Origin of the sequence: Microbacterium sp. ZW T5_45, assembly GCF_044987415.1 — a bacterium.
GTDB lineage: Bacteria > Actinomycetota > Actinomycetes > Actinomycetales > Microbacteriaceae > Microbacterium.
Genome location: NZ_JBJDRJ010000031.1, coordinates 1 through 50032, shown reverse-complemented (window position 1 = coordinate 50032; position 50032 = coordinate 1). Strand labels below are relative to the sequence as shown.

Genomic DNA, 50032 nt, shown 5'->3' with positions numbered 1-50032 from the left:
CAGCCCGCCCAGCCCCGCCGGGTCAGCCTGCGCACCAGCCGTCAGACCGACAGCATCCGCACCGATTCGACCGGGTCGAACCCTCGACCCCACGGCATCCGACCGCACGACGGTCACGCGCCGAGCGCCCGCGCTCGCAGTCGTGCGATCGTGGCATCCGAGAGTCCGGCCTCGCGCAGCGGAGCCAGCGGGTCGCCGTACCGCGCGCGCAGGGTGTCGAGCAGGATGCGCATCGACACGTCCATCGGACCATCAGGCAGCGACGCACGCATCTGCTCGTGGTCGACGCCCATCCGCGCGAGCAGCGGGCCCATCACACCGCGCGTGCGCTGCATGATGGCGTCCATGTTCGGCCCGGTGCGCGCGTAGTCCGCGACGATGTCGTCGTCGGTCGCCCCGAGCGCGAGCAGCAGCATCGCCGCGAGCACTCCGGTGCGATCGCGCCCCGCGGCGCAGTGGAAGGCCGTCGTGCCCGCAGAGTGCGCGATCACGTTCAGAGCCGTCACCAACTGCGGCGCGGCCGTCTCGACCATCGAGACGTACGACTCGCCCATCGACTCGTGCGTGAACACCGGCGTCTCGCGCATCGACTCCCGCACATCCGCCATCAGTGCGAGGTGGTGATAGGCCACAGGGCGCTCGGCGAAGGGGCCGCGGCCGCTGATCGCGACCTCGTGGTTCGACCGCAGGTCGATCACCGTCGTGAGTCCCTCCGAGACCAACTCGTCGGCGACCTCGGGCGTGACGAGCGCGAGGTCGTCGGTGCGGATCGCGAGCCCCTCGCGCAGCACGCCGCCGTCGATCGCGATGCCGGCCAGGTCGCGCAGATTGACCGGCGCACTGAGTTCGATGGTCGGGGCGTCGATGAGGGTCATGTGATTCTCCTTCGGATGAGGGCGCTGCCCTGGTCGATCACCGTGACGAGCACGATGATGCAGATGATGATGGCGCTGAGGTGGCCGTAGTCGTACATGCGCATCGCGGTGGTCAGCTCGAGGCCGATCCCGCCCGCGCCGACGAGGCCGAGGATGGTCGCGCCGCGCACGTTCCCCTCGAACAGCAGCAGCGAGTACGAGGTGAGCAGGGGCGCGGCCTGCGGCAGGATGCCGTACTGGATGATCTGCCGCTTCGATGCCCCGACCGCCTCCATCGCGACGACGGGTCCGCGGTCGACCTGCTCCATGGCTTCGGCGAAGATCTTGCCGATCGATCCGATGGAGCCGAGGGTCATCGCCAGGATCCCGGCGAACGGACCGAGCCCGACGGCCGAGACGAACATGAGTGCGAAGACGAGATCGGGCACCGAGCGGATGACGTTCATGATCCAGCGCGTCGGGTAGTAGAGCCACTTCGGCGCGATGTTCGACGAGGCGCCGAACGCCACGAGGAGCGAGAGCACGGCGCCCAGCACGGTTCCGACCACCGCCATCTGGAACGTCTCGAGCAGCAGGGAGAGGATCGTGCCGATCTTCGAGAAGTCCGGCGGGAACAGCCGAGCCAGGAATTCGCCCATGTTGACGGTGCCCTCGCCGAGCTTGACGAAGTTGAACTGCGCGCCGTCGAACGACCAGATCAGCAGCAGCGCCGCGATCGGCAGCCCGACGAGGAAGCGTGCCCGCGGCACCCGGAAGGCGCTCTCGAGACGGCGACGCTCGGTCTGATCGAGGGCCGGCTTCGTCGCGCTCGAGCGCGGGGGCTCAACGGTGGTCGTCATGGTCGTCCTCCTCGTCGTAGAGCGGGGCGAGCGCCGCGGCATCCAGCTGCGAGGTCGCGCCGGAGACGAGCATCCGCCCGTGCCGCAAGCCGACGATGCGATCGCTGTTCGCGAGCGCCAGCGGCAGCACATGCAGACTGACGAGAACCGGGATGCCGTCTTCCGTAGCGATCTCGCGGAGCAGTTCGAGCACGGAGTCCGCGAGCTTCGGGTCGAGGGACGCGACCGGCTCGTCGGCGAGGATCACCTGCGGCTGCTGCATGAGCGCGCGGGCGATCGCGACCCGCTGCTGCTGTCCGCCCGAGAGGGAACGAGCAGGGGCGGATGCTTTGTGCACGATCCCGACCCTGTCGAGCAGTTCGAGCGCGCGGCGGCGGTGCGCACTGGAGAACCCGCCGAGCATGTTGATCGGCCCGGCGGAGTTCAGGGCTCCCGTCAGGACGTTCGTCAGCACGCTGAGCCGTGGGATGAGGTTGAACTGCTGGAAGACCTGGCCGACGTCGGAGCGGAGGGTGCGCAGTTCTCCTCGTGCCAGGTTGGTGACATCATGCCCGGCGACACGGACGCTGCCGGCGGCGATGGGCGCGAATCCGGTGAGGCTGCGCATGAGCGTCGACTTTCCGGAGCCGGAGGAACCGAGAAGAGCGACCATCTCGCCGGGGAACAGGTCGAGATCGACGCCGTCGAGCACGGTCGTGGTGCCGTAGGCGACGCTGAGGTCGCGCACGGAGACCAGGGGAAGCGCCTGGCGGAGCTCGGCGGTGGTGAGGCGTCCTTCCTCGGTCCCTGAGCGTGCTTCGTCTCGTCGCTGCGCTCCTCGCTCAGTAACCGGAGACTCTCGTTCAGGAACCGGAGTGGTGGCGATCCCGGTCACTTGAGGTCCTTCAGCTCGACCCCGGCGACGGCCGCGATCTCGGCGAAGGATGCGAAGTCCGCAGCATCCGGATCCACGCTCTGGGGAGCGGCGGCGAACGCCCCGTAGGCGGCCAGCTTCTCGGCGTTCTCGGGCGCGAACACCGCGGCGATGCCCTTCTGGATCAGCTCACGGGTGTCGTCGTCGAGGCTCTGACGGCCGAGCACCGCGCCCTGGATCGACATCGCCGGGCTCTCGCCGACCGCACGCCACTCGCCGTCCTCGAACGGGAACATCGGTGCGCCGAGCTCGGTGAGCATGACCGCGGTGCATGCGGCATCCACCTGTCCCTGCTCCAGCGCAGCGAAACTGCCCTCGTGCCCACCGGCGAAGATCGCCTCGTAGTCGGTGCCCTGCTCGAGACCGGCCTCGTGGAGCATGTAGACCGGCATGAAGTAGCCCGAGCTCGATGCCTGATCGGCGAAGGCGACGGTCTTGCCCTCGAGGTCCTCGACGGTCTGGATGGGCGAGTCATCGAGCACGACGCAGGTGGAGACCGGCTTGCCGTCGCCCTCGAAGGCGACGAGCGCGTCGACCTCGCCGGTGTTGACGGCGAGTGCGGACGGAAAGCCGCTCATGATGCCGATGTCGACGTGATCCGCGCGGATGGCCTCGACGACGCTGAGGTAGTCGGGCACGTCGATGACCTCGACCTCGCGACCCGTCGCCTCTTCGAAGAGCTCGGCGAAGACCTCGATCGGGTTCTCGGCGGTGGGGTCGTCGCCGACGGGGAGGGTGGCGATCGTGAGGGGAGCGTCAGGGTCGGCGGCGGCCGCATCGGCGCTGGGGCTCTGGCAGCCGGTGAGCGTGAGCGCGGCGATGCCGAGGAGGCCGACGGCGGGCAGGGTGAGGCGGCGCATGGTGGACCTTTCGGAGGGTGGCGGCCCCGGAATTCCGAGACCTCCGGTATTCCAACTCCTGAAGGTGACCGGGAATTACGAGACCGCCGTACCCGTAAAGGAACGTCGGATGAACGGATGGCGACGCGGGTCCATGCGCCGCTGCACCCGACGGGAGGGGAACTCGCGTTCGGGAGGAGAATCCGCGCCGAAGCTCCCGCCCGAACGAGAGAACTCAGTCCGAAGGTGAGGGGTCCGAAGGTGAGGGGTCCGAAGGTGAGAGGGCGGATGCCGCGACGCCCGCAGCATCCGCCTCCAAGCGTCCGCTCGACCGAGCGCTCCTCACCAGAAGAAGACCGACACCACCGCGACCACGACTCCGAGCACCGCCGTCGGCCACCACAGCCACGCACGCCGCGCCGGCGAGAACGGGAGCCGATGGGAAGAGCCGCGCAACACGAGCACGGCCGCGGCGGCGAGCGCCGGTGCGAGCGCGATGCCCCACACCCATCCTCCGACCGCGAACCACGGCCCGGCGTTCCAGAGCAGCAGCAGCGCAGCGGTCGCCCAGATCAGGTCGCTGATCGTCGGCAGCAGCGCCTTCGCTCGCACCGCCCGGAACAGTGCGAGAGCGCCGAACAGCAGCGCCAGACCGAACAGCGCCCATCCGAGGATCGAATACAGGCTCGCGACCCCGACGATCGGCTCCCCCGAGGCGTACGACATCGCGATGTAGTCCGCCGGTGCGGTGGTGTTCGACAGCGCGAGGAATGCGGTGCCCGCGTCCCGGTCGAGCACGAGGATCGTCCGGAAGCCCGCCGTCCCTCCGTTGTGCCAGGTCTGCAGCCCTTCGCCGCTGAACGACGTCGAGGTGATCCAGCCCCAGCCGATCTGCGCTGCGTCTCCCATCGGCGCGGTCGGTTCGAGCGCGGCGGCACCCGGTGCTGTGCCGTCGAGGTTCGCCTGCGCCCAGATCGCGAGATCCGCCGCGGTCGTGAACGACGATGCTCCGGCCGGCAGGTACCCCTCGCCCCACCAGCGGGTCGCCGGGGTGCCGTTCGTCAGGAATCCGGGCACCGCGTCCGCGGGGATGTCGGCCTCCGTCGGTGCGAGCGTCGTGTCATCCATGCCGAGCGGCCCGGTGATGCGGTCGTGCAGCAGCGTCGGATAGTCCTCCGCACCGGATGCTGAGACGAGCGCGTATCCCAGCAGCGAGACGGCGAAGTTCGAGTACACGACGCCCTGCTCCGGGTCGACAGGGGCGATCGCGGCATCCGCGATGAGCTGCTCCCTCGTCGTCGTGCCGTAGGCGTTCTCGTTGAACAGCACGTTCATGACCGACGAGGCTTCGGCGGTCGCCCCGAGACCCGGCAGCCCGGAGGAGTGCTGCGACAGCGAGGCGAGGGTCACGCCGCCCGCCGCTGTCCCCTCCAGGTCGGGCAGGTGCTCCGAGAGCTGATCGTCGGCCGCCACCTCGCCCCGCTCGATCGCGTCGGCGAGCAGCGCTCCGGTGAAGGTCTTCGTGATCGAGCCGAGCTCGAACACGGTGTCGGACTCGGGTGCGCCCGCGCCGGCATCCCCGAGCCCGGCGAACACCGCGCCGTCGGGACCGATCTCGGCGACCGAGAGCGACCGGAAGCTGTCGAAACTGCCGGGCAGATCACGGATGCGCTCGACGAGAGCAGCATCTCCGGCGCTCGACGCTCCCAGCGTCTGATGCGCAGGCCCGAAGGCGGCCCCGGCACCGATCGCGACGAGCGCGGCCGCACCGATCACCGCCAGAATCGCGCGGCCCGTCCGGGGCCGGGTCCCGTCGGCAGGAGGGGGAAGGATCGTGGGACTGGTCATGGTGTGCTCCTCAGCTCGAGGCGATCATGGTCAGGACGAGAAGGGGAACGACGCGGGCGCCGGGCACTTCGTAGTACCCGCGCCGCGGCGAGACGAGCCAGCCCGCACTCACGAGCTGCCGCAGGTGGTGGTAGAGCTGGCCGGACGACGCCAGGTGTTCGAGCTGCAGCAGCTCGGCGGTCGTGTGCACGCCGCGCATGATCTGACGGGCTAGCTCGAGCCGTGCCGGATGACCGAGCGCCTCGAGCGATCGCGCATGCTCGCTCCAGTCCTCCGAGAGGATCTTCTCGGCGTAGAGCCCGTACTGCCAGCGGATCGGCCCTTCCGGCGTCTCGACCGCGCCGGCCATCATCACGGCGCCCGGCGCCCGGCGGCCGAGCTCGTTGACGAACCACAGCGGATCCTCCGACGACTGCTCCGCCGCGGGCTCGATCGGGGCCGGCTCCTCGAACCGCGCGGAGAGACGGGCGACCTCGGCTTCGAGGTCGGCGAGGCGCTGCTCGATCGCGCCCTGTGCATCGGCATCCATCTCCTCAATCTAGCAAAAGTTCGTAATTACGAAAATTCAATAGATCGGATGCTGGGCAGAGATGACGACTGTCATGCCATCGGGACCGGCCGCCGAAGTAGGCTGGGCGCATCATGGAACCTCTGCTCACGTGGCTCGGCACGAACTGGTGGATCGTCTTCCCCGTGGCTGCAGGACTGGGCGGAATCGCCAAGGCCTGGGAGCGCGGAGCGGCCCGCCGCCATGAGCGCCGGATCGAGACCATGAGGCTCAAGGCCGAGATCAAGAGCGGGCAGCTCGCGGCCCGCGGCTCCGCACCACAGCTCGCCCCCGCGGTCGTCGACACGACGGCATCCGTCACGCCGAACCAACTTCTCGTGCGCCTGTTCGCGGAGCACGACGAGATCACCGCGCGCTGGCTCGACTACGAGCTCGACGTCTCGAAGCTCATCGCCTTCCCCGCCATGAGCGACGGCCGACAGCCCCTCGTCGCCGCCTTCCTGAAGGCGAAGAAGACGGCGGATGCTCTGCGACCCGACTCCGCCGATGCCGAAGTTCCCGAGCGGCAGGTCTCCGAGTACCTCGACGCGGTGGGCGCATACGCCGTCGCCTTCGAGGTCGCCGAGAAGGACGCGCGTCGCCTGCGCGATTCGACGTTCACCGAGCCGGAGCGCAAACGGCTCGATCGCGCGCAACAGCTGCTCAAGGTCGCGGTCGACGAGGCCGCGACGCAGGCCGAGCGCAACATCGCCTACAAGCGCGTGCACGATGAGCTCGAAGGTCTCATCCTGCTCTCCGACGAGGCCGTCGAGGTGCTCGAGAAGCAGGTCTCGCGCGAGATCTCGGCGCCCGCCTCACCGCCCGCTTCACCGCCCGCCCCGGAGCCGGAGCGGATGCCGTCGCCGCGCGCGGGCGACGCCCGCTGATCTGCCCCACTCGAACGACACTCGACCGCGCTCGACCGCGCTCGCAGCCGAAGGACACTCCCTGATGATCCCCGAGAACCTCACCGGACCCGTCGCCGTGCATGCGGAAGGCCCGGTGTGGCATCCGGGCTGGGGCGGGCTCCGCTACGTCGACGGCGATGCCGGCGACCTGCTGACCCTCCGCGCCGACGGCGTCACCCGTCAGCACGTCGACGACGAGTACCTCGGGTTCGTGCGGCCGCGGTCCAACGGCGGCATCGTCGCGGTCGGCGCGCGCACGCTGCATCTGGCCGACGAGGTCGACGGGCCCTTCCGCGCCGCCGCGCACCTTCTCGACGATCCGGCGGCGCGCCTCAACGAGGGCGCCTGCGATCCGCGCGGACGGCTGCTCGCCGGCTCCATGGGCTACGACGCCCCAGCCGATGCGGGAACGCTGCTGCGCATCGACACCGACCTGACCGTCACGACCGTGCTGCCGCGGGTGACCGTGTCGAACGGACTCGCGTTCTCGCCCGATGCGCGCCGTGCGTACTACGCCGACACCCCGACCCAGCGGATCGACGTGTTCGACGTCGTCGAGGGCGAGCTGCGGGGTCGCCGACAGTTCGTCGCGATCCCCGATGGCGGGCTCCCCGACGGACTGACGGTCGCCGCCGACGGCAGCGTGTGGGTCGCCCTGTGGGGCGGGTACGCCGTGCTGGGCTTCGACGCCGCGGGCGCACTGATCGAGAGGATCGAGCTGCCCGTGCCGCAGGTCACGGCCTGCACGTTCGGCGACGACGACCTCGGCACGCTCTACATCACGACATCGGCGCAGGGGCTCGGCACCGACCATGGCACGGTCGCGGGCTCGCTGTTCTCGGTGCGCCCCGGAGCGACCGGGCTGCCCGTGACGGCGTTCGCGGGCTGAGTCCCGAGCCGGAGCCTCGCGGGCTGGCGACCGGCTCAGCCGAGACGCACACGTTCAGCGCGCTGCTCCTGGCGCCCGAGACCGTCGATCTCGATCGTCATGACGTCCCCATCGGCGAGGTAGGGGAAGCGGCCCGAGAGCGCGACGCCCTGCGGCGTGCCGGTGTTGATGACATCCCCCGGCTCGAGCACCATGTACCGGCTCAGCTCGTGCACGATCTGCAGCACCGGGAAGATCATGTCGGCGGTCGAGGAATCCTGCCGCGGCTCGCCGTTCACGAACGACCGCAGACGCAGGTCCCGAGGGTCGATCTCATCGGCGGGCACGAGCACGGGTCCGAGAGGATTGAACGTCTCGGAGCACTTGCCCTTCGACCACTGCCCGCCCGACACCTCGAGCTGGAAGGCGCGCTCCGACACGTCGTTCGACACCGTGTAGCCCGCGATCACCTCGCGAGCGGCATCCGGCGAGTCCAGATAGCGCGCGGTGCGCCCGATGACGACCGCGAGCTCGACCTCCCAGTCGACCTTCTCGGCGCCCGGCGGCAGCAGTACGACGTCGTTCGGACCGACGACGGTGTTCGGATGCTTGAAGAACACGACCGGATGCTCGGGCGGCTCGGATCCGGACTCGGCGGCGTGCGCCGCGTAGTTCTGGCCGATGCAGATCACGGCCGCCGGACGTGCGACGGGAGCACCGATGCGCATCCCGCCGACCTCGGCGACGGGGAGCAGCCCTGCGGCGAGCGCGGTCCGCGTGCGGGCGATGCCGTCGGCGGCGAGAAAGCGCCCGTCGATGTCGGCGGTGAGCGGGGAGAGGTCGCGGACGACGCCCTCATCGTCGCGGACGAACGGATGCTCCTGGCCGATGGGGCCGAGACGGAGGAGTTCCATGGGTGCCTTTCGGGTCAACGCGCTGCCGCGTGGGCGGGGTTCACGATCGGAACGGGCTCGCCGGCCAGGTAGCGGATGATGTTCTGCGCGGCGTGCACGGGCAGGTCCTGCAGCGCCTCCGGCGAATACCAGGCGGCGTGGGGAGTGAGCAGCACCTCGTCGATCCCCCGCAGCGGCGAGTCCGCGGCGAGCGGCTCGCCGTCGAACACGTCGAGTGCTGCGGCAGCTATGCGGCCGTCGCGCAGCGCCGCAGCGAGCGCCTGCTCATCGATCAACGGACCGCGACAGGTGTTCACGACCACGGCGCCCGGCTTCATCGTGGTGAGCGCCGCGTCGTCGATCATGTGCCTGGTGGCCTCGGTCAGCGGCACGTGCAGGGTCAGCAGATCGGCGGCGGCGATGGCATCCGGGATCTCGACGGGCTCGCACCCGGCCTCACGAACAGCATCGGCCGAGGCGTACGGATCGGCGACGAGCACGCGGAAGCCCAGCGCTCGGCAGCCATGGGCCACGAGCGATCCGATGCGGCCGAAGCCGACGACCGACACCGTCGTCTGCGACGGACGCACCGCGAGCGGCCGCGCATCCACGGTCTTCCATACGCCGGCGCGCACCGCGCGGTCGTAGGCCGACAGGCCGCGCGCCTGCGACATGATCATTGCGATCGTGTGCGCGGCGACCTCCTCGATGCAGTAATTCGGGGTGTTGGCGACCGCGATGCCGCGCGCAGTGGCCGCCTCGACGTCGACCATGTCGTATCCGATCCCGACTCTGCTGATGATGCGCAGGTTCGGCATCCGGTCCATGACCTCTCCGGTGATCTGCGCCCATTGCACGACCAGACCTTCGGCTTCGGCACCGACGGCGGCGATGTCGTCGGTCCCTCCGGATGCCGCGCGTCGCGCGCTCAGGCCCGCCTGACGCAGGGTGTCCTCGATCACGGTTCCGGGCAGGTCGCAGTCGCTGACGATGATGAGGGGCTGTGTCATGAGGCGATGCTATAGCATCTAGCAAATCTGCGCACAGACCCGCGCCCGGTCGCACTGACCGCTTTCAGGGCGGCGGACTTTTGCTATAGCGTTTAAGCATGACGACTCGCCGTGTACTCCTCACGGGCGCCAGTTCCGGAATCGGAACGGCCGCTGCCCTCGAATTCGCCCGCGAGGGCGCCGCGCTGTGGATCACCTACGCCGGGCGCGAGGCCGAGGCCGCCCGTGTCGCCGAGGACTGCCGCGCCGCCGGCGCCGCCGAGGTGCACGTGTCGCGACTCGACCTGCGCGACCCCGCGTCGATCGAGACCCTGATGGCCGATGTCGGCGAGTCCTGGGGCACGCTGCACGTGCTGGTCAACAACGGCGGCGTCTGCCCGTACACGCCCTATCAGGACATCGACATGGAGGAGTGGGACGGGGTGCTCGAGACCAACGCCCGGGGCACCTTCCTGCTCACCAGGGCCGCGCTCCCGTTGCTGCGCGCGGCCCAGGGCGACCGCAGTGTCGTGAACATCTCGTCGATCGCGGGTCAGGTCGGCGCCCTGCAGACCGGCATCCACTACGCCGCGAGCAAGGGCGCGATCCTCGCGATCACCCGCAGCTTCGCCCGGCACCTCGCCGGCGAGGGCATCCGCGTCAACGCCGTGACACCCGGCCCCGTGGCGAGCGCGATCACCGACCAGCTGCAGGGCGCAGGTCGCGAGAAGCTCGAATCCGGGATACCCCTCGGCGCATTCGGTCAGCCGGCCGACGTCGCCTGGATCATCAGCGCGCTGGCCTCGGAACGGTCCCGGTTCATCACCGGCGCCACCTATGACGTCAACGGGGGTGTCCGCATTGACTGACCGCACCGCTTCGACCGCGCGCACCGCCGAGCAGACCGTGCGCGCCCAGCTCGACGCCTTCAACGCCCACGACCTCGGCGCCTTCGTCGCGACCTATGCGGCGGATGCCGTCATCGTCGGCGTCGCACCGGAGCCCCTCGTCGGCACCGAGCAGATCCATTCCTTCTACGAGCCACGACTGCAGAACCCCGCCCTCTCGTGCGAGATCGAGCGGACCGTGCTCTTCGGCGACCGCTGGGTCGTCGCGCAGGAGCAGGTCGTGAACGCCGGTGTCGCGACCGAGACGATCGCGACCTTCGACGTGATCGACGGCCTCATCAGGCGGGCCTCGATGCTCAAGGCGTGAGCGACGTGGTTCACTGAGAGAGACCGCATGCATCTGCACAGGAGGAGATCACCATGGGCACCTGGGGACCGGGCAACTTCGACGACGACACCGTCGCGGACGGCCTGAGCGAGATCACCGACGAGCTCATCGCGAAGATCGCCGAGCCGTTCGCCGATGACGACGACACCGAGCTGCAGCCGGACGAGTGGGCGGGGAGCATGGTGCCGGCCTGGCTCGAGATCCTCACCGACATCGCGGCCGCCGGCCGCGTGGGCGCGACGTTCCCCGACTCCGGCACCATCTCGGCGTGGGGCGAACGCTTCCTGCAGGTGTGGGACGAGTACATCGACGAGCTCGACCCCGATCCCGAGTACCGCGTGGAACGGCGGAGCGTGCTGGTGTCGACGTTCGATCGCGCGCTCGCCGTCGCCCGCGAACGCGAGGCGTGACGCCCGGCGCGGCGTACGCGCGATGATGGCTCAGAAACGCGCCTGCTGAGGCCCGATCAGCGGCGTCCCTGATCCATCATCACGTCTGGCCCTGCCCGCGACCGGCCGCGAAGCGTGCCCGCAGCGCGGGGTCGATCGCGACGTCTCCGAACGACGCCGTCCAGGCGCCGTCCACGGCGATCGACTGCCCCGAGAGGTACGGTGCCTCGTCCGAGAGCAGGAACGCCGTGACCGCCGCGACCTCCTCGGCGCGTGCGATGCGCCCCATCGGCGGCCCCTCCGCGAGCGCGCGCTCCGCGGCCTCGGGATCCGCCGACGCGGCGATCTGCGCCTCGAGGTGCGGCGTGCGCACGCCCCCGGGCGCCACGGTGTTGGCCCTGATCCCCAGCTGTCCGTAGGAGACCGCGATGCTGCGCGACAGCGCGTCGATGCCGCCCTTGGTGAACTCGTAGGCCGCGTGATCGAGGTGACTGGCGCGGCCGTGGATCGAGCCGATGTTGACGATCGCTCCCGAGACGCCCTGGTCGACGAACGCCGACACGGCGGCGGAGCAGCCCCAGAGGTAGCCGAACCCGTTGATGCCGACGATCTCGCGCACCAGGTCCTCGTCGAGCTCGTGCAGCGGCGTGCGGCGGGTGATGCCCGCGTTGTTGACCCAGCCGTGCAGAGGGGCCAGCGCCCGAGCCACGTACGACGCCTGCACGTGCGCCGGGCGATCGGCCGAGTCTCCGATGACGACCTCTGCCACCGCACCGGCCTCGACCGACCCCGATCCGGGCGAGCGCTCCAGGCCGACGACGATCCAGCCGTCCGCGGTCAGTCGCTCGGCGACCGCCCGGCCGATGCCCTTGCCGCTGCCGGTGACCACCACGCTGCGTGCAGACGGGGTCATGGTCGGATCCTCTCGAAGGGGAGAACGGCCTCGTCGAGCTCGAACCCGAGCCCCGGCTGTGCCGATGGTCGCACGGCGCCGTCGAACGACGGACCGCCGATGATGAAGGACGGCGACGGGTCGTAGGGGTTCCCACCGCGCGCGAAGGTCTCGACGGCGATGCCGAGGTGCGTGGTGACCTCGGGATACACGTGGCCCGACACGGGGACGCCGCGTTCGGACGCCCAGGCGATCACCTCCCGGGCTGGTGTGATACCCCCGATCGCGACGACGTCGAGCCGCAGGGCGTCGACCTCGCCGACCTCGACGAGCGCCCGAAGCACCGCGGGATCGGTGACCTCATCGCCGACCGCGACGGCGAGACCCGACTCGCGACGGATCCGTGCGCACCCCTCCGCGTCCTCGGGAAGCAGCGGATCCTCGAGCCACGCGAGCCGCGGATCACCCCACTGAGCGATCTCGGCGAGCGCGGTGTCGGCATCCGGCCACCCGAAGCCGACGTCGACGACGAGACCGGTGGTCGACGGCAGCTCGGCGTTCAGGATGCCGAGGAGCTCGCGCATGTACGAGGGGTCCGGTGACCGGGAGATCTTCACCTGCGACCACCCGGGCGCCTGTGCGAGCACCTCGTCGGCCACCTCACGAGGCGTACGGTCGGGAGAGGGGTACGCGGCGACGAGCATCGCCTCGCGCTCCCCCGCTCCGGTGCCGAGCAGGCGCCAGAGCGGCACACCGGCGCGGCGCGCCGCGATGTCCCACAGCGCGATGTCGACCAGCCCGATGGCTCGTCGCACGAGACCGACACGCCCCACGATCGCGCTGCCGCGCAGCATCCGTTCCCACGCCGCCGACGGGTCATCGGCGTCGATCCCGATCGTGTGCGCGGCCACGAGGCGATCGACGATCTCCGCCATCGGCGCCTCACGCGAGAGGCAGTAGGAGATGCCGGTCGTCCCGTCGGCGTCGTACGCTCGCACCGCGCTGTACTCGCGCCTGGTCACCGTCATCGCGCCCAGCCGCAGGGGTGCGGGCAGGGGCAGCACGGCCGTCGCCGTCGCTATGCGCGTGATCGTGCTCATTCGGGCCTCTTCGCGAGGGGCACGCCGTAGTCGACCATGAAGCCACCGTCGACGTAGAGGGTCTGACCGTTCATGTAGCGCGACCGGTCGGATGCGAGAAAGCTCACCGCGTCGGCGATCTCGCTCGCCTGACCGAGGCGCTGCGCCGGGATGCGCGACAGGATCGTGTCGAGGCTGAGGGTGCCCGCGTCGACGCCCTGACGGAACACACCGGTGTCGATGTATCCCGGCGCGACGGCGTTCACGCGCACGCCGCGGGCCGCCCACTCGGCGCCGGCCGTCGCGGTCAGACCGATCACGGCGGCCTTGGTCGTGGCATACGGAGCACGCCCGGCCGAGCCGCGGGCCGAGATCGAGGAGATGTTCACGATGACGCCGTCGCCCCGTTCCAGCATCCGCCGCCCTGCCGCCTGAAGCGCCGAGAAGACGCCGTGCAGGTTCACGTCGACGACGGCGGCCCATTCGTCCCAGGTGAGGTCCTCGATGCCGCGATGCCGCTGGATTCCGGCGTTGTTCACGAGCACGGCGATGGGGCCGAGCTCCGCCTCGATCTCGCCGAACACGCGGTCGACGACGGCGTGATCGGTCACGTCGAGCTCGCGCCACACGATGCCGGCCGGGTTCTCCCCCGCCGTGAGTCCGGGGACACGGTCCGCGGCCACGACGAGGTGACCGTCAGCGGCGAGCCGCCTGCCGATCTCCCAGCCGATCCCGGCGGCTCCTCCGGTGACGATGGCGATGGGGCGCTGTGCGCTCATTTCTCTCCTTCATGAGGTCGACTGTTCGTTCCGGCACCGGCAGGGGTCGCTGCTCCATCGGCGAGCAGCGCCGCGACGAGCGAGGCCGCGTGGTTCTCGAGGAGCTCGAGCGCGCCCGGCGCGAGCGGCGTCTGCCATGCCTGATACGCGCCACGGTCGTAGGCCTCGCGGGTGGGCAGATACACGAAGCCGGGACCGTTGGTGAGGTTCATGACGACGATCGGGGTTCCGGGGAACCGCGCGCGCAGACCCGTCTGCAGCGGGGAGTACGCTTCGCCGGGATGCCCGACGATCACGGCATCCCCCCATCGCCAGGCCCAGACCGGGTGGGAGACGGTCGGCCCGTCGATGTACCCGTCCCGCAGATTCCGCGCCCTGCCGAGGCGTTCCGCTCGCGAACGCGGATCGATGTCCTTCCACTCCTCGGCCAGATCGTCGAGGCTCGGCAGGTCGCGCAGTGCAAGCTCGACGGACGCGACGCCGCCGTCGAGCACCTCGCCGCCGCTCGCCGGCCGCCCGGACCAGATCGCCAGCGGTGCCCCCGACTCGACCACGCCCGCGAGCGTGAGCTCCTCCCCCGGCAGTGGCAGGGCGTCGAGTGCCGCGAGCACCGCGTGACCGAGGGAGCGCCCGTGCCGGTCGGCGACGGCGACATCGCCCGTGTACTGCTCGCGCGGCGCCAGCTCACCCGACGCGCCCTGCACGAAGAGGCACGGGGCTCCCGTCTCCGCCTCGACGAGCTCACGCATCGCGCCCACATAGTCCGGGGAGACCTCGCGGCTCTGCCAGGCCAGGGTCGTCGGGTGGCAGGCATAGTTGACGAGCGTGGCTCGCACCTCGCCCTCGACGCTGAGGCGACCGATCATGACGGTGTCGTCGGCGTCACCGTCGGGGTTGAACCCGACCAGGGGACGGCCGTCGAGGTCGAGCTCGCGATCCGCAGCGAGCGTGCACGTTCCGGTCGCCCATTCGATCACTCCGGGGCTCGCGGACCTGATCGCCTCGCGCCCCGCGGAGATCCCCGCGGCGGCCAGGGCGTCGAGATACCCGGGGATCAGCTCCCCGCCGGGCAGGTGTGCATCGGCGGCGCACAGCACGGCGCCCGCGTGCGTGTGCGAGAGCGAGATCATCAGCTGATCAGGTGCGAGCCCGAGCCCATCGAGGATCGCTCCGCGCACGCGCTGCTCGTCGTCGACGCGTCGCCACCAGGTGGCATCGATCGCGAGCAGCATCCGGAGCCGGGCGTCGGAACCCGTCACCGCCAGCGCCGTCAGCGCGAACGGCCGGTGCGCGCCCTCGGAACGCTCCCAGTCGGCCGGTCCCCAGTTCTTCGCGCGGATGCCGACGGGAGGGGTCACGTCACGACGCGCGACCCCGATCGAGGCGCGGGTACGCGGCACGCGGATGCGGTCGCCGATGGCCGTCGTCGTCATCCGTCTTCCCGCTTTCTCGCGGCCATTCTCGCGTGAGCGGGCCTCGGAGCAGGTCTCGGAGCGGAATCTGCCATAGCATCGGTCGATGCAGGACCCGGAGCCGGTACGCGGCGTCCGGCACGACCCGAAGGGCACCCCGTGCGCAGCGTCTCCGACCACAATGTCGCCGAGCAGGTCACGTCCGAGCTGCGCTCGGCCATCCACTCCGGCGAGCTGGCCCCCGGCGAGCGCCTCGTCGAGCGCACGCTCGCTGCGCGTCTCGGCGTCAGCCACATCCCCGTACGCGAGGCCTTGACACGCCTCACCGAGGAGCGCCTGGTCACCCGCGAGCCACGGCGCGGCGCGCGAGTGGCGCAGCTCAGCGTGCAGGACATCGAGGAGATCTCGAGCCTGCGCGTGGTGCTGGAGCAGTTCATGGCGATCCGGGTGCAGGAGCGCTGGAATCCGGAGTCCGCCGCCCGCCTCGACGCGATCGTCCTGGCCATGTCCGCGGCCGCCCCCGGCGACGTGACCGAGGTGCTGCGCCAGGACCGCCTCTTCCATGAAACCCTGGCCGAGCTCGCCGAGCACCGCTTCCTCGACGAGGTCAGCTCGCAGCTGCGCGGCCGCATCACGGGATTCATCCAGGCGGCGAACTCCGCGCTCGACCCGGCCGAGCAGGAAGAGCACGTGCGCAGCCACCAGCAGATCATCGATGCGATCGCCAGTAGAGATCCCGAGCGGGCGAAGAACGTGATCGCCGAGCACGTGACCAGAGCCGTCCGGCGCATCACTCCGACGTCCGTCCCGCCCCAGACCGACGATTCCGCGTGAATCCGACAGTCTGGCGTGAGACCGACGCGCAGCGCACCGGTCTCGCGCGATTCCGTCGGTCTCACCCCCATCCGCACAACGTCCATGGAAGGTCAGACCGCGAGGTTGGCGGTGTCGACGACGCGGGCGCCCGCTCCGGGGAAGGCCGATCGGGTGACCCCCGACTCGACGTTGCCGGTGTGCAGCAGCGTCGACGACCCGCCGAAGGCGGCGTCCTTCAGTTCCAGCGCTCCCCCCTCGAAGCGGTTGCCGACCGCGCGGTAGTGCGTGGCACCCTTCGGGACCGAGACGTGCGTGCCGGAGCCATCGGCGCGGAAGGAGCTGTCGGCCAGGGTCAGATGCAGCTCGCCATCTCCGGTCCGTGAGATGCCGGTGCCGCCTGTGATCGCGACATCCGACCCCGTGATCTCGATGGCCTGGCGCTCCGCTCGTGCCGCCGTGATGCGCGCACCCCGGAGCGTCGACCCCTCGATGCGCAGCCGCTCCGAGGACGACGAGATCGGAGCCGCGTCTTCGGCCGCAGTGAGCGTCGACCCGCGGAACGTGACCGCTCCGGCTCCGGTGATCTTCATCCCGCCGACGCGATCGAGCACGGTGTCGACGAACGTGACCGGCGTCTTCACCGTGGCGTTGGTCAGCTCTCCCGGCGCCACGAACGTGAAGTGCGAGTCGGCGATCACGGTCGGCCGTGCGGAGTTGTCGGAGGCCTGCGAGATCACGAGTGTGTCGGATGCCGTGCATCCGCGCAGCTGCGCCCCGTCGGCGTTGATCCACAGCATCCCCGAACCCGCGAGCGAGGGCTTGCCGATGACCTGCACGTCTTCGAGGGTGAGATCGGTGATGCGCACCCGGGCGACGAACCACGAGCATACGTGCTTGCGCACCGTGATGCGCTTGGCCGCCGATCCCCAGGCCGCGCCCGAGTTCGCGAAGGTCATGAGACCGGAGTTGCCCGTGTAGGTGAGGTCGTGCTCGTACTGACCGTGCGTGACGAACGGACCCTGGTCGTCGCCGTCGCCGTGGCAGTTCTCGACCAGGCAGTAGGCGCTCGCGGTGAAGTCGTTCAAGTGCCGCGCGTTGGCGGTGTGACAGTTCGCGACGTAGCCGTAGAGGCAGTAGATCTGCTGGGTCAGGTACCCGGCCCCGCCCCAGGTGACCGAGGTCGGGTTCTTCAACGTGCAGCTCACGGTCGAGTAGTACGTGTTCCAGCGGCGCTGGATGAGCGGCCAGAAGGTACCCGTGCCGTCGATGTGGTCGACGTCGCAGCGCACCGCGTACTCGAACGCCAACGGGTGCGAGCCGGTGTACTCGTCGGTGCCCGTGCCGAGGAACTTCAGATTCGACACGGTCACGTCCTGCACGGGCACGACCCGGCGCCAGGTCATCGTGCGGTCGGCGGCGAGTGGCCAGCCGTTCTTGTAGTTGATGCGGATGTGCGTGCCGTCGACGATCTGCGTCACCTGCACCAGCCGCTGCAGTTCGCGCTCCCACCGACCGGAGAGCGCGTTCACCTCGGCGGCGTACCAGTCGCCGACCGCGAAGAACGACGAATCCGCCACCGGGAAGACATCGCCGAGATCGGGAACGGGCTCGTTCAGACGAGCCTCATGCACGGCATCCGTCACCTCACCGCGGAAGAACATGACCGCCGCGAAGGGATCGTCCTTGCCCGCGTTCTCGATGCCGACCGTCGTCATCAGGTGCCCTCCGAAATCGAAGGCGATGTTCGACCGCGTGAAGCGGTGCCGACGTACGAAGTTGAGGTCGCTGTGGGCCTCGACGCGGCGGATGCTCGGGTCGGAGACCATCGCGTCGAGGGCATCGTCGGCGTTGACGCTCGCGTCCATCACGCCGAACATCCGGAAGTCGACGGCTCCGTCGTGCACGAGCAGCCAGGCGCCGCCCTTGGGCGCCGAGATGACGGTTCCGCCGTTCGCCGCAGGGGCACCCTCCTTCACGAAGCGGTACAGGCCGTCGCCACCGTCGCCGACGGTCGCATACCCGGCCGTTCGCACGAGATCGCCGTCCTTGCCCTTGCGCGTGCCGAGCGCGGTCGCCGTGCCGCCGTTGGCGACGTTCGCCGACCCCGATGCGCTCTGCGGCACGACGGGTCCCGCGGCCTGCGCCGGCGAGCCCGCGCCGACGGCCATCACGCCGCCGATCGCCGCCGCGCCGAAGCCTGCGAGCACCATGCGCCTGCTGCGCAGCGCTGCGATCTCGGTCGTCTCCTGCTGGGTCATCGTCATCCTCCTTGCGACTCGATCGCCGCGATCAGGCGGTCGGCCTTCGGCCGAGCCGCGTCGTGCATTGGGTCCCCTTGCGCTTCTCTGAACGGATGCTCAGAAGTAGTCGGCCTCCGTGAAGTGGCGGATGCCGTGCACCCTCGCCGCACGGCGGATCGGTCGAATCATTCCGGTGCTGTCTTCCTGGCGCAGAGCCTCGGGCGCGAACGCGCGGATCGCGTGCTCCTCCTCCGGCAGGGCGGGGACCGCCGACTCGCACGACGCGACACCCGCCGCAGCCCAGTCCGCCGCGAGAGCACCGAGGAGCTCCTGCCACCGATCCGCCGCGTGATCGATGCCGGGGACCATGGCGCACTCGAGAAGGATGCCGACATCGCCCCTGATACGGGCGACCGCATAGGCGACCGTCCGGTCGTCCTCGATCGCTCGGTACAGCGTGGCGCCGTTCATCCGCACCTCGGCCATCGACCAGTCCCGCTCGCCGCGCACCGGCGCGAGCACCACGCGGCCCTCCCGAGAGAGTTCGTATGCCTCGCGCACCGCTTCGAGGCTCCCCGCACCCACGGTCCCACGCAGGACCCGTCCGGCGTCCGGCGAGGACGCCGGCGCTCTCCAAGGTCCGACGAGGATGCGGGGCATCGAGAACGCCTCGAAACCGCTCGAGCGATACACCTCGGGTGTGCCGGTGAACAGCAGCGCCCACTCGGCGCGGCCCGCGCGCTCGAGAGCCGCCGCCACCAGCCGACGTGCGAGCCCGCGTCCTCTCGCCCGCTCCGCCACAGCGACGCTGCCGATCGCCAGTACCTCGGCGATGCCGTCGTCCTCGCGCAGGCGTTTGGTCATACCGTGGATCGATCCGCAGAGCCCGTCGCCGTCCTCGGCGACGAACGTGCGGGCGAGACGCTCGTCATCGAGGAGCCACTGATCGGGCGCGAGCGGCGGGGTGAACGCCGTCGCCCACAGCACGGTCAGGCCGTCCTGGTCGTCGTCACGCGCCACACGGATCGCCGGCCCGTTCATACGTCGCCTCGCGCGATCTCCGCAGCACGGATGCAGTTCGCCACCACGACCCGCGCCTCATTCCAGGGGGCGACAGTCGATCCCTGCGGCGTCGCATCGAGCAGCGCGCCGATCAGTCCCCTGAACCCCAGCGCCTCGTTCGCATCGTCGACGTCGACATCGAGCGCGATCGAGCGGATGCCGGCGCTCGTCACGACGTCCACCGTGTAGGCATGCGCCCCGGGAACGCCGGTGACGAGGACCTGCACCGGCACATCGAACTCCGCACCGGGAGCGCGCAGCAGACCGTCGATGCCGGCGGCGTCCTCCGAGGCGGTGGTCGATCCGGAGCGGGTTCGTGTCCAGCCCGATCGCGCCGCGAGAACCGCGCCGGGAAGAAGCACGTCGATCATCTCCCATGCGTGCACCCCGACGGTGACGAGGGTGCCGCCGCCGCGCTGCGGATCGTCCTGCCAGAGGCGGTTCGGACTCCGGAACGTCGTGTTGTCGTGCTGGGCGAGCACTCGGAGGCCCAGCACCTCGTCGCCGGCGATGTCCGCTGCGAGAGCTCGGAGCGCCGGGGCGAACCGCAGCACCGAGGCCGTCCCGATCGGAACAGCCGACGCGGAGACCGCGCGCTCGACCTCGACGAGCTGCGCGGGCGTCGCTGCGCTCACCTTGTTCATGAAGACGGGAGCCTCGGCCTCGCCGAGGTCGCGGAGGAACGGCACGACCTCGTGGGGATGCGGGGTCGCGATCACGAGGTCCGGCTCCAGCATCGCCAGTTCGGCCACCGACGTGACCGTCGCGCCGCCGAACCGCACCGCGAACTCGTCGGTCGCCGCAGCATCCGCATCGTGCACTCCGATGATCTCGGCGCCCATCGCGCGCGCATTGGCGGCGTCGGTGTAGGGATGCGAATGCGCGAGTCCCGCGAAGGCCACGCGCAGAGGAGAGCCGATCATGCCATCGATGCCAGCTGCGCGCGTCCGATCGCGTGCGCGAGCGGACGTCCGGCGATGAAGGCATCGATCTCGTCCGTCACGATCCGCCCCTGACGGCGTCTGCCCTCATGGGTGCCGGCAGCCCGATGCGGGGTGACCAGCATTCCCGGGAGCGAGCGGAACGGACTGTCGACCGCGAACGGCTCCTCGTCGAACACGTCGACCGCGGCGCTGAGTCGGCCTCGACGGACCTCGTCGATCAGAGCAGACTCGTCGACCAGCCAGGAGCGCGCCGTGTTGACCACGCCCGCACCGTCGCGGAGCAGGGCGAGCTCGCGCTGCCCGATCAGATGATGCGTCTCGGGCAGGGTCGGCGCGTGGACGGCGACGATCTGCGCGCGCCGCAGCGCCTCGTCGAGGGGCACGAGCTCGACGCCGAGCACCGCGGCCTGCTCCGCGTCGACGGTCGGGTCGACCAGCAGCGGTGCCGCGCCGAGCACACGGATGAGTTCGAGATAGGCACGACCGGTGCGCGAGGCGCCGATCACGGCGATCAGCGCACCGAGGATCTCGTGCTGCACGCCGACGGCATCCGCGTCGTGCCAGCCGTCGCCCGACCGCAGCCCGTTGTGCATCTCGGGCACCCGGTGCAGGAGCGCGAGGGTGAAGGCCAGAGAGACCTCCGCGACGGAACGCGCCATGCCCGCTCCCGCCTGAGTGACCACGATGCCGCGGTCGAACAGTTCGTCGGTCGCGAACGGCTTGATCGTGGCACCCGTGTGCGCGACCAGCTCGAGCTTCGGCAGCGTCGCGAGCACGGCGGCATCGAAGGGCGCCGCGCCCCAGCTCGTGACGACGATGCGGGCCTCGGAGAGCTCGGCATCCGCCAACCGGTCCACCCGCACGAAGGATCCGCCCAATCGCGCGGCGGCCGCGCGCAGACGGTCGGCGTCCGCGTCCGAGAAGAACTCCGCGAACAGCTGCGCCGAGACCGCCGCGATCACCGTCGGCCCTCCGGTCGAGCCGCTCATCGCAGCCAGGCCTCGAGGTTCTCGGCGATGAACGCGTCGTCGTTCAGGGCGGGGTACGCGCGGCGGACCCTCTCGATCTCGTCGGCCTGGCCCGGCGAGAGACCCTCGGCGGGATCGAGGCACCATGTCCCCTCGAGCAGGCCCTGCTGCCGCAGCATCTCGTGCACGCCGGCGATCACACCCGCGAACTCGTTGCCCGGGTCGAACACGGCCTGGTTGACGTCCACCATGTCGGAGGCGACGAGCCCGAGCTCCCGATACGCATCGGCATCGCCGCTCATCGCACGCCGAGCGCGTTCGAGCAGCGCGACCGCGGCACGCGTGCCGACGGCCCACTGACCGAGCAGACCGCCGACGAAGCGCAGCGTGCGCGGTCCCGCGGGCGAATCCACATGGAACTCCGAGAGCAGGTCGGCGACGATCGCATCGTCGTTGCCGGTGTACAGGGCGATCTCGTCGGCCCGTCCTGATGCGGCGACACCGCGCACCAGCTCGAGCGTGCGGTAGCGGTCGAACGGCGCCGCCTTGACCGCGACGACGGCGGGGATCGAGGCGAACTCCCGCCAGAACGCGCGATCGAGCACGGGGCCGCCGATCGCGGTCTGCAGATAGAACGCGACGACCGGCAGCACTTCACCGACGGCGCGAGCGCGCTCCAGGAGGGCACGCTCGTCGGCGCCCGCGACGCGAGGGCTCACGAGCACGGCGTCGTAGCCCAGCCCCCGTGCGAGCTCGGCCTCGGCGACCGCCTGCGCGGTGTCGCCGGCGACACCCGCGATGCGCACCACGTCAGCGGTCGCACGGGCGTCCATCTCTTCTGCGGCGAGCGCGAGCACGGGCTCCAGGAGGGCATGCTCGGGGTCGCGGATCTCGAACTGCGTCGTGTGCACTCCGACGGCGACACCACCGGCACCGGCGTCGAGGTAGTAGCGGGTGAGCGCCCGCTGACGCCGCTCGTCGATGCGGCGCGCGGCGGTGAGCGCGAGCGGATGCGCCGGGATCACCGCTCCACGTGCGAGCGTCGCGGCGGCATCGGGCCTCAGGGCGGGAACGGTCATCAGAACTTCCCGTCCCGTACGGCCCATTTGGTCGGCTTCGCGATCATCGGAAGCCCCCTCTCGATCCAGTCGGCCTGCATGGCGATGAGCGTCTCCGCCGACACCGACGGATAGCCGAACAGCGCCATGCAGCGCCGCGCATCGCTGAGCAGGGCGGTCGGCTGCGGGTCGTCGACGATCGTGACCTCGCGGGGGAACAGCATCCCGAAGCGGCGCGCGATCGACTCGACGCTCAGCAGCTCCGGGCCGGTGAGGTTGATCGTGAAGGGCGCGGTCGAGGCGTGCACGAGACTGCGCAGCACCACCTCGTTCGCGTAACCCTGCCAGATCACGTTGACGTTGGCGGTCGCGATCGAGACGGGCTGCCCCGCGTGCACCGCGCTGCCGATGTCGGCGAGCACGCCGTAGCGCAGGTCGACGGCGTAGTTCAGCCGGATGATGGCGACCTTCGTCCCTCGTTCCTGTGCGCCGAACTCGAACACGCGCTCGCGGCCGAGGCACGACTGCGCGTACTCGCCGATCGGCGCGGGCTGCTCCTCTTCGGATGCTCCGCCGGAGGAGGCGGGAACGAAGGGGTACACGTTACCGGTGGAGAGGACGGAGATCGCGCTGTCGCGGTAGCGGCGTGCGACCCGGTCGGGCAGGGCGGCGTTGACCTCCCACGCCCACGACGCATTCGTGGCGGCGCCGAACTTCGCTCCGACCATGAACACCACGTTCGGAGCATCCGGAAGCGAGGAGAAGTCGTCGTTCTCGATCAGATCGAACGGGACGACCTTCACGCCGGCGGCCTCGAGCCGCTCACGGATCGCGGCGTCGCCGAAGCGGGAGACCGCGTGGACCGCGTCGCCCGTCCTGCCCGCGGCGTCCATCCCGCGACGCGCGAGCATCGCCAGGGTGGGGCCCATCTTGCCGCCGGCGCCGAGGATCACGAGGTCGCCGGAGCCCTTCGCCAGATCCTCGATCAGGCCCGCGCTGGGGGTGGCGAGAGCCTTCTCCAACTCGGCTTCCGAGGTGAATGCGTACCTCTCGGTCGATGCGTGCGACGTGGTGGATGCGTGCGGAGTCACGTGCGGGTCCCTTCTCTCAGCCCTTGATCCCGGTGCCGGCGACACCCTCCTGCACGTACCGCTGAGCGATGAGGTACGCGAGGAAGATCGGCAGCAGTGCGACGACGGACCCGGCGAGCATGGTGCTCAGCGGGACGTTCTGCTGCTGCAGCGACGAGATGCCGACGGTGAGTGTGAACATCGCGTTGGATTTCGCGATGATGAGCGGCCACAGGAAGTCGTTCCAGTGCCACAGGAAGACGAAGATGCCGAGGGTCGCGAGGATCGGCTTGCACAGCGGCAGCACGATCCGCAGGAAGATGCGGAACTCGCCTGCGCCGTCGATGCGCGCGGCCTCGAAGAGTTCATCGGGCAGTCCCTGGATGAACTGCCGCATGAGGAACACGGCCTGCGCGTTCGCGAGCGACGGCAGGATCAGACCCCAGTAGGTATCGACGCCGCCGAGGTTCGCCATGAGGATGAAGGTCGGGATCAGCGTGACGTGGAACGGCACCATGACCATGGCGAGGAACGACCAGAACATGACCTCCTTGCCGCGGAAGCGCTTCTTCGCGAACGCGTATCCCGCGAGCGCCGAGAGGAAGAGGACGGCCACGACCGAGACGAGCGAGTAGATCAGGGTGTTGCCGAGCCAGCCCAGGATGTTCTGTCCCGCGAGCACCTGCTCGTAGGCGTCGAACGAGATGTCGGTCCACGGCAGCAGCGACCCAGGGAGCTCGACGACCATGCCCGGCTTCAGACTGAGCACGACCATCGCGTAGAACGGGAAGAAGCTCAGGAGCCCGGCCAGGGTCAGCCAGATCCAACGCCCGACGATCCCCCAGCCGGTCGGCTGCAGCGCGCGGTAGGAGCGGCGCTTCGTCGACGACGGCGACGGCGACGGCGACGCAGCGGAAGCCGGCGGCTGAATCAGAGCGGTCATTTCTGCTTTCCGATCACCAGGCGCTGGATGAGCGCGACGACGAGGGTCATGATGAACAGCGCCACGCCGACGGCGGCCGCGTAGCCGTAGTCGAAGTAGCGGAAGCCCTGGTCGTACAGCAGGTAGACGAGCGAGTAGCTGGCGTTCGCTGGGCCGCCCTGTGTCATCACGTAGATGACGTCGAAGACCTGGAAGGCGGCGGTGGTCTCGATCACCGCGAGGAAGAAGAAGGTCGGGCGCAGGTACGGCAGGATGATCCAGCGGAAGCGCTGCCAGGAGTTCGCGCCGTCGACGAGCGCGGCCTCCTCGAGCTCACGCGGCACGTCCTGAAGCGCCGCGATGATGATCATCATGCCGTAGCCGAACCGCGACCAGACGCCCACGACGACGATCGCGGGGATCACAAGGACGGTGCTGCCGAGCCACGATCCGCCGAGCCCGAGCGGGGCCATCAGCGCCGACCACGGGCCGTCGCTGGAGAAGATCCAGACGAAGATCGAACCGGCCAGCACGAGCGAGGTGATGACGGGGAGGAAGAAGATCGAGCGGAAGAACCGCGCGCCGCGGAACGCCCGGCGCACGCCGAGCGCCATCACGGTCGACAGCACGAGCGAGATCGGCACGGCGAACACCGTGTAGATCAGCGTCGTGCCCATCGCGCGCCAGAACAGTGGGTCGGCCACCAGGCGCTGGAAGTGGTCGAGGCCGCGCCAGGAGATCTCGCCGGTGATGTCGTAATCGAAGAAACTCAGCGCGACGCCGACGATGCTCGGACCGAAGCGGAACGCGATGAACAGGAGGAAGGCGGGGAGGACGAACAGGAACGCGACTCGCGCCTCTCGTCGGGCGAGGATCCGCGCGACCCGCACTACGGGCCTCTTCGTCGCGGTCGTCGCGCTCTCGGCCGTGGCCGTGGTTGCCGTCGTCATCAGTGACACCTCTCGGGGTAGGCGAACAGGGGGCGTGCGGGGCCGCACGCCCCCTGTTCCTGCTACTTCTGGGTCAGCGGCGCCGCGGCGGCCGCAGCATCCTTGAGGGCGTCCTCCGGCGACTTCTGCCCGAGGAGAGCCGCCTGGATCTCCGGCGCGAGCACGCCCATGAGCGCACGCGACGAGGCGTTGAGCTCGCCGACGGTGGTGTCGGGGACGTACTTCTCGACCTCGCCGAGCAGCGGGTCGTCGGCGTACAGCGGCTCGGTGGTGCTGAGCGCCGAGAAGTACCCGGCCGCGGTGAGATACGGCTCGACCACATCGGCACCGGTGGCGTATTCGACGAACTTCGCCGCGGCATCCTGCGCCTTGGATCCCTTGAGCACCGAGAGCGAGCCGACCGTGCCGTAGGCCACGGACTCCTCATCGGTGAGGGGAGCCAGGACCTTGACGTTCTCCTCGCCCCAGAACGGAGCGACCTCGGTCACGCCGTTGTTCCACGTGCAGCCGACCTTGCCCTGCGCGATCGCGGTCTGCTCGAGAGGCACGTTCGTGGTGAGGGCCTCGGGGTCGAGGGCTCCGGACTCGGCGAGATCGGTGATGAAGGTGAGCGCCTCCTCCCCGGCCTTGCTGTCGAACCCGACCTCGCCCTCATCGGTGTAGACCTCGCCGCCCGCCTGCCAGAGCAGCGGGTAGAACGTGAGGTTGAGGGTGTTCTCCGCTGAGGCGGGGTAGTTGAGGACGTACATGTCGGCTGCGGTGAAGGCCGGGGCGATGTCGATGATGTCGTCCCAGGTCTCGGGGTACTCCGTGACGCCGGCTGCTTCGAACGCCGCCGCGTTGCAGATCAGCGGCTGCGCGCTCGTGAGGATCGGTGCGCCGAGGATGTCGCCGTCGAGCGTGACCGAGGACTTGACGTTCGGGAGCAGCTCGTCCTGACGCTCCTCGCTCAGCAGATCGTTGAGCGGGGCGATCGACTTCTGATAGGACGCGAGCTGGTCGGGGATGAGGTAGACGACGTCGGGACCCTTGCCCGCCGCGATCGCGGTCTGCAACGCCTCGTCGCGGTTCGCCCACGGGAAGATCTCGTACGACACGTTGATGCCCTCGTTCGCCTTCTCGAAGTCGGCGATCGTCGAGTCCCAGAAGTCCTTGTGCACCGCCTCGTCGGCGATGACCGGGTAGAGCCAGACCGTGATGTCCTGCTCACCCGCTGCGGCGTTGCCTCCGCCGGCCGAACATCCGGCCAACAGGGTGGCGGCCGCGAATCCGGCCGCGACACCGGTGATCTTGCTGACGCGCATGGTGCTCCTTTGCTTGAACCGTGCTGAGTACGGTTTCATTATGACATTGGATTGGGATAATTCGTCAAGTACAAGTTCCCAGAGGCTTGTTTCATCCATGTTTCCGGGTGGATAACGTCCGAGGTCTATCTGAGAATCGAATGTGCTAATTTGATCGCACCATCGACGTCGAAGAAGGAGGGGCACGACATGGCCGTGACAGGTCCGCTCTCGATCGTCGCGCGATCCGCCCTGCAGCTGCGTGATGTCGGCCCCGCCACCGTCAACGAGCTATCGCGATCGCTCGAGATCTCGCGCACGTCCGTCGAGAATGCGGTGACGGCGCTGGGCGACTCGGGGCTGATCGTCGACGCCCCCGCACAGAACGGCGGCGGTGCCGGGCGCCCCGCCCGCCGATACTCGTTCCACGCCGCCGCCGGAACAGTGGTAGGCGTCGACATCGGCGTCGCCAGTGTGCGCGTCGTGCTCGCCGACCTCGCTGGTGCGGTGATCGCGCAGCGCAGCTACACCGGCGTCGAGGCACAACGCGACGGGGCATCCAAGCTCGCGGCCGTCATCGATGACGTCCGGCGCACCCTCGCCGCCGTATCGATCCCCTCCTCGAAAGTGCGTGCGGTGGGCGTCTCACTGCCCGGTATCGTCGACGACTCCGGCCGGGTGACCACCTCGGTCGTGATCCCGGAGTGGTCGGGCATCGACATCGGCTCGCAGCTGCGTCAGGCGTTCGACTGCCCGGTGGCCGTCGACAACGGCGTGCGCCTGGCCGCCGTCGCGGAGCATCATCTCGGCGTCGCACAACTCGTGGACGACGTGATCTACCTCTCGGTGGGCAACCGCATCGCGATGGGCCTGATCCTCGGCGGTCACCCGCGCCGCGGCATCCACAACGCCGCCGGCGACATCGGACGACTCGCCTTCCGCGGATTGAACACCGAGACCGGACAGATCTCGTGGCGCTCCGCGCCGACCGCCGCCGAGGTCTTCGCGCTCGCCCGCGACGGCGACGCGACTGCCCGGCACGAGCTCGATGCCTTCATCGACGAGCTCGCCCACGGGATCGCGACTCTGAGCATGACGGTCGACCCGGCCATGATCGTGATCGGCGGCGGCCTCTCCGCTGCGCACGAGCAGCTGCTCGACCCGCTGCGTGCTGCACTGCCCGGTCATCTCGGTCTTCCCTTCCAGGTGCCGGTCGTCGAGGCGCGCCTCGGCGCTGAGGCCGCGGCGCACGGTGCGGTCGTGCACGGCTTCCAGCGGCACGCCGCCGAGATCTACGGGATCGAGGGCATGCCGGCCCCGCCGATCACGCCCCTCTCGCATGATCCCGCTCGCGCGGACGACACCGATCCCGCTCGCGCGGGCGACACCGAGGAGAAGCAGTGAGCACGTTGAAGGTCGGACTCATCGGCGCCGGCGGGATCTCCCGCGTGCACGCCGATGCGTGGCGCGCACTCGGGGCCGAGGGGTACGTCACCTCGATCGCCGGTGCGGAGGAGATCGGCGCCGAATACGGCTTCACCGTGGTCGCCGACGTCGACGAACTGCTGCGCATCGTCGACATCGTCGACATCGTCGCCCCGAGCAGCACGCACGCCGAACTCTCGCTGCGCGCGATCGCCCAGGGCGTCGACGTGATCTGCGAGAAGCCTCTCGCCACCACCGCCGAGGCGGCCGCCGCTGTGGCGAGCGCCGCCGAATCCGCGGGCGTGCGGCTCTTCGCGGCGCACGTCGTCCGCTACATGGGCGAGTACGCGGCGATCAAGGCCGCGGTCGATGCCGGGACGATCGGGACGCTCGCCGTGCTGAGGTTCAGCCGGGCGGGCTCCGCCCCCCAGTCGCCGTGGTTCTACGCCGAGAGCACTGGAGGCGGCCTGATCCGCGACCTCATGATCCATGACATCGATCAGGCGCTGTGGCTGGCTGGTCCCGTGACGTCGGTGTACGCGGTGCAGAATCCCCCGACGATCGATGACAGGGTGCCCGCCCCGGTGACATCGCACGTCGTGCTGACGCATCGCTCGGGGGCGATCAGCCACATGCACGCCAGCTGGGTCGCACCCGGAATGCCGTTCCGCACGAGCATCGAGGTCGCAGGGTCCGACGGGCGGCTGCGCTACGACAGCGCCGATGACCGCACGCTGCGCACGGATGCTGTGCTCGACGAGTCCGCGTCGGACTATCTGCCGCCGATGTCGGCCGCGGAGAGCCCGTACTTCGCCGAGATCTCCGACTTCGTCGCCGCACTGCGGGAAGGCCGCGAGTCGCGCGTCTCCCCCGCCGACGGCATCGCCGCCGTCGCGATCGCGGAGGCCGCCTACGCCTCCATCGCCGCCGGGGCGCCCGTCTCCCTCGGCTCGGCCCGCCTTTCGGGTCCGGCCCGCCTCGAGGGTCCGGCCCGCCTCGAGGCCGAGGAGGCCACCCGATGACCCCCGCCGCCCCGCTGCGCGTCGCCGTGCTGTCGTTCGCGCACACACACGCCCTCAGCTACGTGCACGCACTGAGGTCTATGCCGGACGTCACGCTCATCGCAACCGATCCCGACGGTGCGAGCGCGCCCGACGACGCGCCGCGCGGAGCCGAGCTCGCCGCACAACTCGGCGTCGAGTACGTCGACACCTATGACGACGCCTTCGCCTGGAAGCCGGATGCCGTCGTCATCGCCGCCGAGAACAGCCGCCATCGAGCGCTCGTCGAGCGCGCCGCCGCCGCGGGCGTGCATGTACTGTGCGAGAAGCCTCTGGCCACGACCGTCGACGACGCCGGGGCGATGCGGGAAGCCTGCGAGCGCGCGGGCGTGACGCTGATGGTCGCCTACCCGGTGCGATTCGCGCCGTCCGTCCGCGAGGCGATCGCCGAGCTGCGCAGCGGCCGCCTCGGCAGAGTTCTCGGGGTCACCGGCGTCAACAACGGCAAGCTGCCGCAGGACAGGGCCTGGTTCACGGATCCTGAACTCGCCGGAGGCGGGGCGCTGGTCGATCACGTGGTGCACTGCGCCGATCTGCTCGACGAGCTGTTGGCTGAGCGGGCGGAGTCCGTCAGAGCCGTATCCAACAGCATCCTGCACGGGCAGCGGGATCTCGCCGTCGAGACCGGTGGACTCGTCACGATCCAGTACCCGAGCGGGGTCATCGCGACGATCGACTGCTCGTGGAGCTGGCCGATGAGCTCGCCGACCTGGGGCGGGCTCACGCTGCAGGTGGTCGCCGAGAAGGGCACCGTGACCGTCAGCCCGTTCGCGCACGGCGTCGCCGGGCACGATGCGCAGGCGGAGACCTGGATTCCGGTCGGCGCGGACCTCGATGCGCTGCTACTCGAGGAGTTCGTCCGCGCCGTACGCGAGGGGCGGCATCCGCAGCCCGACGCGGGTGTCGGCATCCGCACGGTCGAGATCGCCACGGCCGCGCTGGCATCGGCCGCGCGCGGCGGCGAGATCGTCGCGCTCCGCTGAGCGGGCCCGGCCCGCATCACCCGAGATCGAGGAGTATGATCTCCCCTTGGGCCTCCGAGCCCCCGAGTGCAGGAAGGCGGTGATGGCGATGTCCGGTGATAGTCACGACGCCGCCTTCGCTGCGTCGCACTCGCCTGCACTCCCGCGCTGAGCATCCGCTCGCGAACAGGCACGTTCCCGCAGCCGTCGGCGGCGTCATCCGCCCCTGATGGATCTGCGCACCCGACACGTTCGGCGTGCGCCTGCGAGAACGGAGCCGCATGATGGCGCTCATCGACAACGGCGTGTACGTCCACGGACGTCGCGTGGAGACCCCGAAGAACCTGGACGAGACCTACCGGAGCCTCGACGCCCACGGCGGCATCGCCTGGATCGGTCTCTATCGCCCGAGTCCGGAAGAGGTCCACTCGGTCGCGCGCGAGTTCGATCTGCATCCCCTGGCCGTCGAGGACGCGCTCTCCGGCCACCAGCGATCCAAGGTCGAGCGCTACGGCGACACCCTGTTCGCGGTGCTGCGGCCCGCCCGCTACCGCGACAAGGAGGAGTCGATCGAGTTCGGCGAGCTGCACCTGTTCATCGGCCCCGACTTCGTCGTGACGATCCGGCATGCCGAGTCGCCGAATCTCGCCGCCGTGCGGCGCCGCATGGAGGCGAACCCCGATCTGCTCGCGATGGGACCGGAGGCCGTGCTGTACGCGATCCTCGACGAGGTCGTCGACGAGTACGAGCCGATCGTGGCAGGACTCGAGAACGACATCGACGAGATCGAGGACCAGCTGTTCGGCGACAGCGACGACGACGCCCTCTCACGCCGCATCTACCAGCTGTCGCGCGAGGTGATCGGGTTCCAGCGGGCGGTGCATCCGCTCTCCGGGATGCTGGAATGGCTGCGCCGGGGATCGGACAAGTACCGCATCGACGAGGAGCTGCAGCGCTCGCTGCGCGACGTGCTCGACCACGTGATCCGCGTGAACGAGCGGATCGACTCGTTCCGCGCGATCCTCGACAACGCCCTCACGGTGCACTCGGCACTCGTCTCGCGGCGGCAGTCCGAGACGGCTCTCAAGCAGAACGACGAGGTCAAGAAGATCTCGTCGTGGGCGGCGATCATCTTCGCCCCGACCCTCGTCGGCACCGTCTACGGCATGAACTTCGATGCGATCCCCGAGCTGCACTGGAAGTTCGGATACCCGATGGCCATCGCGGCGATGCTCGCCTTCGCGGTGGGGCTCTACGGAATCTTCAAGTACCGCCGGTGGCTGTGAGGGCGGCACCGCGCGGGCGACCGCCGACCGGGTGACCGCCGCGCTGGCGACCGCCGACGCCCCCGCTGAGCTACGACACCCCCGCTGAATTACGTGAATGAGCGGGGGCCTCGTAGACGAACGGGGGCGCTGGCGAAGAGGAGCGCGACAGAACGGGGCGCTCGTCGCGCGCTCAGTCCTCCTCGGGCCCACTGATGTGGTCGAGCAGTTCGTCGAGGGTGTCGAACTCCACGGTCTCGATGTCATCGCGATCGCGCATCTCGACGCCGTCGATCTCGAGATCCTCGTCGAGCTGCACGAGGATGCGCGAGTCGGGGAACTGCTTCGGAGCGTCGAACGCCAGCAGCACGGCATCCGCGAAGACGACAACGGACGCCGCCTCGAGGTCGTCGCGGATGTCGATCTGCTCGGCCACCGGCTCATCGCCCACGGCGTCCTCGATGTCGCTCGCGACCTCGTCGACGATGGCGCGCCAGCGGGACTCGGCGATGCCGAGGATGCGGGAGAGCGCTGCGATCAGCTCATCGTGATCGACGTCCTCGTCGTCGCGATCCTCGAGCTCCGGATCGATGTTCACATTCACCACGGTGCCGGCCGCATCGATGTTCGCGCGCCCGTAGACCAGCCCGTTCTCGGCGGTCGGATCATCGAGCAGAGCGCTGTCGGTGACGCGGGCGAGCAGGGCTTCGAGAGCAGACGAGGTCATGTCTCCAGTCTGGCGCATCGTCCTGGGGAAGGGGGCGGCGATAGGCTCGGGGGCGTGTCGACCGCCTCCCCCGCATCCGCCGCTTCCGATCTCCACCGCCTCGCCGACGCCCTGGTCGGCACCGAGCCGCGGAACTGGGTGATCACGGGCGACTCGATCACGCACGGACTCGTGCACACGAACGGCGGACGCAGTTACGCCGAGCACCTGCACGAGCTCATCCGCGGCGAGCTCGCGCGCACCCGCGACGTCGTCATCAACACGGCGATCAGCGGGCATCGGCTGCCCGACATCCTCGGAGACTTCGAACGTCGCGTCTCGTCATGGCAGCCCGATGTCGTCACGCTCATGATCGGCACGAACGACATGTCGACGCTGCCCGGCAGCCCGCTGGTCTCGCCCGCCGAGTTCGCCGCGTCGCTGCGCGAGTTCGTCGCACGGACGCGCGCCCTCGGAGCGATCGTCGTGCTGCAGACCCCTCCGTCCATCGACGCCGCGAACGCGCCAGGCCGGCAGCGTCTGCAGGAGTTCGCGGATGCCGTGCGCGAGGTCGCCGCCGCGGAGGACGTGATCCTCGTCGATCAGCACGCGCGGTTCACCGAGCTCGGGAACGGTGGCGTGCCGTGGGGTCTGATGAACGACCCGTTCCACCCGAACGTCGCAGGACACGCGGCGCTGGCTCTCGAGCTCGCTGGTGTTCTCGGCATCCGCCCCGCCGCATCGCGCACCTTCTCGCTGCTCGACGGCATGGTCGCCGCCGCGCGGCTCGGCTGACTCCGGCGCACAACTCCTCACTCTCTGCCCCCGAACCGGGCCTGAAGAGACCCTGCGCCCCGTTCGGCGACCGCTTTTGAGGAGTTGTGCGCGCGGCCCGGCCGTCAGAACTCCGGAGAAACCGTCCTCGACGACGTGCTGACCAGGCCCGCGGCGCCGAACCGCGCCAGATCTCCGGAGTTCTGAAGGCCCCGGCTGCCGCGGGGAGTCCCGTTCGGCGACCCGCTCGAAAAAGTTCAGTATTCAGTGTTGCTAAGTACCAGTACTCGGTGTTACTTTGTACCGGTACCCAGCAACACTGAGTACCGAGACCAAGGAAAGGAGGGCCTGATGGGCAAGCAGATGACCGAGATGCTCAAAGGCACCTTGGAGGGCCTCGTACTGGCTCTCCTCGCCGAGCAGCCGGCCTACGGCTACGAGATCACCACGCGACTGCGCGACCACGGGTTCGCCGACATCGCAGAGGGCACGATCTACGCGCTTCTCGTGCGGATCGAGCAGAAGAGCCTCGTCGACGTCGAGAAGGTCCCGAGCGAGAAGGGGCCGCCACGCAAGGTGTACTCCCTCAACGCGCAGGGCCGAGAGGAACTCGAGGACTTCTGGAAGACCTGGAACTTCCTCGCGAAGCACATCGAACAGCTGAACACCACCACCACGAGCAACAAGGAGAACTGACATGGCCGCGAAGTGGATCGAAGTGATCACCGGATCGCTCGAAGAGAAGAAGCAGTACAAGCAGGCTCAAGCCCGCATCAACGCCCTGCCCGAGCCGTACCGCGAGATGGCGAAGGCCCAGCAGCGCTACAACACGTATTACGGGGGCCTGACCGACGGAGACACGATCGTGAAGATGTTCCTGGACATCGCCGATCTGTGGGAGCGCGCCGCGATCGACGGCACGCCGGTCAGCGCGATCGTCGGCGATGACCCGGTCGAGTTCGCCGAGAACTACGCCGCGGCATACGGCGGACGGCAGTGGATCGACAAGGAGCGCGCGCGCCTCATCAAGGCGTTCGACGACGCGAAGAAGGCGGAGGAGGCGTCATGACGAACGCAGCCATCTCGGTGCGCGGCATCGAGAAGTCCTACGGGAAGCTGCACGTGCTGCGCGGGGTCGAGTTCGACGTCGAGAAGGGCTCGATCTTCGCCCTGCTCGGCTCGAACGGCGCCGGCAAGACGACGATGGTCCGCATTCTCTCGACGTTGCTGAAGCCGGATGCCGGCACCGCGGTCGTGCAGGGCCACGACGTCGCGAGCGACCCCGTCGGCGTGCGCGAATCGATCAGCCTCACCGGGCAGTTCGCCGCGGTCGACGAAGTCCTGACCGGACGGGAGAACCTCGTCCTCGTCGCACAGCTGCGGCACCTTCCCGACGCAGGGAAGGTCGCCGACGATCTGCTCGCGACGTTCCGGCTCACGGATGCCGGGGCACGCAAGGTCGGCACGTACTCCGGCGGCATGCGCCGCCGGCTCGATATCGCGATGAGCCTGGTCGGGAACCCCGAGGTCATCTATCTCGACGAGCCGACCACGGGACTCGACCCCGAGGCACGCATCGAGGTGTGGGACGTGGTGCGCGGACTCGCCGAGAACGGCACCACTGTGCTGCTCACGACGCAGTATCTCGATGAGGCCGAACACCTCGCCGACCGCATCGCGATCCTGCACGAGGGTCGCATCATCGCGAACGGCACGCTCGCCGAGCTGAAGCGACTGCTGCCGGCCGCGAAGGTCGAGTACGTCGAGAAGCAACCCACTCTCGAGGAGATCTTCCTCACCCTGGTCGGTCCCCGCACATCGACCGACCCGCACACCACGAAGGAGGACGCAGCATGAGCACTCACGTCATCGCCGACACGGCGACCCTCACCGGCCGCTCCCTGCGGCACATCTTCCGCAGCGCCGACACCATCATCACCACCGCGGTCACCCCGATCGCCCTGATGCTGCTGTTCGTGTTCGTCTTCGGCGGCGCGCTCCGCCAGAGCACGGGCGCCGAGAACTATGTGAACTACCTGCTCCCCGGCATCCTGCTCATCGCGATCGCATCGGGCATCGCCTATACGGCGTTCCGGCTGTTCACCGACATGCAGTCGGGCATCTTCGAGCGGTTCCACTCGATGCCGATCGCACGGTCGAGCGTGCTGTGGGCGCACGTGCTCACGTCGCTCGTGGCGAACGCGATCACCCTGGCGATCATCTTCGCGGTCGGGTTCCTGATGGGCTTCCGCACCGGCGCGAGTGTCGGCGCATGGCTCGCGGTGATCGGCATCCTGATGCTGTTCACGCTGGCCCTCACCTGGCTGGCGATCATCGCCGGACTCAGCGCGAAGACGGTCGACGGGGCGAGCGCCTTCTCGTATCCGCTGATCTTCCTGCCGTTCATCAGCTCGGCGTTCGTGCCGACCGACACGATGCCGGGGCCGGTGCGCTGGTTCGCCGAGAACCAGCCGGTGACCTCGATCGTGAACACGATCCAGGCGCTGTTCGCACAGAAGCCGGTGGGGTCCGACATCTGGGTCGCGCTCGCGTGGTGCGTCGGCATCCTCGTCGTCGCGTACGTACTCGCGATCGTCACCTACCGCAAGAAGATCGGATGACCTCACGCAGCGAAGCGGGACGCTCCGGCCGGACCTTCGGGCCCGGACGGGGCGTTTCGTCGCGCTCGGATGCTGTTCGCGTCGACTCCCCTGCCCCTCGGCGCACCTCGTCGGGAGGAGTTCTCGTGCTCGGGAGGAGACTCCCGAGCGTTTCCTCAGCCCGAAGGTGAGAACTCAGCCCGAACGCGAGATGCGAACGCGGGCCGCAAGACGACGAGGGGGATCCTCATCGGATGCCCCCTCGTCTCGCCGACCCGTCAGTCGACGACCCAGTCGAACTGGTCGCCGTACTTCTCGAGCCAGGCGTCGACGGCCGCGGCCTCCTGGCCCTCGCCGTACTCGTTCACGACGAGGTCCTCGAGCGATCCGTACTGCTCGTCGTCCAGCACGATCTGCTGGATGAGCTCGGCGGCATCCGGGAACTCGTCGGCGAAGCCGAGCGTTCCGAGGAAGTGCAGTCCCTCGGCCTCGCCCATCGCACCCTTCGGGTCTTCGAGGTCCTTCACGGGGAATGCGTCGTTGGCCCAGAACGGACGCCACAGCGTGACGACGATGTCCTCCTGCTTCTCGGTCGCCGACTTCAGCTCGGTGAGCATCGCGGCGGTCGAAGAGGTGACGAGCTGATACTCGCCGTCGAGGCCGTACTCGGGCATCATCTTCTGCGTCTGCGCGGTGAGCCCCGCGCCCGGCTCGATGCCGTAGATCTTGCCGTCGAAGGTGCTGCCCGCACCCACGAGATCCTCGATCGAGTCGATGTCGGAGTACTCCGGCACCGCGATCGTCAGTCGCGCGTTGTCATAGTAGGTGCCGAGATCCTCGATCGAGTCGCCGTAGGTATCCATGTACTCGGCGTGCGTGACCTCGGGCCACGCCGACGGGAACACATCGACGTCGCCCTGCGCGAGTCCGGTGTACAGCGGGCCCGCCTCGGTGAGCGTCTGCATCTCGACCGTGTAGCCGAGCTTCTCGAGCTGATCCTGAAGCAGGTACGCGGTGCTCAGACCGTCGGTCCACGAGGGCAGGAAGCCCAGCGTGATGGTGCCCTTGTCACCGCCGCCACCGGCGGACCCGCCGCCTCCGGCCAGCTCGATCGTGCCGCCGGCGCCGTCGGACGCACATCCGGCCAGGGCGAGGGATGCCGCGGCGGCGACGGCCGCGACGCTGAGGATTCGGGACTTACGCATTCTGGAGCTCCTTCTCGTCGGCGGGCGCATCGGTGCCGGGGGCGGCAGGGACGACGGCGACAGCGGATGCCGCATCCTCACGCTGCGTGGAGCGGCGACGTGCCAGCATCCCGAGCAGCGACGAGCGGTTCTGACCCAGCGATCCGAGCGAGGCGGTGACGCGGTCGAGGAAGACCGCGATCAGCACGACACCGAGTCCGGCCTCGACGCCCTTGGCGATGTTCACGGTCGAGATGGCCTCGACGACCATCTTCCCGAGGCCATCGGCGCCCGCCATACCGGCGATGACCGCCATCGACAGCGCGAGCATGATGACCTGGTTGACGCCGGCGAGGATCGTCGGCATCGCGAGGGGGAGCTGGATGCCGCGCAGGATCTGCGCGGGCGTCGCACCGAACGCCTGACCGGCCTCGACCGTCTCGGAATCGACACCGCGGATGCCGAGCTCGGTGAGCCGCACGCCAGGGGGCAGCGCGAAGATCACGGTGGCGACGAGACCCGGCACCACGCCAATGCTGAAGAACACGATCGCGGGGATCAGGTACACGAACGCCGGCATGGTCTGCATGAAGTCGAGCACGGGCTTGAGCACCGCGCGCACGGTCGCGTTCCGCGCCGACCAGATGCCGAGCGGCACCGCGATGACCACGGCGACGGCACCCGCGACGAGCACGAGGGCGAGTGTCTGCATCGCGGGGACCCAGAGTCCCATCGCGACGATCAGGCCGAACGAGATCACGGTGCCGATCGCGAGCTGCCAGGACCGCACGAGCCAGGCGATGAGGGCCGCGATCACGATCACGACGTGGAAGTACGGCAGCAGCAGCAGGAAGCTCAGGCCGTCGACGAGGAAGGTGACGATCGACGAGACGACCGAGAGGAAGCCGTCGAGGTTGTCCTTGATCCAGGCGACGCCGGAGGCGACCCACGTTCCGAGGGGGAGCTGGAAGTTCATCGGGTGATCTCCTCGGGGGTCGTGGATCCGTCATCGGGGCGCTCGCTCGATGACCGGGTGGGATCGGCCAGCGCGTGGGTGGCCGAGAGCGGCGAGTCGTCGGATGCCGCTGCGGAGCTGTCGAGCACCGGGCCGGCGGTCTCAGCCGAAGGGAAGGGATCGATCGGCGAGTCGGCAGTCCAGCCGTCGTCGAGCACGGCGTCGATCTCGGCCTGCGGCATCGGCATGAGCGGCAGCGTGAGCTCGCCGGTCGCGCCTGGTCCGGGGCCGAGGGCTGCGAGCAGGGTGATACGGGGGATCACGCCGACCAGTCGGCCTGCGGCATCCGTCACCGCCAGTGGCACCGGCGACTCGACCGACGGGATGAACAGATTCATCAGCACCTCGTCCTCGTGCACCGCCTGCGGCACGGGCTTGAGGATCGGCGCGAGGGTCGTCTCGCCCTTGCGGATCTGCTTCACGGCATCCCGGTCTGTGACGATGCCGACCAGCGTCCGGTCGCGGCCGACGACGTAGGTCGCCGACATGAACGAGTCGCGCATCTGTCGAAGGGCCGTGCGGGGTCCGGCCGTGTCGGCGACCACGGGGCGCGGGCGCTCCATGACGTTCGCGGCGGTGAGCACGCGGGCGCGGTCGACGTCCTGCACGAACTGCTCGACGTAGTCGTTGGCGGGGTCGGTGAGGATGTCCTCCGGTGTTCCGATCTGCACGACTCGGCCATCGCGCATCACCGCGATGCGGTCTCCGAGGAACATCGCCTCGTTGAGGTCGTGCGTGATGAACACGATCGTCTTCTGGAACTTCTGCTGCAGTTCGAGCAGCTGCTCCTGCATCTCCCGGCGGATGAGCGGGTCGAGCGCGCTGAACGCCTCGTCCATGAGCAGGATGTCGGTGTCGGCGGCGAGGGCACGAGCGATGCCGACGCGCTGCTGCATGCCGCCGGAGAGCTCGCTCGGAAGCTTCTCACCCTGCCCGTCGAGGCCCACGAGCGAGAGGATCTCTGCGGCCTTGGCCAGGCGCTCGGCCTTACCAACGCCCTTGAGCTCGAGCGGGTACGCGACGTTCGCGGCGACCGTGCGGTGCGGCAGCAGGGCGAAGTGCTGGAAGACCATCGAGATGCGGTCGCGGCGGATCTCGCGCAGTCGCGACGCCGGGATGCCGGTGATCGGATCACCGGCGATGAGGACGGAGCCGTCGGTCGCCTCGTGCAGGCCGTTGAGCATCCGGATGATGGTGGACTTGCCGGAACCCGAGAGTCCCATGATGACGAAGATCTCGCCCTTGTTCACGGTGAAACCGGCGTCGATGACGGCGGCGGTGCCGGCGTCGGCGACGTCGGTGCGGCTCTCTCCGGCCTTCAGTCGGCGGACGGCCTGGTTCGGATTCTTCCCGAACACCTTGAACAGATGGCGCGCTTCAAGTGCGATTTCGGACACGTTTCCCCTGCGGCGCGCCTTCGTGGGCACGCCCGCTTCGGTTACGCCCGGGTGACGTCCGCATGGCCGTTTCGAGTTCTTCGCTGTGGCGGCGCTGGCGTCGGATTTCGGATCCGTCGCAGAGGACATCGACCGTACGCCCACGCCTCTTCGCAGCACAGCAGATCGAAAGAAGGACGCGGCCGCGGACTGGTCTTAGGCCAAGAGGCCCGCAGACCAGTCTAACGAAATGGCTGGTCAGCGCCAAATCCACACAGCTTACCGCCGTTCGGTTTCTCCGGCTGATCGGGGGATTGCGCGCGCCTCCGGCGTAGAGTCGGCGGCATGCGGATCTGGCTCAGCTCATGGGAATGGGAGTGCTGCGGCACGCCTTTCGAGGTCGGATCGGAGGTGGCTCTGAGCGTCAGATTCGGCGTGAGCGAGTGGGTCGCAGACGCCCTCGGCCCGGAGCTCGCGGAGACCGTCGATGCCGAGGAGATGCACCACGAGGACATGAACGTGCAGCTCGATCTCGACCGGCGTTCGGGGGTCGTGACCGCGATCGCCGAGGTCCGACTGACCCGCGACCAAGGCCACCCCGTGCCCGGCTCTGCGCAGGTGTCCGCCGCGCCGCGAGTCCCCTGGCATGAGGAGGGTGGGCCTGGGCAGAGCGGCTTCCTCGTCGACATCGACCGTCATCGATGAGGTGCCGGGTCACAGGTTCTGCGGCCGGCGGGCGCGTGCTCAGCCCCGCCGCACGCTCCGGGTGACCGTGAACTTCGGGGTGCGCGAGACCTGTTCGGTCTCCCCGATCAGGCCCGTCAGCTCGGCGCGATACCTGAGCGAGGAGTTGTACACCGTCCACAGCTGGCCACCAGGGCGGAGCAGGCGGGCGGCGGCCTCGAAGAGCCGCGTCGCCGCGCCGGAATGCACACTGTTGCCGAGGTGGAACGGCGGGTTCAGCAGCACGAGGTCGACGCTCGCATCGGGCAGTCGCGAGCCGGCATCGTCGTGCGTGACCTCGACGCGACCGGCCAGACCGTTGACGACGACGGTGCCTCGGGCGGATGCCGCGGCTGCCGCCGAACGATCCGTCGCGATGACTCGGGCCCGCGGATGCGCGAGCGCATAGGCTGCGGCGAGCGCACCGGTGCCGCAGCCGAGATCGACGACGGTGCTCGCCGCCTCGATCACCGAGGCCGCCGCCGTCAGAACTCCGGAAGAACCCGTGGCCGTCCCTGCACTCGGCCCGGTTTCGGCCTCCTCCATCCCGGATCTCCGGAGTTCTGGCAATGCGAGGCCGAGCACCTCGAGCAGCACGCGGGTGCCGATGTCGAGTCGCGGCCCGGCGAAGGCCCCACCGTGCGCGACGAGCGTCAATCCGCCATGCCGCATCGACACGGGGAACGGCGGCTCCGCCGGAACCGGCAGCGCCTCGGAGGCGATGATCAGCCGTGACTTCCGCTCGGCACGCTGCGGTTGCACCGTCTCGAAGCTGCGCGCCAGCACGTCGTTCTGGGCGAGCGTCATGTGCTTGACGCGACCTCCCGCCACGAGCACCACGCCGGGGGCTGCCCAGCGGGCGACAGCATCCGCGATCTCTTCGAGCTCGGCGAGCGACTTCGGCAGTTGCAGCAGTACGAGCGTCGCGCCCACCAACAACGACGAATCCAGCTCGTGCTCGGTGTAGCCGCCCCCCATCTGCAGATCCGCGGCGTTCCGCGCGAGGGCGCGGCGACCGGTCGCGAGGTCCTGATGCACGCGGATGCCGGTGCGCCCGGCATCCGTCAGGGCGAGCGTGATTGCGCCGTACTCGTCGCCGATCACGGCGATCTCGTCACCCGCGATTCCGGAGGCGATGCCCCACTCGGTGAGCAGGAGATCGGTCGCGTCGTACGCCTGGAGGTTCTCGGCCTCGACGTCGGGGTGACGCCGAAGGCGGGCGTAGGGGAAGTCGGGCACCTCCCCACGATACGCGGCGGGCGTCGCGACTCGAGTTCAGCCGGCGTCGCGGGCGATGAGCGCCGCGGTGCGTTCCAGCAGCGGGATGCGCACTGCCAGGTCGTCGAGGTCCTGCACCATGCGGATCGCCGTGAGCGAGAGGGCGCCGATCACTCCGGTCACGCTGCGGATCGGCACGGCGACACAATTCACGAAGTCCTCGAACTCCGAGTCGTCGACAGCCCACCCCCGCTCCGAGATCACGTCGAGCTCGGCGTCCAGCGCCGCGCGCGTGGTGAGGGTGCGCGGAGTGTGCGCCGTCCAGTCGACGCCGGCCAGCACGGCATCCCGTCGGGATTCATCCAGTCCGGCGAGGATCGCCTTTCCCACGCCCGTGCAGTTCGGCAGCACACGCGAGCCGATCCGGGAGTACATGCGCACGCCGCCCCGGTCCTCGACCTTGTCGACGTAGACGATCGTGTCGTCGATGAGCGCGGCGACGTGCAGGGTGTTGCCCACGACCTCGTGCAGCGAGCGGAGGTGCCGCGAGGCCGCGGCACGCAGATCGAGGTTCTCGAGCGCGGTCTGGGCGAGCGAGATGAGGTGGAACGCGAGCACGTAGGTGCCGTCGCTGCGGCGCCGGACGTATCCGACATCCTCGAGGGTCTGCAGCTCACGGAACATCGTCGAGCGATGCAGTCCGAACTCCGTCGCGAGGTCGGCCACGGACCGAGGATGCTCGGCGATCGCATCGACGATCAGAGCGGCCCGACGAACGCTGTGCGACATGTCGCGACTCTAGCGAGACTGTGCATATGCTGCAACGTGCGTTGCACTCGATGCACCCGATTGCGACCATGGCCGCATGACCTCCCCCACCCCGGCACTGATCGCCATCGGTGAGACCATGGCGCTCGTAACGCCGCGGGATGCGACGCCCCTCGCCGACACCGAAGAGGTGGAACTGACGATCGGCGGCGCCGAGTCGAACGTCGCGATGCACGTGGCCGCCCTCGGCGGCGATGCCGCGTGGATGAGCGCTCTCGGCGATGACGCGCTCGGCCGCCGCGTGCACCGCACGGTCGCGGCGCACGGCGTCGACACGCGATGGGTGCAGTTCGACGAGCAGGCGCCGACCGGCGTGTACTTCAAGGATCCAGGACACGGCGTGCTCTACTATCGCGCGGGATCCGCCGCCTCGCGGATGACCCCCGCGACGATCGCCGGAGTTCCGCTCGAGGACGCGCGGATCATCCATGTCTCCGGCATCACCCCCGCGCTGTCCGAGGGATGCGCCGCCCTCATCGGCGCCGTGATCGACCGGGTCGCGGCGAGCCGGGCGCTGCTGAGCTTCGACGTCAACCATCGCGCCGGGCTGTGGCCGGCATCCGTCGCCGCACCGGCCCTGCGTGCGCTGGCGAATCGCGCCGACATCGTCTTCGTCGGTCTCGACGAGGCGCAGACGCTGTGGGGATGCCGCACGCCCGCGGAGGTGCGCGAGGTGCTGCCGTCGCCCGAGCGACTCGTCATCAAGGACGGCGACGTCGGTGCGACCCACTTCTCGGATGCCGGCGAGGAGTTCGTCCCGGCGATCCCCACGGAGGTCGTCGAGGCCGTCGGCGCCGGGGATGCCTTCGCCGCCGGGTACCTGCACGGAATGCTCGCGGGCGACGATGTCGTCGCCTGTCTGCGCGGCGGGCACGAGCGCGCGCACCTCGTCCTGCAGTCGACGGGCGATGTGCTCGAGACGGCCGCCGGAACAGGCCAGTGAGCTCAGTCGCGGATGCGGTGGTCGCGGATGCGGCGAAGGGACGACAGCCGCGGATGCGGCGGGACGAGAGGAACATCATGGACAACTCCGGCTTCGAGGAGCTCTTCGGGAGCACACGACTGATGGCGATCCTGCGCGGACTCGGCGTCGAGCGCAGCCTCGCGGTGTCGACGACCGCCTGGGACCTCGGCATCGACGTGGTCGAGCTGCCGATCCAGACCGCGGATGACCTGGAGGCGCTGCGCGTGGTCGCCGCCGCCGGACGCGAGCGCGGCAAGGTCGTCGGCGCGGGCACCGTGGTCTCGCACGAGCACGTCGGGCAGGCGGCATCCGCCGGTGCGGGCTTCACGGTGAGCCCCGGGCTCGACCTCGAGATCGTGCGCGCCTCGCACGACGCGGGGATGCTGAGCATGCCCGGCGTCGCGACCGCGAGCGAGGTGCAGCTCGCCCTGACCTCGGGCCTGACCTGGCTGAAGGCCTTTCCCGCCTCGCTGCTCGGCCCGGAGTGGTTGCAGGCGATGCGCGGTCCGTTCCCGCAGGCGACGTTCGTCACGACGGGCGGGCTGAACGCGCAGAACGCCGGCGACTTCCTCGCCGCGGGCGCGCGCGTCGTCGCGGTCGGCTCGGCTCTCGAGGATCCCGCGCAGCTCCCCCTGCTCGCTGCGCTCCTCGAACAGGGGAGCACCGCGAGCCGCTGATCCGCTCTGCTCCCCCGAGCCGCCCCGGTCGCCTCCCGCGACCGGGGCGGCTTCGTGCGTGCCTCGCGGGTCGGCATCCGCTCCTCCGCACCGCCGGCCGCGCGCGCGAAAAGTCGGAGCCGCGCCGCGACACGCAGCCCGACGGCCCCGAGACGCGGCGTGTCGCCCCCGACCTCCGACGTTTCGTACCCTGCACCGGCCCGTCGCGAGAGCAGGCCGCGACCCCTTGACACGATTCCGGTTCCATGGTTACATAGTTGAGTAACTAACCAAGACACCACGCTGGAGGACACGTGATCGAAGAAGGCAAGCCCCTCTTCCTCCAGATCGCCGAGCAGATCGAGGACTCGATCCTCGACGGCTCGCTCGCCGAGGAATCGCAGGCGCCGTCGACGAACGAGCTCGCCAGCTTCTACCGGATCAATCCCGCCACCGCCGCCAAGGGAGTCGCCATGCTCACCGACAAGGGAGTGCTGTACAAGCGCCGAGGAATCGGCATGTTCGTCGCCACCGGAGCCCGCGATCAGGTGCTCGGCGAACGCCGCTCGGCCTTCGCCGACCGCTACATCGATCCGCTCCTCGCCGAAGCCCGCACGCTCGGGCTGACGGCATCCGATCTCGCCGCGATCCTCACCGAACGCGCCGAACGCGCCGCTGCACGGACCGACTCAGAAGGGAAGACATCCGCATGACCGCCGTCATCGAGGTGCAGAACCTCACCAAGCGCTACAAGGACACGCAGGCACTCGACAACGTCTCGCTCACCCTCGAGGGCGGGGCGATCTACGGACTCCTCGGTCGTAACGGTGCCGGCAAGACGACGCTGATGTCGATCCTCACGGCCCAGAACTTCGAGACCTCGGGCTCGGTGCGGGTCTTCGGCGAGCATCCGTACGAGAACGCCCGCGTGCTCAACCGGATCTGCTTCGTCCGCGAGAGCCAGAAGTATCCGGACGACGCGTACCCGAAGCACGCCTTCGCCGCCGCGAAGCTGTTCTTCCCGAACTGGAACCAGGAGCTCGCCGACGAACTCGTCGAGGAGTTCCAACTGCCGAAGAAGCAGACGATCAAGAAGCTCTCCCGCGGTCAGCTCTCGGCCGTCGGCGTGATCATCGGCCTGGCGTCGCGCGCCGAGCTCACCTTCTTCGACGAGCCGTACCTCGGCCTCGACGCGGTCGCCCGGCAGATCTTCTACGACCGCCTCATCGAGGACTACGCCGCGCACCCGCGCACGGTGATCCTCTCGTCGCACCTGATCGACGAGGTCTCGAACCTCATCGAGAAGGTGATCGTGATCGACAACGGGCAGATCATCCTCCACGAGGACACGGATGCCGTGCGCGACCGCGCGGTGACCGTCGTCGGTGACGCCGCCAGGGTCGACGCCTGGGTCGGCGCCCGCGAGGTGCTGCATCGCGAGTCACTCGGGCGCGTGGCATCCGTCACCGTCCTCGGCGCCCTCTCGGCAGCCGACCGCGCCGAGGTCACCGACCTCGGACTCGACCTGGCGCCGGTCTCGCTGCAGCAGCTGGTCGTCCGACTGACCCAGAGGGCGGGATCCGCCGTCAAGGAAGGAGCGCTCTGATGCGACGCACACTCTACGTCATCCGCCTGCAGCTGATCAACCGTCAGACTTTCATCTGGGTGCCGCTCATCATCCTCATCGGAGCCGTCGCGCTCTCGATCATCGTCTACGCACTGATCCCCGGCGGCGAACCCAAGTACGGCGGTGGCGGCCAGGCCCCGCTCTGGTACTTCTTCGCGATCGGGATCTCGGCGATGACCCTGACCTTCCCGTTCTCGCAGGCCATGAGCATCACCCGCCGCGAGTTCTTCGCCGGCACGATGCTCACGGCCGTGCTCGGCAGCGCCCTGCTCGGCGTCGTCGGCGTCATCGGCGGCCTGATCGAGATCGCGACGAACGGTTACGGCGTCAACGGCTACGTCTTCTACCTGCCGCCGCTCTGGCAGGTAGGCGGGCTCAGCGCGTTTCTCACGTACTTCATGCTCTCGCTGCTGCTGTTCGTACTGGGCTTCACCGGAGCGACCGTCTACAAGCGGTGGGGCCCGCTCGTGCTCACGATCGCCAGCGTCACCCTCGGGCTGCTGCTCGTCGGCCTGGTGTTCCTGGTCACGCGCCTCGAACTGTGGGGGCAGGTGGGCTCGATCCTCGGCGACCTCGGAGCAGTCGGCATGGCTCTGTGCGGCCTGGTCGTCGTCGTCCTGCTGACCGGCGTCTCGTTCCTCGCGTTCCGCCGCGCGATCCCCTGACCCCGACCGAACGGATGCCGTGACCGCACGCGAGTGCGGGCACGGCATCCTTCGCTAACCGTGATCCCGCCCGGAATCAACCCCGGTGAGCCTCGCGGCCGGCGGCGGTAGCGTCACGTCGCGTGAACGTCGGAACCCGCAGACGACGTCTCGCCCGATCGGTGGGCGAGGCCGTGCGCCCGGCGCGCCTGCTGCTGGTCGGCAAGACGGCGCTCGCCGTCGGACTCGCGTGGACCATCGCCCCGCAAATGCCGGGTGTGGTCGACGAGTACCCCTACTACGCACCGCTCGGCGCTCTGGTGAGCATGTATCCGACCCTGCTCGGCTCGGTGCGTTCGAGCCTGCAGACGCTGTCCGGCCTCGCCACGGGCATCGCCCTGGCGACCGTCGTGGTGCTCACGATCGGACCGAACTGGTGGACGATCCCCCTCGTGATCGGGCTCGCGATGCTCGTGTCCGGCACCGGCTGGTTCGGCATCGGACGTGAGTACGTGCCGATGGCCGCGCTGTTCGTGCTGCTGATCGGAGGACGGAACGCCGACGAGTACTCGCTCGGGTACCTCGTACAGATGGGCATCGGCGTGGCGGTCGGACTGATCGTCAACGCCGTCTTCGCGCCCGCGCCGCTGCTCGGAGCGACGGCCACGCGGGTCGAGGGCTTCCGCGCGCAGCTGGCCCAGCACCTGCACGACATCGGTGACGCCGTGTCGGAGTCGTGGCCGCCCGCGCATGAGCAGTGGGCCGCGGATGCTGCGACGCTCGCCGACACGACCGCCGAGCTGCGTGCCGCAGCCTCGGAGGCCGATGAGAGCCGACGCGGCAACGTGCGAGCACGGGGCCGCCGCGCGGAGAGCGACCGCATCCACGACGAACTCGGGCGGCTCGATCGCATCGCCCACCTCATCCGCGACATCTCGGATGCCACAGCCGACACGATCTGGGACCGGCCGGGAGCCCTGTCGCTCGACCCGGCTCTGCCCGATCCGCTGGCCGCGGCCTGTCATGCGGTGGCGAATGCCGTCGCCTACGGGTCGCCGTCCTCGGCGGAGGGCCACCGCCTCCGAGGCCACGCGGCTCGTGCGATCCGGCTGCTGCTCGAGCGGGTCGACGACCGCACGATCGACGCCCGACGCTCGATGGGGACCGGGGTGCTGACCGCCATGCATCTGCGGCGGATCCTCCTCGTCGACGGAACCCGGCAGGCCGGCTGACGCCGCCGCGCAGCGCGGGGGCCTTCGGCGCCTCGTGCCTCACGCCCGCGGCCCCCTCCCCTCGCGCGCGACTTCGCGTGCGGGTTTCGCGCGCGGGTTTCGCACGCGGGACGAGCCGAGCGTGCGCCTACAAGCTTCCGGTGAGCCCGGCGACGCCGACGAGCACCGACACCACGGCGAGCACCAGAGCCAGGGCGATGAGCACGGCGTGCACCTTGAGGAAGGTGGTTGCCTTGCCGTTCTCATCGCGCGCACGCGGGTCGTTCGCGACCCGCTTGTAGAAGCGCGGCCAGACGATCACGTTGAAGGCGGCGTTGAGGAAGAGCACCACGGCGAGAGCAGTCACCACTCCACGCTACCCATGTATCAGGAACCCCTTGCCGCGCTCCTCATAGGTGTGATCACAATGGGACGCATGATCGACGGCGAGCCTGGGGCCGCCGATCTCGATCCGGCACCGGACGACGGGGCGACACGGTGGCAGCGTGCTGCCGCACTCTTCGGGGCGTGGCGAGACGGCGAAAGCCGCGCGATGGACGACCTCGTGCGGCTGATGACCCCTGTGCTCTGGCACGTCGTGCGGGCCTACGGGCTCGAGCGCACCCTCGCCGAAGACGTCGTGCAGACGACCTGGCTGCGGCTGGTGCGTGCCCGCGAGACCATCGCGGATCCCGGTGCCATCGCCTCCTGGCTGACCACCACCGCCCGCAGGGAAGCATGGAAGGTCAGCAAAGCGCACAACCGGGTGGATGCGACGGATGCCGAAGACCTCGATGTCCTGCTGCCGGAGCAGTCCTCGGCCGAGCAGCACGCCACCGTCGCCGATGAGCGACGCAGGCTCTGGGACTCGGTGCGCCGCCTCGACGAGCGCTGCCGTCGCCTGCTGCGCGTGATCGCCTTCGATGACCGCCCCGACTACGCGACCCTCGCCGTCGACCTGGCGATGCCGGTCGGCAGCATCGGACCGACCCGGCGGCGCTGCCTCGTGAAACTGCGCGACCTGCTCGAGGCTCCCGCATGAGTGCCCGCGACGACGCCTCCGGCAGCGACGGTTCCCGCAGCGACGCCGAGCTGTTCGCGCGGCTCCGCACCATGTGGACGTCCACTGATCCCGAACCGGCATCCCTCGTCGACCGCATGATCGCCGCGATCGCGACCGACTCGCTCTCGCAGGAGTACGCGCTGCTCACCCTCGTCGAGACTCCGCTGGCGGCGGTGCGCGGCGATGCCGAGGCGCTGACCCTGCAGTTCACCGATGGCACGACGAGCATCCTGCTGCACATCACGACCGCCGCGAACGGCACCCGCCGCATCGACGGCTGGGTCGACGCACCGGGCGGGGAGATCGAGCTCGAGCAGCACGGTCGCGCACGTCTCACCCGCCCCACCGACACCGGCCGCTTCGCCTTCGACGATGTGCGCCCCGGCCTCAGTCGGGTGCGGCTGACTCCGGACGCCTCCGATGCCGGCGGCCTGGTGACGCCGCTGTTCGAGCTCTGACCGCACCGCACCCGCAGAATCACCGAGAGGACATCCCATGGACCAGCCCCGAGGATGGACGTGGCAGGACCGCGCCGAAGGATCGATCCGCCGGGGCACGGCGCTCGATCCGAACGTCGAGCCCGTCGACGGCATCCGCGCGTTCCCCACCGCGTATCTCCCCGACCGCCTGCTGCTCACGCGGGATGCCGACCGGGCGGCTTCGGATGCCGAGCTGAAGGTGCTCGTCGACGCCGCGGGTTCGTTCGGCTGGGGCATCGCCGTCGACGACGAGTCGCGCGCTCCGCTCGTTGCCGAGATCCCCTGGTTCGTGCGCGCGCGGATCACGACGCCCGACGAACCGGTCCGCGGCGAGTCGCCGGTTCCGCCGGACGCCTGGCGCGTGCTGCAGCGCGCCCGACGCCTCTCGAGGACGACCATGCCGCGCACCGGACTCGAGCACGTCCTGTCGATCGATCCGGTCGGGCTCAACCCGTTCACGCGCACCAACCCGTTCACCCGCACGAACCCGTTCACCCGCACGAACCCGGTCGGCGGCGCGGGCTGCGACGACTACCTGCAACCCGGCCGAGGGGCCCGCCAGCCGGTGTCGTGGCTGGGACCCGCTCCCGCCCGCTCGGTCGCGCCGAGGAAGGGGCGTCGCCCGGTCGTCGCTGTGCTCGACACCGGATGCGGCGTGCACGACTGGCTCCCCGACACGATCGTCACCCGTCACCTCGACCTCGACGGGGTGCCGATCGGACTCTCCGACGACGCCGACCCCGAGCGCTACCCCGACCTCTACGGACAGCTCGACGGCGAGATCGATGCCGTCGCGGGGCATGGCACCTTCATCGCCGGTCTGGTGCGGCAGGCGGCGCCGGATGCCGACATCGTCTCGGTGCGTGTCGCGGGGGCACTGGGCGTGGTCGATGAGAGCACCTTCCTCACCGCGCTGGCGCAGGTGATCGAGCTGCTGCGCCGTCACCGGGCGAACCCGAAGACGGGGCATCCGATCGACGTGCTCAGCCTGTCCCTCGGGTACTACCACGAGACCCCCGCCGACGGGCTGTTCAGTCTCACCCTGCACGCGCTTCTGCAGACGGCCCGCGCGCTGGGGTGCGTCGTCGTCTGCTCGGCGGGCAACGATGCGATCGACCGGCCGTCGTTCCCGGCGTCCCTGTGGGCCTGGCCGAGCGCCGACAACGGCATCCGGCCGGATCGCGACGCCCCGCTCGTGTCGATCGGGGCGCTGAATCCCTCGGCGCAGACCGTCGCGCTGTTCTCGAACGTCGGACCGTGGGTGCGCGCGTACGCGCCCGGCGCGGCCGTCGTCAGCACCTCGCCCGCGTTCGTCGGGGGCGAGCAGGCCTCGAGCAGGGCCGACGTCGACGGACTGCACCGCGAGACCCTCGACCCCGACGACTATCGCGGCGGCTTCGCGATCTGGAGCGGCACCTCGTTCGCCGCCCCGTACGTCGCCGGCCGCATCGCCGCGCAGCTCGGCACGGTGCCGATCGGCGGGGCGACGACGGATGCTGCGATCGCGGCGACCGCGAAAGTCCTCGCCTCGCTGCCGACGCCGAACGTGCAGGGCTGAGCCAGGCTGACGCTGCGCAGGCTCGACGTCCGCGTTGTCGGCGAGCATCCGGCCCGTCGCGCCTGCATTCCGCA

Annotated in this window: 53 protein-coding genes; 25 read left to right on the top strand and 28 right to left on the bottom strand. The window is 69.5% G+C overall.

From position 1 onward, the window contains the following. Positions 1–113 precede the first annotated feature (113 nt). From ACI3KS_RS14865 to ACI3KS_RS14840, 6 genes are all read right to left on the bottom strand, one after another. Complete coding sequence (locus ACI3KS_RS14865; RefSeq protein WP_404919319.1) at positions 114–875, bottom strand: tyrosine-protein phosphatase; 762 nt, start codon at positions 873–875, stop codon at positions 114–116. Further along, positions 872–1714, bottom strand: a complete 843-nt coding sequence (phnE, locus tag ACI3KS_RS14860; protein ID WP_404919318.1) for a phosphonate ABC transporter, permease protein PhnE — start codon at positions 1712–1714, stop codon at positions 872–874. The genes ACI3KS_RS14865 and phnE overlap by 4 nt, the downstream gene beginning before the upstream one ends. After that, the gene (gene phnC / locus ACI3KS_RS14855) at positions 1698–2588 is read right to left on the bottom strand and encodes a phosphonate ABC transporter ATP-binding protein (protein WP_404919317.1); all 891 of its coding nucleotides are present in this window, start codon (positions 2586–2588) and stop codon (positions 1698–1700) included. Before phnC ends, phnE begins: the two co-directional genes overlap by 17 nt. Beyond that, positions 2585–3487 (bottom strand): phosphate/phosphite/phosphonate ABC transporter substrate-binding protein, encoded by a 903-nt coding sequence (gene phnD, locus ACI3KS_RS14850; protein WP_404919316.1) that lies wholly within the window; start codon positions 3485–3487, stop codon positions 2585–2587. Before phnD ends, phnC begins: the two co-directional genes overlap by 4 nt. Positions 3488–3808: 321 nt before the next feature. After that, positions 3809–5314 carry a serine hydrolase domain-containing protein gene (locus ACI3KS_RS14845; RefSeq protein ID WP_404919315.1) on the bottom strand — a complete coding sequence of 502 codons (1506 nt, stop codon included), beginning with the start codon at positions 5312–5314 and terminating at the stop codon, positions 3809–3811. A 10-nt stretch (positions 5315–5324) separates the two neighbouring features. After that, the gene (locus ACI3KS_RS14840; protein WP_404919314.1) at positions 5325–5843 is read right to left on the bottom strand and encodes an ArsR/SmtB family transcription factor; all 519 of its coding nucleotides are present in this window, start codon (positions 5841–5843) and stop codon (positions 5325–5327) included. 113 nt (positions 5844–5956) lie between these two features. On the opposite strand from ACI3KS_RS14840, the gene ACI3KS_RS14835 reads away from it, so the two are divergent. Beyond that, a complete protein-coding gene (locus ACI3KS_RS14835) occupies positions 5957–6748 on the top strand; it encodes a hypothetical protein (protein ID WP_404919313.1) in 792 nt (263 codons plus the stop codon). Between the two features lie 64 nt (positions 6749–6812). Further along, a complete protein-coding gene (locus ACI3KS_RS14830; RefSeq protein WP_404919312.1) occupies positions 6813–7658 on the top strand; it encodes an SMP-30/gluconolactonase/LRE family protein in 846 nt (281 codons plus the stop codon). A 35-nt stretch (positions 7659–7693) separates the two neighbouring features. Here ACI3KS_RS14830 and ACI3KS_RS14825 read toward each other — a convergent pair whose 3' ends face one another. Then, positions 7694–8551 carry a fumarylacetoacetate hydrolase family protein gene (locus tag ACI3KS_RS14825; RefSeq protein WP_404919311.1) on the bottom strand — a complete coding sequence of 286 codons (858 nt, stop codon included), beginning with the start codon at positions 8549–8551 and terminating at the stop codon, positions 7694–7696. 14 nt (positions 8552–8565) lie between these two features. Next, positions 8566–9540, bottom strand: coding sequence for a C-terminal binding protein (locus ACI3KS_RS14820; protein ID WP_404919310.1), 975 nt, complete (start codon positions 9538–9540; stop codon positions 8566–8568). A gap of 98 nt (positions 9541–9638) precedes the next feature. On the opposite strand from ACI3KS_RS14820, the gene ACI3KS_RS14815 reads away from it, so the two are divergent. The 3 genes from ACI3KS_RS14815 to ACI3KS_RS14805 are packed head-to-tail and all read left to right on the top strand — an operon-like array spanning position 9639 to position 11165. Continuing rightward, entirely contained in the window at positions 9639–10388 is a 750-nt protein-coding gene (locus tag ACI3KS_RS14815) for an SDR family NAD(P)-dependent oxidoreductase (RefSeq protein WP_404919309.1), read from the top strand. Continuing rightward, positions 10381–10734 carry a nuclear transport factor 2 family protein gene (locus ACI3KS_RS14810; protein WP_404919308.1) on the top strand — a complete coding sequence of 118 codons (354 nt, stop codon included), beginning with the start codon at positions 10381–10383 and terminating at the stop codon, positions 10732–10734. Before ACI3KS_RS14815 ends, ACI3KS_RS14810 begins: the two co-directional genes overlap by 8 nt. A gap of 53 nt (positions 10735–10787) precedes the next feature. Then, complete coding sequence (locus tag ACI3KS_RS14805; RefSeq protein ID WP_404919307.1) at positions 10788–11165, top strand: DUF4259 domain-containing protein; 378 nt, start codon at positions 10788–10790, stop codon at positions 11163–11165. A gap of 79 nt (positions 11166–11244) precedes the next feature. Here ACI3KS_RS14805 and ACI3KS_RS14800 read toward each other — a convergent pair whose 3' ends face one another. From ACI3KS_RS14800 to ACI3KS_RS14785, 4 genes are read right to left on the bottom strand one after another with little or no spacing between them, the layout of a single operon-like run. Continuing rightward, positions 11245–12057 carry an SDR family NAD(P)-dependent oxidoreductase gene (locus tag ACI3KS_RS14800; protein ID WP_404919306.1) on the bottom strand — a complete coding sequence of 271 codons (813 nt, stop codon included), beginning with the start codon at positions 12055–12057 and terminating at the stop codon, positions 11245–11247. Next, a complete protein-coding gene (locus ACI3KS_RS14795) occupies positions 12054–13136 on the bottom strand; it encodes a mandelate racemase/muconate lactonizing enzyme family protein (RefSeq protein WP_404919305.1) in 1083 nt (360 codons plus the stop codon). Before ACI3KS_RS14795 ends, ACI3KS_RS14800 begins: the two co-directional genes overlap by 4 nt. Then, the gene (locus ACI3KS_RS14790) at positions 13133–13894 is read right to left on the bottom strand and encodes an SDR family NAD(P)-dependent oxidoreductase (protein ID WP_404919304.1); all 762 of its coding nucleotides are present in this window, start codon (positions 13892–13894) and stop codon (positions 13133–13135) included. Before ACI3KS_RS14790 ends, ACI3KS_RS14795 begins: the two co-directional genes overlap by 4 nt. Beyond that, positions 13891–15327: a hypothetical protein gene (locus tag ACI3KS_RS14785; RefSeq protein WP_404919303.1), complete on the bottom strand. Its 1437-nt coding sequence runs from the start codon at positions 15325–15327 to the stop codon at positions 13891–13893. Before ACI3KS_RS14785 ends, ACI3KS_RS14790 begins: the two co-directional genes overlap by 4 nt. A 138-nt stretch (positions 15328–15465) precedes the next feature. On the opposite strand from ACI3KS_RS14785, the gene ACI3KS_RS14780 reads away from it, so the two are divergent. Then, positions 15466–16140 carry a GntR family transcriptional regulator gene (locus ACI3KS_RS14780; protein WP_404919302.1) on the top strand — a complete coding sequence of 225 codons (675 nt, stop codon included), beginning with the start codon at positions 15466–15468 and terminating at the stop codon, positions 16138–16140. A 92-nt stretch (positions 16141–16232) separates the two neighbouring features. Here the strand turns inward: ACI3KS_RS14780 and ACI3KS_RS14775 are convergent, their stop codons facing one another. The 9 genes from ACI3KS_RS14775 to ACI3KS_RS14735 form a co-directional block, all read right to left on the bottom strand. Then, the gene (locus tag ACI3KS_RS14775) at positions 16233–18380 is read right to left on the bottom strand and encodes a peptidase C14 (RefSeq protein ID WP_404919301.1); all 2148 of its coding nucleotides are present in this window, start codon (positions 18378–18380) and stop codon (positions 16233–16235) included. A gap of 99 nt (positions 18381–18479) precedes the next feature. After that, positions 18480–19403, bottom strand: a complete 924-nt coding sequence (locus ACI3KS_RS14770; RefSeq protein ID WP_404919300.1) for a GNAT family N-acetyltransferase — start codon at positions 19401–19403, stop codon at positions 18480–18482. After that, a complete protein-coding gene (locus tag ACI3KS_RS14765; protein WP_404919299.1) occupies positions 19400–20347 on the bottom strand; it encodes a hypothetical protein in 948 nt (315 codons plus the stop codon). The genes ACI3KS_RS14770 and ACI3KS_RS14765 overlap by 4 nt, the downstream gene beginning before the upstream one ends. Next, complete coding sequence (locus tag ACI3KS_RS14760) at positions 20344–21357, bottom strand: hydroxyacid dehydrogenase (protein ID WP_404919298.1); 1014 nt, start codon at positions 21355–21357, stop codon at positions 20344–20346. The genes ACI3KS_RS14765 and ACI3KS_RS14760 overlap by 4 nt, the downstream gene beginning before the upstream one ends. Beyond that, on the bottom strand, positions 21354–22415 hold the full coding sequence (locus ACI3KS_RS14755) for a dihydrodipicolinate synthase family protein (protein ID WP_404919297.1): 1062 nt from the start codon (positions 22413–22415) through the stop codon (positions 21354–21356). Before ACI3KS_RS14755 ends, ACI3KS_RS14760 begins: the two co-directional genes overlap by 4 nt. Beyond that, positions 22415–23485, bottom strand: a complete 1071-nt coding sequence (locus ACI3KS_RS14750) for an NAD-dependent epimerase/dehydratase family protein (RefSeq protein ID WP_404919296.1) — start codon at positions 23483–23485, stop codon at positions 22415–22417. Before ACI3KS_RS14750 ends, ACI3KS_RS14755 begins: the two co-directional genes overlap by 1 nt. Positions 23486–23501: 16 nt before the next feature. After that, a complete protein-coding gene (locus tag ACI3KS_RS14745) occupies positions 23502–24407 on the bottom strand; it encodes a carbohydrate ABC transporter permease (protein WP_404919295.1) in 906 nt (301 codons plus the stop codon). After that, positions 24404–25336 (bottom strand): carbohydrate ABC transporter permease, encoded by a 933-nt coding sequence (locus ACI3KS_RS14740; protein WP_404919294.1) that lies wholly within the window; start codon positions 25334–25336, stop codon positions 24404–24406. The genes ACI3KS_RS14745 and ACI3KS_RS14740 overlap by 4 nt, the downstream gene beginning before the upstream one ends. A 62-nt stretch (positions 25337–25398) precedes the next feature. Continuing rightward, a complete protein-coding gene (locus tag ACI3KS_RS14735) occupies positions 25399–26640 on the bottom strand; it encodes an ABC transporter substrate-binding protein (RefSeq protein ID WP_404919293.1) in 1242 nt (413 codons plus the stop codon). A gap of 189 nt (positions 26641–26829) precedes the next feature. Between ACI3KS_RS14735 and ACI3KS_RS14730 the strand changes: the two genes are divergently transcribed. From ACI3KS_RS14730 to corA, 4 genes are all read left to right on the top strand, one after another. Continuing rightward, on the top strand, positions 26830–28023 hold the full coding sequence (locus ACI3KS_RS14730; RefSeq protein ID WP_404919292.1) for an ROK family protein: 1194 nt from the start codon (positions 26830–26832) through the stop codon (positions 28021–28023). Further along, positions 28020–29066, top strand: a complete 1047-nt coding sequence (locus ACI3KS_RS14725) for a Gfo/Idh/MocA family protein (protein ID WP_404919291.1) — start codon at positions 28020–28022, stop codon at positions 29064–29066. Before ACI3KS_RS14730 ends, ACI3KS_RS14725 begins: the two co-directional genes overlap by 4 nt. Next, positions 29063–30088, top strand: coding sequence for a Gfo/Idh/MocA family protein (locus ACI3KS_RS14720; protein WP_404919290.1), 1026 nt, complete (start codon positions 29063–29065; stop codon positions 30086–30088). Before ACI3KS_RS14725 ends, ACI3KS_RS14720 begins: the two co-directional genes overlap by 4 nt. Before the next feature lie 263 nt (positions 30089–30351). Next, positions 30352–31353: a magnesium/cobalt transporter CorA gene (gene corA, locus ACI3KS_RS14715; RefSeq protein ID WP_404919320.1), complete on the top strand. Its 1002-nt coding sequence runs from the start codon at positions 30352–30354 to the stop codon at positions 31351–31353. A gap of 172 nt (positions 31354–31525) precedes the next feature. Here corA and ACI3KS_RS14710 read toward each other — a convergent pair whose 3' ends face one another. Next, positions 31526–32059: a cytochrome C5 gene (locus ACI3KS_RS14710; RefSeq protein WP_404919289.1), complete on the bottom strand. Its 534-nt coding sequence runs from the start codon at positions 32057–32059 to the stop codon at positions 31526–31528. Positions 32060–32113: 54 nt separating this feature from the next. Between ACI3KS_RS14710 and ACI3KS_RS14705 the strand changes: the two genes are divergently transcribed. The 5 genes from ACI3KS_RS14705 to ACI3KS_RS14685 all read left to right on the top strand — a co-directional run bounded on the left by ACI3KS_RS14705 (position 32114) and on the right by ACI3KS_RS14685 (position 35433). Further along, entirely contained in the window at positions 32114–32833 is a 720-nt protein-coding gene (locus ACI3KS_RS14705; protein ID WP_404919288.1) for an SGNH/GDSL hydrolase family protein, read from the top strand. Between the two features lie 330 nt (positions 32834–33163). Further along, positions 33164–33508, top strand: coding sequence for a PadR family transcriptional regulator (locus tag ACI3KS_RS14700; protein ID WP_404919287.1), 345 nt, complete (start codon positions 33164–33166; stop codon positions 33506–33508). Between the two features lies 1 nt (position 33509). Next, positions 33510–33881, top strand: a complete 372-nt coding sequence (locus ACI3KS_RS14695) for a DUF1048 domain-containing protein (protein ID WP_404919286.1) — start codon at positions 33510–33512, stop codon at positions 33879–33881. Continuing rightward, a complete protein-coding gene (locus ACI3KS_RS14690; RefSeq protein ID WP_404919285.1) occupies positions 33878–34669 on the top strand; it encodes an ABC transporter ATP-binding protein in 792 nt (263 codons plus the stop codon). Before ACI3KS_RS14695 ends, ACI3KS_RS14690 begins: the two co-directional genes overlap by 4 nt. After that, positions 34666–35433: an ABC transporter permease gene (locus tag ACI3KS_RS14685; protein WP_404919284.1), complete on the top strand. Its 768-nt coding sequence runs from the start codon at positions 34666–34668 to the stop codon at positions 35431–35433. The genes ACI3KS_RS14690 and ACI3KS_RS14685 overlap by 4 nt, the downstream gene beginning before the upstream one ends. Positions 35434–35690: 257 nt before the next feature. Here the strand turns inward: ACI3KS_RS14685 and ACI3KS_RS14680 are convergent, their stop codons facing one another. From ACI3KS_RS14680 to ACI3KS_RS14670, 3 genes are read right to left on the bottom strand one after another with little or no spacing between them, the layout of a single operon-like run. Continuing rightward, a complete protein-coding gene (locus ACI3KS_RS14680; RefSeq protein WP_404919283.1) occupies positions 35691–36617 on the bottom strand; it encodes a glycine betaine ABC transporter substrate-binding protein in 927 nt (308 codons plus the stop codon). Further along, positions 36610–37572, bottom strand: coding sequence for an ABC transporter permease (locus ACI3KS_RS14675; protein ID WP_404919282.1), 963 nt, complete (start codon positions 37570–37572; stop codon positions 36610–36612). The genes ACI3KS_RS14680 and ACI3KS_RS14675 overlap by 8 nt, the downstream gene beginning before the upstream one ends. Further along, entirely contained in the window at positions 37569–39008 is a 1440-nt protein-coding gene (locus ACI3KS_RS14670) for a glycine betaine/L-proline ABC transporter ATP-binding protein (protein ID WP_404919281.1), read from the bottom strand. The genes ACI3KS_RS14675 and ACI3KS_RS14670 overlap by 4 nt, the downstream gene beginning before the upstream one ends. A 324-nt stretch (positions 39009–39332) precedes the next feature. Here ACI3KS_RS14670 and ACI3KS_RS14665 point away from each other — a divergent pair, with 324 nt between their 5' ends. After that, entirely contained in the window at positions 39333–39692 is a 360-nt protein-coding gene (locus tag ACI3KS_RS14665; RefSeq protein WP_404919280.1) for a DUF6578 domain-containing protein, read from the top strand. Between the two features lie 39 nt (positions 39693–39731). Here the strand turns inward: ACI3KS_RS14665 and ACI3KS_RS14660 are convergent, their stop codons facing one another. Together ACI3KS_RS14660 and ACI3KS_RS14655 are read right to left on the bottom strand one after the other, a co-directional pair. Beyond that, positions 39732–40949, bottom strand: coding sequence for a class I SAM-dependent methyltransferase (locus ACI3KS_RS14660; protein ID WP_404919279.1), 1218 nt, complete (start codon positions 40947–40949; stop codon positions 39732–39734). Between the two features lie 36 nt (positions 40950–40985). Further along, positions 40986–41717, bottom strand: coding sequence for an IclR family transcriptional regulator (locus tag ACI3KS_RS14655; protein WP_404919278.1), 732 nt, complete (start codon positions 41715–41717; stop codon positions 40986–40988). A 76-nt stretch (positions 41718–41793) separates the two neighbouring features. Here ACI3KS_RS14655 and ACI3KS_RS14650 point away from each other — a divergent pair, with 76 nt between their 5' ends. From ACI3KS_RS14650 to ACI3KS_RS14625, 6 genes are all read left to right on the top strand, one after another. Next, on the top strand, positions 41794–42699 hold the full coding sequence (locus tag ACI3KS_RS14650) for a sugar kinase (RefSeq protein WP_404919277.1): 906 nt from the start codon (positions 41794–41796) through the stop codon (positions 42697–42699). Beyond that, positions 42696–43397 carry a bifunctional 4-hydroxy-2-oxoglutarate aldolase/2-dehydro-3-deoxy-phosphogluconate aldolase gene (locus tag ACI3KS_RS14645; RefSeq protein ID WP_404919276.1) on the top strand — a complete coding sequence of 234 codons (702 nt, stop codon included), beginning with the start codon at positions 42696–42698 and terminating at the stop codon, positions 43395–43397. The genes ACI3KS_RS14650 and ACI3KS_RS14645 overlap by 4 nt, the downstream gene beginning before the upstream one ends. A 293-nt stretch (positions 43398–43690) precedes the next feature. Next, positions 43691–44089: a GntR family transcriptional regulator gene (locus ACI3KS_RS14640; RefSeq protein WP_404919275.1), complete on the top strand. Its 399-nt coding sequence runs from the start codon at positions 43691–43693 to the stop codon at positions 44087–44089. Then, positions 44086–44982: an ABC transporter ATP-binding protein gene (locus tag ACI3KS_RS14635; protein WP_404919274.1), complete on the top strand. Its 897-nt coding sequence runs from the start codon at positions 44086–44088 to the stop codon at positions 44980–44982. Before ACI3KS_RS14640 ends, ACI3KS_RS14635 begins: the two co-directional genes overlap by 4 nt. After that, on the top strand, positions 44982–45668 hold the full coding sequence (locus ACI3KS_RS14630; RefSeq protein WP_404919273.1) for a hypothetical protein: 687 nt from the start codon (positions 44982–44984) through the stop codon (positions 45666–45668). Before ACI3KS_RS14635 ends, ACI3KS_RS14630 begins: the two co-directional genes overlap by 1 nt. A 122-nt stretch (positions 45669–45790) precedes the next feature. Then, a complete protein-coding gene (locus ACI3KS_RS14625; protein WP_404919272.1) occupies positions 45791–46879 on the top strand; it encodes an FUSC family protein in 1089 nt (362 codons plus the stop codon). 127 nt (positions 46880–47006) lie between these two features. Here ACI3KS_RS14625 and ACI3KS_RS14620 read toward each other — a convergent pair whose 3' ends face one another. Continuing rightward, entirely contained in the window at positions 47007–47225 is a 219-nt protein-coding gene (locus ACI3KS_RS14620; protein WP_404919271.1) for an SCO4848 family membrane protein, read from the bottom strand. A 69-nt stretch (positions 47226–47294) separates the two neighbouring features. Here ACI3KS_RS14620 and ACI3KS_RS14615 point away from each other — a divergent pair, with 69 nt between their 5' ends. Genes ACI3KS_RS14615 through ACI3KS_RS14605 form a run of 3 tightly spaced genes read left to right on the top strand, consistent with a single transcriptional unit; the run spans position 47295 to position 49958 of the window. Continuing rightward, on the top strand, positions 47295–47900 hold the full coding sequence (locus tag ACI3KS_RS14615) for an RNA polymerase sigma factor (protein WP_404919270.1): 606 nt from the start codon (positions 47295–47297) through the stop codon (positions 47898–47900). Continuing rightward, positions 47897–48379 carry a hypothetical protein gene (locus tag ACI3KS_RS14610; protein ID WP_404919269.1) on the top strand — a complete coding sequence of 161 codons (483 nt, stop codon included), beginning with the start codon at positions 47897–47899 and terminating at the stop codon, positions 48377–48379. Before ACI3KS_RS14615 ends, ACI3KS_RS14610 begins: the two co-directional genes overlap by 4 nt. Positions 48380–48416: 37 nt before the next feature. Next, positions 48417–49958 carry a S8/S53 family peptidase gene (locus tag ACI3KS_RS14605; RefSeq protein WP_404919268.1) on the top strand — a complete coding sequence of 514 codons (1542 nt, stop codon included), beginning with the start codon at positions 48417–48419 and terminating at the stop codon, positions 49956–49958. Positions 49959–50032: the final 74 nt, after the last annotated feature.

Bases quoted from the DNA above. Each gene is read 5' to 3' on its own strand.
- ACI3KS_RS14865 (WP_404919319.1), bottom strand. From the start codon at position 875: ATGACCCTCATCGACGCCCCGACCATCGAACTCAGTGCGCCGGTCAAT.
- phnE (WP_404919318.1), bottom strand. From the start codon at position 1,714: ATGACGACCACCGTTGAGCCCCCGCGCTCGAGCGCGACGAAGCCGGCC.
- phnD (WP_404919316.1), bottom strand. From the start codon at position 3,487: ATGCGCCGCCTCACCCTGCCCGCCGTCGGCCTCCTCGGCATCGCCGCG.
- ACI3KS_RS14845 (WP_404919315.1), bottom strand. From the start codon at position 5,314: ATGACCAGTCCCACGATCCTTCCCCCTCCTGCCGACGGGACCCGGCCC.
- ACI3KS_RS14840 (WP_404919314.1), bottom strand. From the start codon at position 5,843: ATGGATGCCGATGCACAGGGCGCGATCGAGCAGCGCCTCGCCGACCTC.
- ACI3KS_RS14835 (WP_404919313.1), top strand. From the start codon at position 5,957: ATGGAACCTCTGCTCACGTGGCTCGGCACGAACTGGTGGATCGTCTTC.
- ACI3KS_RS14830 (WP_404919312.1), top strand. From the start codon at position 6,813: ATGATCCCCGAGAACCTCACCGGACCCGTCGCCGTGCATGCGGAAGGC.
- ACI3KS_RS14825 (WP_404919311.1), bottom strand. From the start codon at position 8,551: ATGGAACTCCTCCGTCTCGGCCCCATCGGCCAGGAGCATCCGTTCGTC.
- ACI3KS_RS14820 (WP_404919310.1), bottom strand. From the start codon at position 9,540: ATGACACAGCCCCTCATCATCGTCAGCGACTGCGACCTGCCCGGAACC.
- ACI3KS_RS14815 (WP_404919309.1), top strand. From the start codon at position 9,639: ATGACGACTCGCCGTGTACTCCTCACGGGCGCCAGTTCCGGAATCGGA.
- ACI3KS_RS14805 (WP_404919307.1), top strand. From the start codon at position 10,788: ATGGGCACCTGGGGACCGGGCAACTTCGACGACGACACCGTCGCGGAC.
- ACI3KS_RS14800 (WP_404919306.1), bottom strand. From the start codon at position 12,057: ATGACCCCGTCTGCACGCAGCGTGGTGGTCACCGGCAGCGGCAAGGGC.
- ACI3KS_RS14795 (WP_404919305.1), bottom strand. From the start codon at position 13,136: ATGAGCACGATCACGCGCATAGCGACGGCGACGGCCGTGCTGCCCCTG.
- ACI3KS_RS14790 (WP_404919304.1), bottom strand. From the start codon at position 13,894: ATGAGCGCACAGCGCCCCATCGCCATCGTCACCGGAGGAGCCGCCGGG.
- ACI3KS_RS14785 (WP_404919303.1), bottom strand. From the start codon at position 15,327: ATGACGACGACGGCCATCGGCGACCGCATCCGCGTGCCGCGTACCCGC.
- ACI3KS_RS14775 (WP_404919301.1), bottom strand. From the start codon at position 18,380: ATGACCCAGCAGGAGACGACCGAGATCGCAGCGCTGCGCAGCAGGCGC.
- ACI3KS_RS14770 (WP_404919300.1), bottom strand. From the start codon at position 19,403: ATGAACGGGCCGGCGATCCGTGTGGCGCGTGACGACGACCAGGACGGC.
- ACI3KS_RS14765 (WP_404919299.1), bottom strand. From the start codon at position 20,347: ATGATCGGCTCTCCTCTGCGCGTGGCCTTCGCGGGACTCGCGCATTCG.
- ACI3KS_RS14760 (WP_404919298.1), bottom strand. From the start codon at position 21,357: ATGAGCGGCTCGACCGGAGGGCCGACGGTGATCGCGGCGGTCTCGGCG.
- ACI3KS_RS14755 (WP_404919297.1), bottom strand. From the start codon at position 22,415: ATGACCGTTCCCGCCCTGAGGCCCGATGCCGCCGCGACGCTCGCACGT.
- ACI3KS_RS14745 (WP_404919295.1), bottom strand. From the start codon at position 24,407: ATGACCGCTCTGATTCAGCCGCCGGCTTCCGCTGCGTCGCCGTCGCCG.
- ACI3KS_RS14740 (WP_404919294.1), bottom strand. From the start codon at position 25,336: ATGACGACGGCAACCACGGCCACGGCCGAGAGCGCGACGACCGCGACG.
- ACI3KS_RS14735 (WP_404919293.1), bottom strand. From the start codon at position 26,640: ATGCGCGTCAGCAAGATCACCGGTGTCGCGGCCGGATTCGCGGCCGCC.
- ACI3KS_RS14730 (WP_404919292.1), top strand. From the start codon at position 26,830: ATGGCCGTGACAGGTCCGCTCTCGATCGTCGCGCGATCCGCCCTGCAG.
- ACI3KS_RS14720 (WP_404919290.1), top strand. From the start codon at position 29,063: ATGACCCCCGCCGCCCCGCTGCGCGTCGCCGTGCTGTCGTTCGCGCAC.
- corA (WP_404919320.1), top strand. From the start codon at position 30,352: ATGGCGCTCATCGACAACGGCGTGTACGTCCACGGACGTCGCGTGGAG.
- ACI3KS_RS14710 (WP_404919289.1), bottom strand. From the start codon at position 32,059: ATGACCTCGTCTGCTCTCGAAGCCCTGCTCGCCCGCGTCACCGACAGC.
- ACI3KS_RS14700 (WP_404919287.1), top strand. From the start codon at position 33,164: ATGGGCAAGCAGATGACCGAGATGCTCAAAGGCACCTTGGAGGGCCTC.
- ACI3KS_RS14695 (WP_404919286.1), top strand. From the start codon at position 33,510: ATGGCCGCGAAGTGGATCGAAGTGATCACCGGATCGCTCGAAGAGAAG.
- ACI3KS_RS14690 (WP_404919285.1), top strand. From the start codon at position 33,878: ATGACGAACGCAGCCATCTCGGTGCGCGGCATCGAGAAGTCCTACGGG.
- ACI3KS_RS14685 (WP_404919284.1), top strand. From the start codon at position 34,666: ATGAGCACTCACGTCATCGCCGACACGGCGACCCTCACCGGCCGCTCC.
- ACI3KS_RS14680 (WP_404919283.1), bottom strand. From the start codon at position 36,617: ATGCGTAAGTCCCGAATCCTCAGCGTCGCGGCCGTCGCCGCCGCGGCA.
- ACI3KS_RS14675 (WP_404919282.1), bottom strand. From the start codon at position 37,572: ATGAACTTCCAGCTCCCCCTCGGAACGTGGGTCGCCTCCGGCGTCGCC.
- ACI3KS_RS14665 (WP_404919280.1), top strand. From the start codon at position 39,333: ATGCGGATCTGGCTCAGCTCATGGGAATGGGAGTGCTGCGGCACGCCT.
- ACI3KS_RS14655 (WP_404919278.1), bottom strand. From the start codon at position 41,717: ATGTCGCACAGCGTTCGTCGGGCCGCTCTGATCGTCGATGCGATCGCC.
- ACI3KS_RS14650 (WP_404919277.1), top strand. From the start codon at position 41,794: ATGACCTCCCCCACCCCGGCACTGATCGCCATCGGTGAGACCATGGCG.
- ACI3KS_RS14635 (WP_404919274.1), top strand. From the start codon at position 44,086: ATGACCGCCGTCATCGAGGTGCAGAACCTCACCAAGCGCTACAAGGAC.
- ACI3KS_RS14630 (WP_404919273.1), top strand. From the start codon at position 44,982: ATGCGACGCACACTCTACGTCATCCGCCTGCAGCTGATCAACCGTCAG.
- ACI3KS_RS14615 (WP_404919270.1), top strand. From the start codon at position 47,295: ATGATCGACGGCGAGCCTGGGGCCGCCGATCTCGATCCGGCACCGGAC.
- ACI3KS_RS14610 (WP_404919269.1), top strand. From the start codon at position 47,897: ATGAGTGCCCGCGACGACGCCTCCGGCAGCGACGGTTCCCGCAGCGAC.
- ACI3KS_RS14605 (WP_404919268.1), top strand. From the start codon at position 48,417: ATGGACCAGCCCCGAGGATGGACGTGGCAGGACCGCGCCGAAGGATCG.